The organism is Pseudomonas nitroreducens TX1, from assembly GCF_000313755.1.
GTDB lineage: Bacteria > Pseudomonadota > Gammaproteobacteria > Pseudomonadales > Pseudomonadaceae > Pseudomonas > Pseudomonas nitroreducens_A.
In genome coordinates, this window is sequence record NZ_AMZB01000117.1 from 56,593 (window position 1) to 113,395 (window position 56,803).

47 protein-coding genes, 1 tRNA gene, 1 pseudogene and 1 riboswitch (1 of these 50 cut by a window edge) are annotated in these 56,803 nt (G+C 64.7%); of the genes and pseudogenes, 20 read left to right on the plus strand and 29 right to left on the minus strand.

Going from position 1 to position 56,803, the window contains the following annotated elements; genetic code table 11:
- Window positions 1-49: 49 nt before the first annotated feature.
- From C167_RS0116590 to C167_RS0116610, 5 genes are all read right to left on the minus strand, one after another.
- Window positions 50-823 (minus strand): SDR family NAD(P)-dependent oxidoreductase, encoded by a 774-nt coding sequence (locus C167_RS0116590; RefSeq protein WP_017519410.1) that lies wholly within the window; start codon window positions 821-823, stop codon window positions 50-52.
- A 307-nt stretch (window positions 824-1,130) separates the two neighbouring features.
- Entirely contained in the window at window positions 1,131-1,934 is an 804-nt protein-coding gene (locus tag C167_RS0116595) for a gamma-glutamyl-gamma-aminobutyrate hydrolase family protein (protein ID WP_017519411.1), read from the minus strand.
- Window positions 1,935-2,330: 396 nt separating this feature from the next.
- Window positions 2,331-4,001, minus strand: coding sequence for a sensor domain-containing diguanylate cyclase (locus C167_RS0116600; protein WP_017519412.1), 1,671 nt, complete (start codon window positions 3,999-4,001; stop codon window positions 2,331-2,333).
- 183 nt (window positions 4,002-4,184) lie between these two features.
- Window positions 4,185-4,529: a hypothetical protein gene (locus tag C167_RS0116605; protein WP_017519413.1), complete on the minus strand. Its 345-nt coding sequence runs from the start codon at window positions 4,527-4,529 to the stop codon at window positions 4,185-4,187.
- 363 nt (window positions 4,530-4,892) lie between these two features.
- Complete coding sequence (locus tag C167_RS0116610) at window positions 4,893-6,221, minus strand: OprD family porin (protein WP_017519414.1); 1,329 nt, start codon at window positions 6,219-6,221, stop codon at window positions 4,893-4,895.
- Window positions 6,222-6,682: 461 nt separating this feature from the next.
- Between C167_RS0116610 and C167_RS0116620 the strand changes: the two genes are divergently transcribed.
- The 5 genes from C167_RS0116620 (at window position 6,683) to C167_RS0116640 (ending at window position 10,073) form a co-directional block, all read left to right on the plus strand.
- Window positions 6,683-7,060, plus strand: coding sequence for a RidA family protein (locus tag C167_RS0116620; RefSeq protein ID WP_017519416.1), 378 nt, complete (start codon window positions 6,683-6,685; stop codon window positions 7,058-7,060).
- Between the two features lie 387 nt (window positions 7,061-7,447).
- Entirely contained in the window at window positions 7,448-7,966 is a 519-nt protein-coding gene (locus tag C167_RS0116625; RefSeq protein WP_017519417.1) for a hypothetical protein, read from the plus strand.
- A 60-nt stretch (window positions 7,967-8,026) separates the two neighbouring features.
- Window positions 8,027-8,872 carry a DUF692 domain-containing protein gene (locus tag C167_RS0116630; protein WP_017519418.1) on the plus strand — a complete coding sequence of 282 codons (846 nt, stop codon included), beginning with the start codon at window positions 8,027-8,029 and terminating at the stop codon, window positions 8,870-8,872.
- Entirely contained in the window at window positions 8,865-9,638 is a 774-nt protein-coding gene (locus C167_RS0116635; RefSeq protein ID WP_017519419.1) for a DNA-binding domain-containing protein, read from the plus strand. The genes C167_RS0116630 and C167_RS0116635 overlap by 8 nt, the downstream gene beginning before the upstream one ends.
- Window positions 9,639-9,650: 12 nt before the next feature.
- Window positions 9,651-10,073, plus strand: a complete 423-nt coding sequence (locus tag C167_RS0116640) for an organic hydroperoxide resistance protein (protein ID WP_017519420.1) — start codon at window positions 9,651-9,653, stop codon at window positions 10,071-10,073.
- A gap of 96 nt (window positions 10,074-10,169) precedes the next feature.
- On the opposite strand, the gene C167_RS0116645 is transcribed toward C167_RS0116640, so the two are convergent.
- Complete coding sequence (locus tag C167_RS0116645) at window positions 10,170-11,594, minus strand: PLP-dependent aminotransferase family protein (RefSeq protein WP_017519421.1); 1,425 nt, start codon at window positions 11,592-11,594, stop codon at window positions 10,170-10,172.
- 83 nt (window positions 11,595-11,677) lie between these two features.
- Between C167_RS0116645 and C167_RS0116650 the strand changes: the two genes are divergently transcribed.
- The 5 genes and pseudogenes from C167_RS0116650 to C167_RS0116675 all read left to right on the plus strand — a co-directional run bounded on the left by C167_RS0116650 (window position 11,678) and on the right by C167_RS0116675 (window position 17,184).
- Window positions 11,678-12,622 carry a DMT family transporter gene (locus C167_RS0116650; RefSeq protein WP_017519422.1) on the plus strand — a complete coding sequence of 315 codons (945 nt, stop codon included), beginning with the start codon at window positions 11,678-11,680 and terminating at the stop codon, window positions 12,620-12,622.
- A gap of 4 nt (window positions 12,623-12,626) precedes the next feature.
- Window positions 12,627-14,520: pseudogene (gene moeB, locus C167_RS0116660) on the plus strand (molybdopterin-synthase adenylyltransferase MoeB).
- Window positions 14,521-14,532: 12 nt separating this feature from the next.
- Complete coding sequence (locus tag C167_RS0116665; protein WP_017519423.1) at window positions 14,533-15,447, plus strand: PLP-dependent cysteine synthase family protein; 915 nt, start codon at window positions 14,533-14,535, stop codon at window positions 15,445-15,447.
- A gap of 20 nt (window positions 15,448-15,467) precedes the next feature.
- Window positions 15,468-16,454 carry a serine O-acetyltransferase gene (locus C167_RS0116670; RefSeq protein ID WP_017519424.1) on the plus strand — a complete coding sequence of 329 codons (987 nt, stop codon included), beginning with the start codon at window positions 15,468-15,470 and terminating at the stop codon, window positions 16,452-16,454.
- Between the two features lie 4 nt (window positions 16,455-16,458).
- Window positions 16,459-17,184 carry an alanyl-tRNA editing protein gene (locus tag C167_RS0116675; protein WP_017519425.1) on the plus strand — a complete coding sequence of 242 codons (726 nt, stop codon included), beginning with the start codon at window positions 16,459-16,461 and terminating at the stop codon, window positions 17,182-17,184.
- A 24-nt stretch (window positions 17,185-17,208) separates the two neighbouring features.
- Here the strand turns inward: C167_RS0116675 and C167_RS0116680 are convergent, their stop codons facing one another.
- The 4 genes from C167_RS0116680 to C167_RS0116695 all read right to left on the minus strand — a co-directional run bounded on the left by C167_RS0116680 (window position 17,209) and on the right by C167_RS0116695 (window position 20,605).
- The gene (locus C167_RS0116680) at window positions 17,209-17,712 is read right to left on the minus strand and encodes a DoxX family protein (protein ID WP_017519426.1); all 504 of its coding nucleotides are present in this window, start codon (window positions 17,710-17,712) and stop codon (window positions 17,209-17,211) included.
- A gap of 79 nt (window positions 17,713-17,791) precedes the next feature.
- Window positions 17,792-18,430, minus strand: coding sequence for a hypothetical protein (locus C167_RS0116685; protein ID WP_017519427.1), 639 nt, complete (start codon window positions 18,428-18,430; stop codon window positions 17,792-17,794).
- A 127-nt stretch (window positions 18,431-18,557) separates the two neighbouring features.
- Window positions 18,558-19,868, minus strand: a complete 1,311-nt coding sequence (locus C167_RS0116690) for a sensor histidine kinase (RefSeq protein ID WP_017519428.1) — start codon at window positions 19,866-19,868, stop codon at window positions 18,558-18,560.
- Window positions 19,865-20,605 (minus strand): response regulator, encoded by a 741-nt coding sequence (locus C167_RS0116695; RefSeq protein ID WP_017519429.1) that lies wholly within the window; start codon window positions 20,603-20,605, stop codon window positions 19,865-19,867. The genes C167_RS0116690 and C167_RS0116695 overlap by 4 nt, the downstream gene beginning before the upstream one ends.
- Before the next feature lie 225 nt (window positions 20,606-20,830).
- Here C167_RS0116695 and C167_RS0116700 point away from each other — a divergent pair, with 225 nt between their 5' ends.
- The 3 genes from C167_RS0116700 (at window position 20,831) to C167_RS32655 (ending at window position 23,178) form a co-directional block, all read left to right on the plus strand.
- Entirely contained in the window at window positions 20,831-21,103 is a 273-nt protein-coding gene (locus tag C167_RS0116700) for a DUF2790 domain-containing protein (RefSeq protein ID WP_017519430.1), read from the plus strand.
- Window positions 21,104-21,197: 94 nt separating this feature from the next.
- Window positions 21,198-22,418 (plus strand): cytochrome c biogenesis protein DipZ, encoded by a 1,221-nt coding sequence (locus C167_RS0116705; protein WP_017519431.1) that lies wholly within the window; start codon window positions 21,198-21,200, stop codon window positions 22,416-22,418.
- An 88-nt stretch (window positions 22,419-22,506) separates the two neighbouring features.
- Entirely contained in the window at window positions 22,507-23,178 is a 672-nt protein-coding gene (locus C167_RS32655; protein WP_017519432.1) for a DUF4410 domain-containing protein, read from the plus strand.
- Window positions 23,179-23,209: 31 nt separating this feature from the next.
- Here the strand turns inward: C167_RS32655 and C167_RS0116715 are convergent, their stop codons facing one another.
- The 3 genes from C167_RS0116715 to C167_RS0116725 all read right to left on the minus strand — a co-directional run bounded on the left by C167_RS0116715 (window position 23,210) and on the right by C167_RS0116725 (window position 26,288).
- The gene (locus tag C167_RS0116715; RefSeq protein WP_017519433.1) at window positions 23,210-25,054 is read right to left on the minus strand and encodes a sensor domain-containing diguanylate cyclase; all 1,845 of its coding nucleotides are present in this window, start codon (window positions 25,052-25,054) and stop codon (window positions 23,210-23,212) included.
- A gap of 114 nt (window positions 25,055-25,168) precedes the next feature.
- A tRNA-Gly gene (locus C167_RS0116720) sits at window positions 25,169-25,242 on the minus strand.
- A gap of 152 nt (window positions 25,243-25,394) precedes the next feature.
- On the minus strand, window positions 25,395-26,288 hold the full coding sequence (locus tag C167_RS0116725) for an alpha/beta fold hydrolase (protein WP_017519434.1): 894 nt from the start codon (window positions 26,286-26,288) through the stop codon (window positions 25,395-25,397).
- Between the two features lie 499 nt (window positions 26,289-26,787).
- On the opposite strand from C167_RS0116725, the gene C167_RS0116730 reads away from it, so the two are divergent.
- Window positions 26,788-27,621: a substrate-binding periplasmic protein gene (locus C167_RS0116730; RefSeq protein ID WP_017519435.1), complete on the plus strand. Its 834-nt coding sequence runs from the start codon at window positions 26,788-26,790 to the stop codon at window positions 27,619-27,621.
- A gap of 3 nt (window positions 27,622-27,624) precedes the next feature.
- Window positions 27,625-30,498, plus strand: a complete 2,874-nt coding sequence (locus tag C167_RS0116735; protein WP_017519436.1) for an HD domain-containing phosphohydrolase — start codon at window positions 27,625-27,627, stop codon at window positions 30,496-30,498.
- Between the two features lie 68 nt (window positions 30,499-30,566).
- On the opposite strand, the gene C167_RS0116740 is transcribed toward C167_RS0116735, so the two are convergent.
- The 13 genes from C167_RS0116740 to C167_RS0116800 form a co-directional block, all read right to left on the minus strand.
- A complete protein-coding gene (locus C167_RS0116740) occupies window positions 30,567-31,313 on the minus strand; it encodes a murein L,D-transpeptidase catalytic domain family protein (protein WP_017519437.1) in 747 nt (248 codons plus the stop codon).
- Between the two features lie 376 nt (window positions 31,314-31,689).
- A complete protein-coding gene (locus tag C167_RS0116745; protein ID WP_017519438.1) occupies window positions 31,690-32,742 on the minus strand; it encodes a L,D-transpeptidase in 1,053 nt (350 codons plus the stop codon).
- Between the two features lie 207 nt (window positions 32,743-32,949).
- The gene (locus C167_RS0116750; protein WP_017519439.1) at window positions 32,950-33,645 is read right to left on the minus strand and encodes a pseudouridine synthase; all 696 of its coding nucleotides are present in this window, start codon (window positions 33,643-33,645) and stop codon (window positions 32,950-32,952) included.
- Window positions 33,645-33,860, minus strand: a complete 216-nt coding sequence (locus C167_RS0116755; protein ID WP_026079115.1) for a cysteine-rich CWC family protein — start codon at window positions 33,858-33,860, stop codon at window positions 33,645-33,647. Before C167_RS0116755 ends, C167_RS0116750 begins: the two co-directional genes overlap by 1 nt.
- 96 nt (window positions 33,861-33,956) lie before the next feature.
- Complete coding sequence (locus C167_RS0116760; RefSeq protein ID WP_017519441.1) at window positions 33,957-34,787, minus strand: DUF4824 family protein; 831 nt, start codon at window positions 34,785-34,787, stop codon at window positions 33,957-33,959.
- Window positions 34,784-35,860, minus strand: coding sequence for a DUF2157 domain-containing protein (locus C167_RS0116765; protein WP_017519442.1), 1,077 nt, complete (start codon window positions 35,858-35,860; stop codon window positions 34,784-34,786). The genes C167_RS0116760 and C167_RS0116765 overlap by 4 nt, the downstream gene beginning before the upstream one ends.
- A gap of 168 nt (window positions 35,861-36,028) precedes the next feature.
- The gene (gene atzF, locus C167_RS0116770; protein ID WP_017519443.1) at window positions 36,029-37,837 is read right to left on the minus strand and encodes an allophanate hydrolase; all 1,809 of its coding nucleotides are present in this window, start codon (window positions 37,835-37,837) and stop codon (window positions 36,029-36,031) included.
- 209 nt (window positions 37,838-38,046) lie between these two features.
- A complete protein-coding gene (locus tag C167_RS0116775) occupies window positions 38,047-41,853 on the minus strand; it encodes a 5-oxoprolinase/urea amidolyase family protein (RefSeq protein ID WP_017519444.1) in 3,807 nt (1,268 codons plus the stop codon).
- A gap of 292 nt (window positions 41,854-42,145) precedes the next feature.
- On the minus strand, window positions 42,146-42,781 hold the full coding sequence (locus tag C167_RS0116780) for an urea amidolyase associated protein UAAP2 (RefSeq protein ID WP_017519445.1): 636 nt from the start codon (window positions 42,779-42,781) through the stop codon (window positions 42,146-42,148).
- Between the two features lie 11 nt (window positions 42,782-42,792).
- A complete protein-coding gene (locus C167_RS0116785; RefSeq protein ID WP_017519446.1) occupies window positions 42,793-43,512 on the minus strand; it encodes an urea amidolyase associated protein UAAP1 in 720 nt (239 codons plus the stop codon).
- A gap of 10 nt (window positions 43,513-43,522) precedes the next feature.
- Entirely contained in the window at window positions 43,523-44,326 is an 804-nt protein-coding gene (locus C167_RS0116790; RefSeq protein WP_017519447.1) for an ABC transporter ATP-binding protein, read from the minus strand.
- Window positions 44,323-45,138: an ABC transporter permease gene (locus tag C167_RS0116795; protein WP_017519448.1), complete on the minus strand. Its 816-nt coding sequence runs from the start codon at window positions 45,136-45,138 to the stop codon at window positions 44,323-44,325. The genes C167_RS0116790 and C167_RS0116795 overlap by 4 nt, the downstream gene beginning before the upstream one ends.
- A gap of 292 nt (window positions 45,139-45,430) precedes the next feature.
- On the minus strand, window positions 45,431-46,495 hold the full coding sequence (locus tag C167_RS0116800) for a putative urea ABC transporter substrate-binding protein (RefSeq protein ID WP_017519449.1): 1,065 nt from the start codon (window positions 46,493-46,495) through the stop codon (window positions 45,431-45,433).
- A 57-nt stretch (window positions 46,496-46,552) separates the two neighbouring features.
- Window positions 46,553-46,651, minus strand: a riboswitch (guanidine-I (ykkC/yxkD leader).
- A gap of 256 nt (window positions 46,652-46,907) precedes the next feature.
- Between C167_RS0116800 and C167_RS0116805 the strand changes: the two genes are divergently transcribed.
- A complete protein-coding gene (locus tag C167_RS0116805) occupies window positions 46,908-47,165 on the plus strand; it encodes a DUF1145 domain-containing protein (RefSeq protein WP_017519450.1) in 258 nt (85 codons plus the stop codon).
- A 123-nt stretch (window positions 47,166-47,288) separates the two neighbouring features.
- Window positions 47,289-47,453 (plus strand): hypothetical protein, encoded by a 165-nt coding sequence (locus C167_RS34870; protein ID WP_017519451.1) that lies wholly within the window; start codon window positions 47,289-47,291, stop codon window positions 47,451-47,453.
- 52 nt (window positions 47,454-47,505) lie between these two features.
- On the opposite strand, the gene C167_RS0116815 is transcribed toward C167_RS34870, so the two are convergent.
- Window positions 47,506-48,417 carry a LysR family transcriptional regulator gene (locus C167_RS0116815; RefSeq protein WP_017519452.1) on the minus strand — a complete coding sequence of 304 codons (912 nt, stop codon included), beginning with the start codon at window positions 48,415-48,417 and terminating at the stop codon, window positions 47,506-47,508.
- Window positions 48,418-48,514: 97 nt separating this feature from the next.
- Here C167_RS0116815 and C167_RS0116820 point away from each other — a divergent pair, with 97 nt between their 5' ends.
- From C167_RS0116820 to lapD, 3 genes are all read left to right on the plus strand, one after another.
- Window positions 48,515-50,488, plus strand: a complete 1,974-nt coding sequence (locus tag C167_RS0116820; protein WP_017519453.1) for an alkyl/aryl-sulfatase — start codon at window positions 48,515-48,517, stop codon at window positions 50,486-50,488.
- A gap of 141 nt (window positions 50,489-50,629) precedes the next feature.
- Window positions 50,630-51,334, plus strand: coding sequence for a cysteine protease LapG (gene lapG, locus C167_RS0116825; RefSeq protein ID WP_081596684.1), 705 nt, complete (start codon window positions 50,630-50,632; stop codon window positions 51,332-51,334).
- Between the two features lie 48 nt (window positions 51,335-51,382).
- On the plus strand, window positions 51,383-53,326 hold the full coding sequence (gene lapD / locus C167_RS0116830) for a cyclic di-GMP receptor LapD (protein WP_017519455.1): 1,944 nt from the start codon (window positions 51,383-51,385) through the stop codon (window positions 53,324-53,326).
- Between the two features lie 204 nt (window positions 53,327-53,530).
- Here the strand turns inward: lapD and C167_RS0116835 are convergent, their stop codons facing one another.
- Both C167_RS0116835 and C167_RS34295 read right to left on the minus strand, forming a co-directional pair.
- Window positions 53,531-53,860 (minus strand): hypothetical protein, encoded by a 330-nt coding sequence (locus tag C167_RS0116835; RefSeq protein WP_017519456.1) that lies wholly within the window; start codon window positions 53,858-53,860, stop codon window positions 53,531-53,533.
- Window positions 53,861-53,976: 116 nt separating this feature from the next.
- Window positions 53,977-56,803, minus strand: part of the annotated coding region (locus C167_RS34295) for an Ig-like domain-containing protein (protein WP_017519457.1) (this coding region is incomplete at its 5' end). Its footprint extends 5,721 nt past the window's final position; 2,827 of its 8,548 annotated nt are in view.

A 56,803-nucleotide genomic window follows, 5' to 3' on the forward strand; every position in this document is an offset into this window, starting at 1 on the left:
GCATACCCATCGATCAGTCGTTGCTGCCGGGCGGCGCGGCAGGTTCGCTCTACAGGCTGCTCACCAGGTGTCCGCCATCGACGGCGAGCACCGCGCCGGTCATGAAGGCGCCGGCGTCGCTGGCCAGCAGGAGGAAAGGACCTTCCAGCTCCTGCAACTGGCCCAGGCGGCGCATCGGCACCGTGTCGCGGATGTAGGCCTGGCCCTTGTCGCTGTCGAAGTAGGCGTCGTTCATTTCGGTCCGGAAGTAGCCCGGCGCGATGGCATTGACCCGCACGTTGAAGCGCGCCAGTTCCAGCGCCAGGGATTTGCTCAGCTGCACCACACCGGCCTTGGCCGCGCAGTAGTGGCTGTAGCCGCCGCCCACTCGCAGGCCGAGGATCGAAGCGATATTGACGATGCTGCCACCGCGCCCGGCCCTGGCCAGGCGTTGCGCCGCGCACTGGGCGACGCGCCAGACTCCGTCGAGGTTGGTGGAGAGCATGGCGCGCCAGTCTTCCTCGCTGACCTCCAGCGCGCGCTGGCCGTTGCCGATGCCGGCGTTGTTGAGCACTACCTCGACCACGCCGAACTCTGCCTCGGCGCTGTCGAAGGCCGCTTCGACGCTGGCGCGGTCGGTCACATCCAGCGCCACGGCATGGGCTTCGCCGCCCTCGGCTTGAATGCTTTGGGCGAGCTGTGCCAGTCGTTCGGTGCGACGTGCCGCCAGGACTACCCGGGCGCCGGCACGGGCGGCTGCGCGCGCGAGATGCGCGCCGATGCCGCTGGAGGCGCCAGTGACCAGGACGGTCTTGCCGGCGAGGGAAAATAGGTCGTTGCTCATGGCTGCACCTGTGTCGACGGAGCGAAATCGCTGACCGCCAAGGTTAGCCGGATGCACCCTCAAGGGCGTGCAGGGTGCGCCATTCGCCGCGCGAATGACGAGCCGGGCTTGGCCGATGTTCCGGGTGCGCTTGGCGATGGGCATCTCAGGCTCCACGCCATCCTACGCTGGTGCTCCGAAGTTACCGGCGGAAGTCCACCGTAGGATGGCGTGGAGCGAAGCGACACCCATCGATAGCGGGGGGGGCAGGGGCAATCAAGAAAAAGCCCGGCACAAGTGCCGGGCTTTTCATGACGCGGGAAGCAAATCAGGCGGCGAGTGCGCGGGCCTGCTTCTTCTTCACCTGGGCACGGCAAGCATCGCCGAACGCCTGGAAGATCTTCACCGAATCGGGGTTCTTCGCGGCTTGCCATTCCGGGTGCCACTGCACCGCGAAGAGGAAGGGCGAAAGCGTCGGAGCGTGGATGGCCTCGACCAGGCCGTCCTCGGCGTGGGCGATGGCTTCAATGCCCTTGCCCAGGTTCTTCAGGCCCTGGCCATGCAGCGAGTTGACGCGAATCTCATCGCCCAGCAGCTGCTGCAGCCAGCTGCCCGAAACCGGACGAACGCCGTGGACCTGGCTGTACTGCACGTCGACCGGGTCTTCGGGGTTCTCGCGATGGTCATTGAAGCCGGGCTCGGCGTAGACCTTCTGGTAAATGTCGCCGCCCAGGGCCACGTTGATTTCCTGCATGCCGCGGCAGATACCGAAGATCGGCAGGCCACGCGCGATGGCGGCCTTGATCAGCGGGATGTCGAAGTTGTCGCGGTCCTTGTCCTGGCCCTTGCCGGGAGTTTCGTTCTCCTGGCCATACAGGGTCGGATCGATGTTGCTGCCGGCACCGGTCAGGTACACGCCGTCGGCCATGTCCAGGTATTGCTCGAGGTCTTCGATGCCGCAGCAGGTCGGTACCAGTACCGGCACGCAATCGGACTGTTCGACCAGGGGCACGATGTATTTGTGGGTCATGACCTGATAGTCGTGGCCTTTGCGCTCTTGGCTGCCCATGGACATCAGGACGACGGGTTTACGGAGAGTCTGTTTCTTGTTGCCAATGTTGCTGTTGGACATATGTCACCTTTGGACGGGCTGCAGCCCATCGTTTTTGTGCAGGCGCGCAGCGGAAAGGCGCGCTACCTGAGGTTCCGAGCACTGCCGGGAGCGCACAGAAGGCGAAGTTTCCCGGTCGAAACCTGCCTACCAGCCTGCCAGAGCCGTTAAATATGTCAAACGAATTCGACGGCGAGCGTCAAAAATAATGGTCGAAATCCTGTCTTACAATTCATTTATCTTATTGTTTTTAAAGTGTTTTTATAAATTCCCCGACGTGATTAAAAGTCCATTATTTAAAACGCCGGATCATAATGGTGAAAAATTCTGCACGCTTTTTCATGGCGGGTGTTCGGGATCGGCAACGACGGTGCAAGCGGCGCGCTCTGCCTCGCGGTTTTGCCTCGAACGGCACGCTCAATGGCACTCGATACGGTTCCGGCCGTTCTGCTTGGCCCGGTAGAGCGCGCTGTCGCTGCGCGAAAGCGCGGCCTCGGCGGAGATGTCGTGGGCTTCCAGGGCGGCGATGCCGATGCTGATGCTCAGCGGGATGCGTTGTCCGTCCTGCATCAAGGGTTGCTCCAGCAATTGCTGCTGCAGCCGTTGCGCGAAAATCTTCGCGGCAGCGACATCGACGCCGCCCAGTACCACGGCAAACTCCTCGCCGCCCATGCGCCCGGCGAAATCCACGCGGCGGATGTCGCGGCCCAGGATGCAGGCGAAATGGCGCAGCGCCTCGTCGCCGACGGCGTGACCCCAGCGGTCGTTGATCGCCTTGAAGTGGTCGATGTCGCACATCAGGATCGCTGCGTGGCGGTTGCTCGAGCGTTGCACGCGGCCGAGCTCCGCCTCGATCAGGCGCATGAAATGGCCGCGGTTGGGCAACTGGGTGAGGAAGTCGGTGGTGGCCAGTACCTGAAGCTCCGCCTCGATGCGCTTGCGTTCGGTGATGTCAGTGATGAAGCCGTGCCAGATCAGGCCGCCGTCCGGCAGGCGCTTGGGGTGCGCGTTGCCCTGGCGCCAGAGTGTGCCGCGGCCGGCGATCTGCACGCGGTATTCGTGCCGCCAGGGTTGCAGGTGGGCGGCGGAGGCTTCCAGCGAGGCGAGGCAGGCCGGAAGGTCATCGGGGTGGATCAGGTCGCGCAGGAGCACGGATCGGTGGCGCATCTGTTCGGCGGGCACGCCATAGATGTCCATCACGCCTGCGCTGACATAGGGGAAGGTACCGGTGCCGTCGGGGAGGCGGCGGAACTGGAAGACCATGCCGGGGATTTCGTTGGTCAGGTCGGTGAGCAGTTCCACGCTTTCGCGCAGCTTCTCGGCCATGCCGCGCAGGGCGCTGATGTCGGTGGTAGTGCCGAGCATGCGCAGGGCATTGCCCGCGGCGTCGCGCTCGACCACTTTGCCGCGGCTGCACACCCAGAGGTAACGGCCGTCCTTGTGCCGCAGGCGGTGCTCGACCTCGTAGGCCTCGGTGCGGCCCTCGAAATGGTCGCGCATGGTGTTCTGCACATACTCGAGGTCTTCGGGATGCACGCGGGTGTAGGCGTCCTCGATGCAGCTGCCGATTTCGTCCTCGGTGTAGCCCAGCAGGGACTTCCAGGCGGTGGAGTAGTGGATCTGCCCGGTGGGCACATGGCGGTCCCAGATGCCGGTGCCGCTGCCGTCCACCGCCAGGGCCATGCGCTGCTCGTCCTCCTTCTGCGGTACGCGGTCGCGGTCCAGCAGCGCTTCGCCCAGCTCCACTACGTCGGTCAACAGCCTTTGCTGGTCGTCGCTCAGTGCCTCGTCGCTGTCGCCGAGCAGCGCCAGTCGCGCCTGGGGAAAGCCTTGCGGGTCGCGCAGCACCCGGCTGGCCAGCAGGTTCAGCAGTCGGCCCTGATGGCTGAGCGGACTGGCGGCGGCATCGAGGGCCAGCAGGGTGGCCAGGGAAAGGGCTGCCGCACCGTCTATGCCGAGCTGGCCGAGCAACTGGCCACGCATGTCGATGAGCAGGACGGCGCAGTCGCCGCCTGCATGCTGGGCGAGACGCAGCAGGCCGTCATATCGCCCGTGCTCCTTTACCGCAGGATTACTGGAAGTTCGCATCCGATAGCAGCTTCTTCAACGGAGGATGGGCTTGGGCATGGCGGGGCGCGGGGCGCTGCGGCATGCGGACGCAGATGGCCCTATGAGATCACGGCCTTCGGGGCGCCACAATGTCCCTCCACGACATGGACGACGAGCGTGCAGAAGAAGGGCGGCGCCTGCGGTAGCGCAGGCGCGCAAGGGTCAGTTGATCAATTGGTCGATCAGCACGGCGTTGGTGTAGAACAGGCAGCCGTCGCTGGCGCGGTGTCCGACCAGATGGAACTGGCCGCGGTGCTCTGCGCCGCCCAGGTACACGCGGAACATGCAGTCCGCCAGTGGCCCGACGCTGTCGGGCATGTGCAGGTCGAGGGTAGCGAGGTCGGCGTCGACCATCATTTCCTCCTGGTGGTTTTCCTGCAGGTACACCTCGGCCTGTTCCAGGTGCAGGCGGTCGTCGTCGGTGAGATAGAAGTGGATATCGGTCACCGGGATGGGTTGCTGATCCGCGGTGAGCTTGCACCAGCCTTCGAGTGTCAATGCGCTCATGATGCTGTCCTCCTCCGTTCGCGGGCTGATACCGCGCCGTCAGAGTTTGGACCGCTTCGCTCCCCGGTTCGCTCACTCTTTGTTCAATTGGCCGATGCGGGACATAAAAAAAGCCGCTCCAGGGGAGCGGCTCGAAGGACGTCGAAGGAGCAATCACAATATCAACGTCAGGAGTTGTCTTCCGCAGGGAAATGCGGAAGCGGGAAGATGAGCTGATTCTAGAAAGTTGGCTCTTCGAAATAAACCGTTAATCCGGGAAGAGACTTTCTGCCGTGGCGTAATAATCTCTCGGGAACACGGGGCAAACATTCAGATAAATCCGAAAGTTGCCCCGAGTTATTGCCCGGCGAATATCCGCCTGGATTACAGGATCGACAGCGGGTATTCGACGATCAGGCGCAGTTCGTTGTTGTCCGCTTCACCCTGGTCCGCGTTGGCGCGGTGGAAGGCTTGGCGCATGCGGAAGGACAAGTCCTTCGCCGGGCCTTGCTGGATGACGTACTTGGCTTCCAGGTCGGTCTCGTGGTGGCTGCCGTCTTCGCCGTACAGACCGACGTAGGCGCCATCCGCGTCGGCGTGGCTGCCGTCGATACCGGTACCGTTGATGTAGCGGGCCATGAAGCTCAGGCCCGGTACGCCGTAGGTGTCCATCGCCAGGTCGTAGCGGACCTGCCAGGAGCGCTCCCCCGGACCGTTGAAGTCGGAGTACTGCACGGAGTTGGCGAGGAACACCGAGTCACCGGTGGCGCCAGCGCCGTCGTCGCCGAAGCCGACATAGTCGAACGGGGTATCGCCGTGGACCTTCTGGTAGGCCAGGGTGACGGTGTGCGCCTGCAGGAAGGAGTAGGCCGCGGCGAGCGACCAGGTGGTGTTGCTGATCTCGCCGGCCTTGGCCTGGCCTTCGTCGTTGGTGCGGTAGATGTTGAAGTCGAAGGCCAGCGACTGGTCGTTGGCGACCGGCAGCACCCAGTTCAGGTTGCCGTAGTACTGGCGCCAGATGTCCTTGAACTCGGAGCCGTACAGCGAAACGCTGAGGTTGTCGTTGATCGCGTACTTGCCGCCGAGGAAATCGACGTCGCTGGTTTCCACGACGGCATAAGCCGCCCACAGTCCGCCGTCGCGGGCGGTGGTGACCGGGCTGGTGCCGGAGGTGAAGTGACCGGCTTCCAGGTCCAGGCCGTCGATTTCGCTGCTCAGCAGGTTGAAGCCCGAGGCAGTCTGCGGGATCAGGCGGGTGCCGCCGGCGGCGAACACCGGAGCGGTCGGCTGCATGTCGCCGAATTTCAGCTCGGTTTTGGAGATACGCACTTTCAGCGCGCCACCGGCCTTGCCGTAGTCATCATCCGGCTTGCCGTCGTTGCCGACCGGCAGGTTGCCGGTGCCGGCGCGGCCACGGCCGGCGTCGAGCTTGATGCCCAGATAACCGAAGGCGTCCACGCCGAAACCGACGGTGCCCTGGGTGTAGCCCGAGGAGAAGTTCGCCAGGAAGCCCTGGGTCCAGTCGCGGTTGTCGGCCGCGCCGTTCTTGCCGTCGTGATCGTAGTACTGGTTGCGCAGCAGGACGTCGAGCTTGGCGTCCTCGACGAAGCCCTTGGCATCGGCCTGATCGGTGACGAAGGGTTCGGCGCCGGCGAACTGGCTGGCGGCGGCGGAAACAGCGAGGACGATAGCGCTGCGTTTGAGGTGCTTCATGGATATTGCCCCTAGAGTCTTGGAGGACCGGCTCGATGAAGTGCGTGAGAACCGGACGTTTTTATAGGCAGGCACAATGAATCCGAACATGGATTGACCACGGCGGAAAGTCGCAGGAAGTTGCGTTGGCATTGTTGCAGTTAACTGACTTTGTATTCCCCCGCGTATTGCTCCAGACGCGGGCTTGGATACGCAAAGCCGACGTCATAATGCCGAAAGAGTTCGCCGTTTAAATCACGGATTATGAAAAGGTCTATGTCTAAAACTGTAATAATCGGGACTTTTGTCGAGTTGACATAACGCATTCGGAAGTTCCGCGTATATAAACAATGTCACTGTTTCCGGGGGCTGCGGGCACGGTGACATGGCGCGCGGCCCGGCGATGCGGCTAAGCTGCGCGACCCGGCCGCCGCACCTGGTGCGGCGACGTGCCCCATTCACTGACAGCAGAGATTTGTCCCATGACGCCTACCTTCATCCCCGACGCGGACCCCGAATCCATCTCCTCCGACGTCGCCGGCTTCGGCGGCCTGCTGGTGTCCACGCAGATCCCCACCCTGGAGGACGGCAGCCTGGAACTGGGCGACATCAAGGCCCAGAGCGAAGCCACCCTGCGCAGCCTGCAGCTGGCCCTGGAAAAGGCCGGCAGCGGTCTGGACCACGTCCTGCACCTGACCATCTACCTGACCAGCATGGCCGACCGCGCCGCGTTCAACGAGGTGTACTGCCGCTTCTTCGCCAAGCCCTACCCGGTGCGTGCCGCCGTCGGTATCGCCGAGCTGGCCGTCGAAGGGATGAAAGTGGAAGTCACCGCCATCGCGGCCAAGCGCGCGAGCTGATCTTCCTGTTTCTGGAAAGGGCCGCTTTGCGGCCCTTTCTTTTTTACGCACCTCTGCGGCATGGTCATCCGTGGGTTCGCGAGCAAGCTCGCTCCTACAGGTCCGTGCCATGCCGCTTTCGTAAGCGAGCTTGCTCGCGAACCGCCCCAGCCCCGCTCTTACTCCCCCCGCTGAATGTATTCCTTTGTATCTGCCGCTCCCTGAGCGGACACACGCATACAAAAGCCTCCCGCCGCCGATACGCCCGCGATACATCGCCCAGGCGAAATAGCCCTACCCGAACGACACAACGCGACGGCAGGGAAAACCCTCCAGAGCATCGTTCCAGGGATTCGCCCTTGCGGCATGACCCGGCGCACCCAGCGTCACAGCATCTGGAGAAGCACCATGACTCGTACCTCGAAAACCCAGCTCGGCCTGCTCGCTGTCGCCCTGGCCGGCGGCCTGAACCTGGCGTCCTCCGCCTTCGCTGTCGAAGCCCTGCCCCAGGGATACCAACTGGCTTCCGCCGCCAAGGCCGGGGAGGGCAAATGTGGGGAAGGCAAGTGCGGCGCCAACGAGGCCAAGGCCAAGGCCGCCCAGGGCGAAGGCAAATGCGGCGAAGGCAAGTGCGGTGCCGATGGCGCCCAGGCCAAGGCCACCGGCGCCGAGGGCAAGTGCGGTGAAGGCAAGTGCGGCGATGCGTCCTTCGCCCGTACCGACGCCGACCACGACGGCCGCGTCTCGCGCGCCGAACTGCTGGCCGTGGCGCCCAAGGCAGGCGCGGAGTTCGATGCCATCGACGCCAACCACGACGGCTACCTCTCCGAAGCCGAGGTCTACCAGTTCCGCAAGAACCAGTTCGACTCCAACGGCAAGCCGTTCCCGTCCGATCTGTACAGCAAGCTGAGCCAGGCCAAGAACTGAGCCACGCCGACACCTCCCCGCGCCATCGGCCGGGGAGGGCACTTCGCCAAGGAGACTGCCATGACGACTACCACCTCGCTGCAAGGCGCCGGCCTCGGACTGCGCCGCGCCATGCTGACCGACCTGCTGAGCGTGGATGAGCGCGCCGTCGATTTCCTCGAAGTCGCGCCGGACAACTGGATCGGTGTCGGCGGCTCCTACGGCGAGGGCCTGGCCCGCCTGGCCGAACGCTTCCCGTTGTCCTGCCATGGGCTGTCGCTGTCCCTGGGCGGACCAGAGCCGCTGGACCACGTATTCCTCGGCCGCATCCGCGAGTTCCTCGATCAGCACAGGGTGCCGCTGTTCAGCGAGCATCTGAGCTACTGCTCCGACGAAGGCCATCTCTACGACCTGATTCCCATGCCCTTCACCGACGAGGCCGTGCACCACATCGCCAGCCGCATCCGTGAAGTGCAGGACGTCCTCGGCCGTCGCATCGCCGTGGAAAACATCTCCTACTACGCCGCGCCCTATCAGGCGCTGAGTGAAATCGATTTCCTGAGCGCCGTGCTCGCCGAAGCCGACTGCGACCTGCTGCTGGACGTCAACAACCTCTACGTCAATGCCCACAACCATGGCTACGATGCCGCCGGATTCCTGGCTCGCGTGCCGGCCGAGCGGGTCGCTTGCCTGCACGTCGCCGGCCACTACGACGAAGCGCCAGACCTGAAGATCGACACCCATGGCGCCGCCGTGAAGGACGACGTCTGGAGCCTGCTGGCCAGCGCCTACCGCCACCTGGGTACGGTGCCGACCCTGCTGGAGCGCGACTTCAACCTGCCGCCGCTGGCCGAACTGCTCGGCGAAGTGGACACCATCCGCAACCTGCAGGCGGCCGCGCGCCAAGCGGAGGTGCGTCATGCCTGAGTCCTTGCGCGAACAGCAGTTGCGGATGACCCGCTACATCCGCGACCCGCAGTCCAACGAGCCGCCGCCCGGTATCGCGGCGCAGCGCCTGGCGGTGTATCGGCAACTGTTCTTCGGCAACCTGCAGTCGCTGCTTGCCGGAAACTTCCCGGTGCTGCACGCCAGTCTGCCGGACGAGCAGTGGCAGGCACTGACCAAAGACTTCTACGCCGGCTACCACTGCCAGACGCCGCTGTTCACCGAGGTTGCCGGCGAGTTCGTCGACTACCTGGAAGGCCTTGTCGACCTACCCGGCTGGGTGGCGGAACTGGCGCACTACGAATTCATCGAGACCGCGCTACTGCTCAGCGATAGCACGGAACCGGCCCACGACCCGGACGGTGATTTGCTCGATGGCGTGCCGTTGATTTCCGGCCTTGCCGTTCCGCTGGCCTATACCTGGCCGGTCAGCCATATCGGGCCCCGGCACATTCCGCTGCAGGCACCGGCCGAACCGACACTGCTGCTGGCGCGCCGGGATGCCGACCTGAAGGTGTACTTCGCACGCCTGGCCCCGCTGGCCCATGCCCTGCTGGTGTCACTGCAACAGTGGCAGCTCACCGGTCGCCAACACCTCAAGGCGCTGGCGGAAATCGCCGGCGTCGAACAGGCCGCGATCCAAGGGCAGGGCATCGCCCTGCTGCGCAGCCTGAAGGAACAGGGCGTGGTGCTCGGCACCCGGCCCAACTGCACCACTCCACGTCGTCCCCCTCTGCATCGTCCCTGAAGGAGAAGCGTCATGACCGACACCCTGGCAACCGTGATCTACACCGCACACACCCGTACCACCGGAGGCCGCGATGGCCGCGGCCGGACCACCGATGGTGAACTGGACCTGCCGCTGAGCCCGCCCGGCTCCGGCCGCCCCGGCACCAATCCCGAGCAGCTGTTTGCCATCGGCTGGTCCGCCTGCTTCATCGGCGCCCTGCGCCGCGCCGGGCAGAAGCTGAACGTGCGCCTGCCGGCCGATGTGGCGGTGGATGCGCAAGTTTCACTGGGCAACACTGTCGATGGCGGCTTCGCCCTGGCCGCTCAGCTCACCGTGCACCTGCCGGGGCTGGAGGCCGAGGACAAGGCGAAGCTGGTCGATGAGGCGCATCAGATCTGCCCGTATTCCAAGGCGACTCGCGGGAACATCGAGGTGGGGTTTGTGATTCCCTGATCGATCTTTATCCACAACCCGGCCCGCGCACCTTCATCGGTGCGCGGTTTTTTGCTCTGTGCTGTTCGTAGGAGCGAACTTGCCCGGCATGGGAAACTAAAGCCTGCCGGCCACCGCCTCCTGGCCCAGCAAGCCGGCCAGTGCCGTGAAGCCGGCGCACAGCAGCACATCGTCCTGCACCGTATTGCTGATGCTGGCGCGAACGTAATGCGGCACGGCGGTACGTCCCACGGCGAAGGCTTCCGCCGTGGAAATCAAGTAGTTCATCAGCTTCATCTCCGCCTCGACGTCCGATGCCCGCCAGGGCTCGGGAACCTCGATCCAGAAGTGTGGGCAGTGCGAATGCGTGCGATAGCTCAGCCCCCGCAAGCTGGCTTCCACCAGTGCTTTGCGCCGGCGAATCTCGGCGGCCTGTTGGCGCAGCAACTGGGTCGCCGTACCATCCTCAATCCATTGTGTGGCCAGTTCCATCGCCAGCGGTGTCGCCATCCAGCAGGAGGCACGCACCGCCGCCGCAATCTGTCCGACCAGCGGAGCCGGGACGTGCACATACCCAACCCGGAGCCCGGCCGATACACCCTTGCTAAGGCCGCCAATCAGTACACTGCGTTCGGGCGCGTGATGGCTGAGCGGCAGCGGTCGGTTCTCCAGCAGTACCGCGTGGGTCTCGTCTTCCAGGATGAGCAGGTTGTACTTTCGACAGACCTCGGCGAGGGTTGCCCTCCGCGGTTCGGAGAGAACAGAGGTCGTTGGATTCTGCAACGTGGGTGTGCAATAGAGTGCGGCCACTCGATGCTGCCGGCAGATATCATCCAGGGCCTCGGGCAGAATCCCCTCCTGGTCCATCGCCACACCCAGCAGTTTGATACCGAGCAGACGTGAGGCGCTGATGAGACCCGGGTAGGTAAGTTGCTCGGTCACCACGGTGTCTCCCGCCTTCAGCAGGGATGACAGCGTGCACATCAGCCCATGCTGACCACCGTTCACGCACAGCACCTGCTCCGCCTCAGCCCGGAATTCCCCATTGGATAGCCATTGCGCACCTGCTTGTCTGAATCTTGGGAGTCCAGTGTCAGGCATGTAAAGCATTAGCTCATGAAGTTTCCGTTTGTCGCAGGAGAGATCCGTAAGACTTTTTTCCAATAGAGGAATTTCGGCTCCTGGAATATTCATGTTCCGACTCATGTCGAATAAATCAGGCGTGCTATCAATAAAGTTCTTAAAGCCGGATTTACGCTTGGTTTCCAAGCCTCGCTGGTGCACGAAAGTTCCATCTCCTACTCTCGCTACTATCAGTCCCATACGTTCGAGTTCCGCGTAAGCACGGCTAACCGTGCCAATGGTCACGCCCAGCTTGTCGGCAAGAACTCGATGGGGAGGTAGCTTGCTTCCGGCATTCAGAGTGCCGTCGAGAATGCTCTTTTCGAGGGCGACGGACAATCGCTGATACTTTGCTCCCGATGAGCTCTCAAGTGCGTCCTTCAGAATTGATACTATGTCAATATAAAGTTTGACAGCCATTTTATCCCTCAAATAGCCTCGAATTAATGGGTTCAATCAGATATTGGATAAAAACAATAACGCGCTATCGAGGGAATGACACCATGTCGACGACATCGACCGCAGAAGGCATCGATAAAATCAGAAAACCCTTGCTAGGCGGGCTGTTGACCGGGCTGCTCTTCATTTGCGTGTGTCTGAGCTGGGGAACGACCTGGCTGGGAATCAAGATAGCGGTCGAGAGTATTCCACCACTGACGGCATCGGGATTGCGTTTCCTGATTGCATTTCCCTTGTTTCTCGCTTTCGCGCTGATTCGCCGGGACCCGATATTCTTCCCGCGCGGCACTCAAGGCTTCTTCGTATTCGTCACGCTGTTCTATTTCAGCGCGCCATATTACTTGCTCAATTACGGAGAAACCCATGTTTCCTCAGGTCTGACTGCGCTGCTCTTCAGTTGTATGCCGGTCTTTATCCTGGCTTTTTCCGCCGTATTCCTGAAAGAAAGAATCTATATCTCGCAAGTCGTGGGTATCGCCATTGGTTTTGGCAGTCTTTACATGATCCTTCAGGCACAGGGTGTGCGGGTCGATCATGCGGAGTTCCTGGGTGTGCTGGCAATTCTGGCGGCAGCGCTAATGCATGCCCTGTGTTATGTATTCACCAAGAAGAAGGGCGCGGAAATCAGCGTCATCACTTACAACGCATTGCCGATCGGTATCGCGGGTTTCCTATTGTTCATATGCGGGCTGGTGGTGGAGGAGCCTGATTTCTCCGCCATAGCGACGCGCTCCTGGTGGGCGCTGATCTACCTGGGGATTTGCGCGTCGGTCGGTGGCTTCATCGTTTATTTCATACTACTCAAACGCCTGAGTCCAATTGTCCTTTCCTTCGTCTTCATCATCTTCCCCGTGTTCGCCGTGGTCATCGGCTCCTGGTACGAGGGGCAGGTGATTTCGCCCGAGTTGGCCCTGTACTCGGTGTTGTTGTTGGTGGGATTCGCGATCACCAAGGTTCCGCTGGAAAAGCTGATGGCGGAGAAAGGGTGAGGGCATGAACAGCCAGGATGTTCTGACGGATGTGGTACTTCAGCGGATCTATCGCCATGCCGAGACGAGGTATCCCGAAGAGTGCTGTGGCTTTGTTTTCGCAGATGCCACTGTGCACCTCGGGACGAATATCCAGGATCAGCTCAACCGGTGCCAACCGGAGATATACCGCCGTACTGCTGCCAACGGCTACACCCTCTCGGTGACAGACACGCTGCTGCTCAACCAGAGCCTGAAAGGCAACAACCCGGTGGCCGTCATCTACCACTCGCATCCGGATGTAGGCGCCTATTTCAGTCGGGAGGATGAGGACAAGGCGCTGTTCATGGGCCAGCCGATCTTCTCCGTTGCCTATCTGGTGATCGACGTGCGCAATGCGTGTGCACGGGGCGCCAGATTGTTCGAGTGGGGCGACGGCGGTTTCACATGCAGTCGTGAGTTTGCCAATCAGCTAACTCATGGATAACAAGGAGCTCGTCATGAATGCAGTTATTTTTCCAGAGGTATTGGTCCGTGTCGCCCGGTTGCCGTCCGCGCGATTGTCGAGTGAAGGGAACACCGCGCGCGAAAGGGTGGAATATCTGTGCAAGCGGCATACGGAACTCTGCGTGCATCTGTTCCATGGTAACCATCAATTCAAGGATCACTTTCTCCTGACTGCCAACGGACAACTGGTGGATGCCGAAAGCCCGCTCGCAGCGGATGCCGAATTGGAAATCCTGCTCGCCACCTCCGGCGGGCTGGATCTGGATGAGCTGAGCAACGACGAAGTGCGACGTTACGTCCGGCATATTACGTTGCCTAATGTGGGGCGCCAGGGACAGCTTCGCCTGAAGAAGGCTCGCGTGCTGATTATCGGTACTGGTGGTTTGGGTTCGCCGGTCAGTCTGTACCTGGCGGCGGCCGGTGTTGGAACCCTCGGGTTGGTGGATTTCGACCGGGTTGAACGGAGCAACCTGCAGCGGCAGGTGGTCCACGGTTCCGGTTCAGTGGGTATGGCGAAAGTGGAGTCGGCGCGGCGCAGGCTGCTGGATCTGAATCCGGACATCGAGGTCAACGCCTACGACACTTCCTTGAGTGCAGACAATGCTCTGGAACTGATCGGCAACTACGACCTGGTCGTGGACGGTACCGACAACTTTGCCACGCGTTATCTCGTCAATGACGCCTGTTTCCTGCTCGGCCGTCCGCTGATCTATGGCGCGCTGCATCGATTTGACGGTCAAGCCAGCGTATTCAATCACGGGGATGGTCCTTGCTATCGCTGTCTGTTTCCTGTGCCGCCGCCGGCGGATCTCTCGCCGAACTGCAGTGCTGGTGGAGTCATCGGTGTGCTGCCGGGCGTGGTTGGTCTGATTCAAGCCACCGAGGTGGTGAAGCTGATTCTCGGTATCGGCCAGTCATTGTCGGGACGTTTGTTGAGATTCGATGCTCTGGCCATGAAATTCTCTGAAGTGGGGTACCGCCGCCGAGCGGCATGCCCTACCTGCTCACCGTTACGGACTGATCAAGCACTGCAGGAGTTGGCCGTAGTGTCCTGCGCATCAGCCATCGAGCCACCCAGCCGCTTGCCGGATGATTTCTTCATCTCGTCCGTGGAGTTGCGCCACCAACTTGAGGATCGTCCTGGCGAAGTGCGGTTGCTGGATGTGCGCGAGCCTAATGAGCTCGAGGTCTGCCAACTCCATGGCTCGGTGAATATCCCTCTGGGCGACATTCGGAATCGATTGGGCGAGCTGGATCGCCAGCAGTCCTGGTGCGTGATCTGTTACGCAGGCGCTCGTGCCGAGCAAGCGGCCATCGCACTGATGGCCAAAGGGTTCACTGCCGTGCGCGTTCTGCGGGGGGGTATCAAGGCTTGGGCTCGTGATGTCGACCCCGATATGCCGATGTACTGAGGTCGCGCTGCCATGATTCATCCATCCCTGTTACACGTGATAGGCAATACACCGGTGGTGCGCTTACCGGCATTCAGTGCGGAGACCGGTTTCGACGTCTACGCCAAGCTGGAGTCGATGAACCCCGGCGGTAGCCACAAGGTGCGCATTGCTTTGGCAATGATTCGCGATGCTGAGGAGAAGGGCATTCTGGTTCCGGATAATGGGCAGACCATCATCGAGCCAAGTGGCGGCAATACCGGGATAGGCCTGGCGATCGCCGCGAACATCCTGGGTTACCGGGTAATTCTGGTCATCCCTGACAACTACAGTCCGGAAAAGCAGAAGCTGCTTCGCCTTTATGGCGCGGAGATTGTGCTTGCAGACAGCCGTCGGGGTAACAACGCCCATGGTGAGCGAGCCATGGAGCTGCAACTCGAGCATCCTGAGTATGTGATGCTCAATCAGCAGCGTAATCCAGCGAATCCGGACATCCATCGGCGTACGACCGCACAGGAAATTCTGCATGACTTTTGTGACTTGCCCATTGACTACCTGGTAGCGGGAATAGGCACCGGAGGACACATCACTGGTCTTGGAGAGGTGCTCAAGGAGCGGTGGCCGGTCATGGGAGTATTTGGCGTGGAGCCGGAGGGATGCGACCTGCGGAGTGATCGGCACGCGCCGCACGGGATTCAGGGATTGTCGATTGGTCTGATTCCGGGAGTGCTGAATCTTGGGGTACTCGACGGAATGATCAAGGTTGCTCAAAAAGATTGTCTGGATCGAGTTCGCAAGAGCATGCGCGAGGATGGCTTGAGCCTTGGATTGTCCTCGGCAGCCAACCTGGTTGCGATTTCACGGATGACTGACAAGTGGATGACTGGATCCCGAGTACTGACGCTGATCTACGACTGTGTGGATAGCTATCTCCCCGAGTTGGCGTGATCTGCATGGAGCGCAATCGAATGGAAAGAGAACTTAATCAAGTCGAGCTTCAGGAACGGTTGTTCGGCCTCATTAAGCAGGTGCTTTTCCCCAGTGATTGGATCCAAATGATCCCATACCTGAAAAATGTATGGTCCACTGCTGTTCTTCAGATTGCAGAAGATTTGCAGGCATACGCCGATCGGGATCCTGCCTCCAGCGGACGACTGGGGCTGATTCTGGACACCTATGCCTCGTTCAGAGCAATTCTTTTTCATCGCTTTGCGCATGAGGTCTGGTTGTGCGATGGAATCGCCGGGCACGAATCGATTGCGCATCGGCTGGCCAATGCGGGGAAACTGCAATCAGGCGTCGAGATTCATCCGGCAGCCTGCATTGGAAAACGATTCGTTCTGGATCATGGCTATGGCACCGTCATTGGCGAGACGTGCGAGATTGGTGATGACTGCTATGTGCTCAGTGGAGTGATCTTGGGCGCGTCCGGCATTGCGGATAACTGCTGCGGCAAGCGGCATCCGACATTGGGGAATCGTGTGGAGGTCGGGGCCGGTGCGCGCATCCTTGGCGCCATCAGTGTGGGCGATAACGTATTCATCAGCCCGGCTTGCGTCATTACTCGCGATGTGCCGGCCCATTGTCGGGTCAGCGTGGCGAATCAGCTTCAGCTGCAGCGCGACGCCTGCTCACTCTATCGTGGCTATGTGGGGGCCTTCGTGGCAGAGGATCAGGTGCATCTGGTAGGCGAGCTACCCGGTCCTTGGACGCTGATGGCTGTGGATGCTGATCACTGCCCGCTCGATTGGCTCGTGTTTCAGCAGGTGTCCGCGGGACAGCATCACTACCAGTATCGTGTCCATCCATGCAGGCCTGTTGAAATGCAGTGGCGCTCTCCGATCAGCCTCCGCCTTTCCAGTCCAGATCACGATGTCACCTTGCTTGATCCGCCAGGGCTGGGGCAACTGATCAAGTCGATGATGCAACCTCACGAAATCTGCATTGGAGTCTGAATCCATGTCACCCATGATGCTGGCTACTGATGCGCTGTTCGATAGAGTCCCCTATGAGCGCGAGTTCAGTGCGCATGTAATCGGTCTTGGTGAGCTGGGTGTTGCGCTGGACAGGACATTGCTTTATCCGACTGGCGGTGGGCAACCCTGTGATCTGGGGCATTTCCACCTCCCAGACGGGAGACTGCTAGACGTGTTGGGTGTGCAGCGTGATCCGCAGGATCGCTCCATCATCTGGCATCAGATCGGAGATAACACGGCGGAATTGACTATAGGTGTGCAACTGCTGGGGCGTCTTGACTGGGAGAGACGTTACCAGCACATGCGCATGCACACTTGCCTGCATGTGCTGTGCTCCCTCATCGATGCGCCAGTAACGGGTTGCAGCATCGCCGTCGACAAGGGGCGACTGGATTTCGATTTACCCGAGTCGGTCCTCGATCGGGAAGCGCTCACACACCAGCTCAATGAGTTGGTGGCGCGCGAGCTCGCAGTTGCCTCTTCATCCGTTGCCGAGGGAGACTTGTCGGCCATCCTATCGATGAGTCGAACTTCTATTCCACCGCCGGCTTTTGACGGGAGGGTGCGGCTGATCGAGATTGCAGGACTGGATATCCAGCCCTGCGGCGGCACGCACGTCAGCAACACGCGTGAGATTGGATTAGTGGTGTGCGAGCGGATAGAGAAGAAGAGTCGACATAATCGGCGCGTGACCCTGCGTTTTGCCTAGTTCGACTCTTCCGATCTATGGCATTCAGCGGCTTCTGAACCGCCGCACCAGCCCATCCACGCTAAGCGCTCCCGCCCCCTTCAGCACCAACGGCAGCAACGCCACCAGGTAGATCAGCGGCAGCTTGTAGTTGCCAAAGCCATGGTCGGTGATCGAGTAGCCCTGGGCGAGTTCCGCGAGGCTCGACCACTGTGCCGGCCAGTGCACCGCGGCGATGGCGACGAGGGTCACGACGATCAGCGAGGCCGAGGCGAAGCGTGTGGCGAGACCCAGCAGGAGCAGGATCGGCGCGATCAGCTCGGCCCACATCGACACCTGCCAGTCGAAACCGGCAGAGAAGTGGTTGAAGGGGAAGGGGAAGCTGGCGTGGATCTGTTCGAACCAGTTCTCGCCGTGCCATTTCTCCAGGCCCGATTCGAAGAATTCCCAGGCCAGGAACAGCCGCAGGGGAAGATCCCAGCCCCAGGCGGCGAGGCGGTCGAGTTGGTCGAAAACGGTCTTGAGCGGGTTCAGGGTCAGCAGGGTCATGGTGCACCTCTTGGGTAAAGTCATGGACAAGGCTCAGACGGCCGGACGATGGTTCGCCCGGACGTGGAAGACGTCGAGATCAGGCGTTCGGCAGCGCGGCGCGTGCGCTGCGGCGCAGACGCATGGCGAGCTTGGCGAGGAGTTTGAAGGCGATGGCGCTGAAGATCAGGCCGAAGCCCAGCGGGTACCAGGACCCCATCGGCAGCCGCTTGTAGAAGGACAGGAGGAATACTCCGGCTATCACCCAGGTGCCGGTGCTGTGCAGGCCCTTCCAGACACGGGCGCCGAGCAGCTTCACCGCGTAGGGGAAGGAGGTCATGGTCAGCAGGACGATGAACACATAGCCGACCGAGCCGGGAATGTTCGCGGCGACGCTGCGGCCGTTCCAGAAGGTCTCGGGGTAAAACTTCACGTAGAGGATGATCAGCACCGCGTGCACGGCGTGGGAAAAGGCGAAGGCCAGCCCGAGGAAGCGTCGCTCGCGCAGCAGTCCGCGGGTGAACTCGCCTGGCACCAGCGCCGCCAGGGACGAGGCGAGGAATGTGGCGAGGAACAGCGCGAAGGAGGTTCGCGCGGTGACGCGGATCGCGCTGCGTAGCGCTTCCACCCATTGCGGCTGGGACCACAGGGCCATCGCGGTGACGATCAGCACCAGCAGCGACAGCAGGGAAAATAGGCGCCAGCCATGCAGGCGGGCAGGTTCGGCGGGACGGTTCATGGCGGGCTCCTTTGGGCGAACGCGGCGGGCGGGGGGGTGCCGCCGCTGTTCGTGGAGCCATCTTGGCGACGGGCCTTATCCCGGATGTGTCCGGCGAGGCCCGTCTTGTATCTCTCTGTACAAAGCCTCAGCTGGCAGGGCGCAGTTCCAGCTGCACGCAGAGTCCACCGCTGGTGCGGTTGGACAACGTCAGCGTACCGCCCAGCGCCTGGCTCAGTTGCTGGGCGATCGCCAGCCCGAGGCCGGTGCCGCCGGTACTGCGGTTGCGCGAGCTTTCCACCCGGTAGAAGGGTTTCATCACCTCGGTGAGTTCTTCCTCGGGGATGCCGGGGCCGTCATCGAGTACACGGACACACACGACGCCCTGGGCATCGCGCTCGACTTCCACCTGAGCCGAGCCGCCGAACTTCAGCGCATTGTCCACCAGGTTGGTGAGCACCCGGCGCAGCGCGTGGGGGCGGGTTTCCAGTACGGCATTGCTGTTGCCCTGCAATTCCACGGCCTGGCCGCTGTCCTGGTAGTCAAGGACGAGGCTGTCGAGGAAGGCGTCGAGGTTGACCTTCACCGCCGCCTCGCTGGCGCCGTCCATGCTGCGCGCATAGGCAACGCCCTCGCGGACCAGATGCTGCATTTCTTCCAGGTCGCTCCACAGGCGCTCGCGCTCGGGGGAGTCGTCCATCTGTTCGACGCGCAGCTTCATTCGCGTGATTGGCGTCTGCAGGTCATGGGAAATGGCAGCGAGCAGCTGCATGCGCTCCTTGAGGTAGGCGCCAATGCGGCCTTGCAGCGCGTTGAAGGCGCGGGCGGCATAAGCGACTTCGCTGGGGCCGCGTTCGTCCAGTTCCGGCGCTGGGGCGTCGGGGTCAAGATCGTCCACCGCTTGCGCCAGTTGCGTCAGCGGGCGGATCGCCAGGCGCACGGCCAGCCAGGTGCACAGCAGCAGCAACGCGAGCTGTACCAGCAGCACCCAGGGCAGCCATTGCGCCACGGGCACGCCCTTGGGGGTCACGTCGATGGTCAGTGGGCTGCCGTCCTTGAGTGTCAGGTGAACCTGAAAGTGCGGGATGGAGCCGGGGATGTTCTCGAAGCGCAGCGGATAGCGCGGCCCTACGACATCGGCGATGGACATGGCGGCCATCGGCGCCTGCGCCATGTTCATCGGTTCGCCGGGGTCGCCACCATCCAACCGGTAGCGATAGTTGGGCCGCTGCACCATCGGCAACCAGGCCTCGCGCTCGTCCCTGGGCAGGCGGTCGAGCAGGGCGACGGCGGTGCTGACGTCGGTTTCCAGGTTGCCCAGCATCATGCTGCGCGCACTCTGGTAGCGCTCGTAGAACTGCGAGCAGAACGACAGGCTGTAGGCGAACACCAGCCCGGCGAGGAATATCAGCGCCAGGCGCGCGGCCAGCGTGCGTGGCCAGTGCAGGAGGGATTTCATTCGTTGGGCTCGAGCAGTTCGACGGCCAGGGCGAAGACGTAGCCTTCGCTGCGCACCGTCTTGATGTAGGCCGGCTCGCGGGCGTCGTCCAGCAGGCGCTGGCGCAGGCGGCTGACCAGCAGGTCGATGGAACGGTCGAAGATGTCCGCCTCGCGGCCCTGGGTGAGGTTCAGCAGCTGTTCGCGGCTGAGCACGCGTTGCGGGTGATCGACGAACACGCGCAGCAGGCGGTACTCGGCGCCACTCAGGGCGACCAGGGTGCCGTCTTCGTCCAGCAGGTGGCGCGCGGTGGTGTCGAGCTTCCAGCGCCCGAAACCGATCAGCCGGCTGGCTTCGCTGACCTGCAGGTTGGGCGGCAGCATGCGCGTGCGGCGCAGCACGGCGTTGATCCGTGCGAGCAGCTCGCGGGCGGAGAAGGGTTTGGTGAGGTAATCGTCGGCGCCCATTTCCAGGCCGATGATGCGGTCGGTCTCGTCGTTGCGCGCGGTGAGCATCAGCACCGGGGTGGACTTGTGCTTGCCCACGCGCAGCTCGCGGCACAGCTTCAGGCCGTCGTCGCCGGGCATCATGATGTCGAGGACGATCAGGTCGACGCTGTTGCCATCGAGGAAGGCGCGCATCTGCCGGCCGTCCGCCGCCAGGCTCACGCGCAGGCCGTTCTTCTTCAGGTAGTTGCCGACCAGCTCGCGAATCTCGCGGTCGTCGTCGACGATCAGTACGTGATCGACATGGTCCATGCCGGTGCCTCATTCGTAGTGGGTTGAAGCGAGTTTATAGCGCAGCGTCGCACTTGCCTGCCGTGCTTTGTATTCCACTGTATCCAGAGCCGCCGCCGATACCCGGCGCCGCAAACCCGGGCCCTGCGCGACACAAGCCCGATACCTCCTGAGCGTGAAATGGGCACCAACGGCGAGGCACACAGCCCCCGCCGGCCAAACCCGACACAGGACAGGAGAACCCCCATGAAAACCATCCAACTTGCCAACGCTTGCCTCTTCGCGGCCCTCGCTGCCTTCGCCAGCTTCGGTGCCCAGGCTGCCGACTCGCAGCCTGCCGAGGCTTACCACTACGGCCAGAAGCTGGACGTGAAGCAGGTCATCACCATCCAGGAAGAAGCGGCCTCGCCCTTCGACTGCGGCATCGTCAACGCTCGCATGGATTACCTGGACTCCCACGGCCAGCCGCACAGCCTGGCCTACCGCAAGTTCGCCACCAACTGCAACGAAGGCGGTTGATTGCCCGTAGGCCGCGGCCAGGGACGGCCGCGGCGTTCATCCCCAGCCGCCCACTCCTGAAACGCCCACGGGCCGACCGCCCACCGAGGTGCCCATGTTGCTCATCGCCTTTCTCGGCGGGGCGCTGACCCTGCTCAGCCCCTGTATTCTTCCCGTACTGCCTTTGTTGCTGCAGCGCGCCGGCGGACCGGCGTGGTCGCCGTGGGTGACCTTGCTCGGCCTGGCCAGCGGCTTCGCCGTGCTGGCGAGCCTGGCGACCGTCTCCAGCAACTGGGTGATTGCCGCCAGTGAGTGGGGGCGGTACTTCGCCCTCGCACTGCTGTCGGTTTCCGCCGTTGCGCTGCTCTGGCCACGTTTCAGCGACGTTCTGGCCAAGCCCTGGGCGTGGCTCGGTGACCGCTTGCATGGCGAAGCCCGGCGTATGCCACCGGGTTTTTCCGCGTGGGTACTGGGTTTCGCTGCCGGCCTGCTGTGGGCGCCCTGCGCCGGCCCGGTGCTGGGGCTGATTCTCTCCGGCGCCATGCTGCAAGGCCCGAGCGCGCAGACCAGCCTGCTGCTGTTCGCCTACGGCCTGGGTAGTGCCACCGTGCTGGGCATCGCGCTCTTCGCCGGTCGCCGGCTGATGCAACACCTGCGTCCGCGCATGGAGGTGATCGAAGGCCTGCGTCGCGCCACCGGCGTACTCGCCCTGCTGGCGGTGGTCGGCATCGCCAGCGGCACCAGCGCACAACTGGCTTCCGGCACTTCATCCACGCTGGTGAACAGCCTGGAGCGCAAGGTCATCGACGGCGTGCCCGCACTCATCAGCCAACTGATGCCCGGCGACATGGCCCACGGCGCCGAACGCCTGCCCGACCTCGGCCCGGCTCCCGAACTGCAAGGCGCGGTGGAATGGATCAACAGCCCCGAACTGAAGCTGCGCGACCTGCGCGGCAAGGTGGTGCTGGTCGACTTCTGGACCTACGACTGCATCAATTGCCAGCACAGCCTGCCCTACGTGAACGCCTGGGCGAAGAAGTATGCGGACCAGGGCCTGGTGGTGATCGGCGTGCATACCCCGGAGTACCCGTACGAGCGTGTTCCCGCGAACGTCCGCGACGCCGTGAAGCGGCACGACATCCACTACCCCGTAGCGCTGGATAACCAGTACCGCATCTGGAACGCCTTCGCCAACCAGTACTGGCCGGCGCACTACTTCATCGACGCTCAGGGGCGCGTGCGCCACCTGTCGATTGGCGAGGGCGGGTATGAGGAGCAGGAGCAGGTGATCCAGGCGTTGCTGAAGGAGCGGGATGGGGCGAAGGCTGGGGCTTGAATGAGCAATGGGGTGGATGGGATATCCGCCCTTTCCCCTATGCCACTGAGTGATGTCAAAATGAGCTCATTGCTGACAGGGAGGTCGTATGAAGCTGATCGCTGTATTGTTCTTGGTGTTGCTGGCGGGGTGTTCCGCTCATGTGAAAAAGTCTGCCGAGGAACCTCTGGCGCTGTATTCCGACACGCGTGGCGCCATCGTCCTCAACATCACGGGCACCGAGCGGGTACAGAACAATGCCGAATGGGGCGTACTGCGTAACGTCTGGATGAACGCCATGCAGCGCCAGGCTGTGGCGGCAGGCATGCAGTACTCGGAGCAGGTGGGGGAGACACGCCTGACGCAGGCACCCGCGATCCTGGTCCGGATCAATGTCACGAACTTCCGTTATCTGACCACCAGTGAACGGGTGAACCTAGGTGTGATGGTCGGCAATGCCTGGGTCAATTCCGAGGTGCAATATCTCGATGGGCAGACCGGCAAGCTCATGGGCTCGCGCAACTACGACACATCGTCCAGTGCCTGGGAGGGGATTCTCTCTGCGATGACCGACAAGCAACTGGAAGCGTTGTCGCAAGCCATTGTGGCGGATGTACGTGGTGCGAGTGTGCTTGCCCGATCCCACCCTGTCGCGCACTCACCATCGAAGGCGGCCGAACAGGCCTCCCTTGAGGAGAAGCTCGCCGAACTGCAGCAGCGCAACCTGCCGTATGAGCAGTATCAGCAGGAGTACCGGCGGATTGTTGAGGGCGGTGAGTAGGAGCTGCCGGCTGGGTTGAGAAGCACCGCCTTCAGCCCATCAGCTGATTCCGCCCTTGCTTCTTCGCCTCATACAACGCCGCATCCGCCCTTGCTACCAGCATTTCGGCGGAGGCTTCCTGGCCCGTCACCATCGCTGCCACACCGATACTGACGCTGACCCGCCCCAACGGGGAAAGCGCGTGGGGCAGCGCTAGCGCTTCCACCGCCTGCAGCAGCTTCTGCGCCATGCCACGCACACCCGCAAGGTCGGTCATCGGCGCGAGAAAAACGAACTCTTCACCGCCGTAACGCGCTACCAGATCGGTCGAGCGGTTGACTGTCGTCGCCAGCGCCTGGGCGATCTCGCGCAGGCAGGCGTCGCCGGCCGGGTGGCCGTAGTGGTCGTTGTAGCGCTTGAACCAGTCCACATCCACCACTGCCAGAGCCAATGGCTCGCCCGAGCGGCGCGCATGGCTCCATTCCTGTTCCAGCACCTGGTCGAAGCGGCGGCGGTTGGCGATGCCGGTGAGAGCGTCGGTCAGGCTCATGGCTTGCAACTGATGGTTCAGCTCTCGCAGCTCATCGGTGCGCTCGGCGACGCGTAGCTCCAGTTCGTGCTCGGCGGTGCGCAGGTTATCCACAAGCTGCTGCTGGGCGCGGATCAACTCCTCCTGCACTCGCGCCTTCTCCCGACGCATCACGTTGAAGCGGTCGGCGAGGGCGAAGGCCAGCACGATCATCTCCATCGCCGAGCCAAGCTGCAGACCGTCCACGGTGAACAGATTGGTCGGCACGATGCCCATGGCTCGCAGCGAAGTCATCGCGCCGCCGAGCATCAGCAGGGCGAAGGCGGCCAGAAAGAAGAACGCACTGCGCTGGCGCTTGAAGGCGGCGACGGCAGCGCCAGTCAGCAGGATCACCGCTGTCGCGAAGTTCAGCAGGATGCCGACGCGTGACATGGAAGGCAGTGCGAACGCATAGGCGATCAGGCTGAGCAGATAGAGCCCGATCATCGCGCGCAGTACGCGGTCCAGGCGCGGCAAAATCCGCTCGAACTGCATCATCCTGTGGGCAAACTGCAGCAGTGCGGCAAGGGCCAGCGACACGCCGGAGTAGTAGATGACGTTGGAGTTGAGCGGCTCTCCAAGGAGCGACCAGTCCGGCGCCAGGCCGTTCTTGATCGCCAGTGCTCCGGCCGTGCAGCTCACGAACACCACATAGAGCAGGTAGATCGGGTCGCGCAGGGCGAACAGCAGCATCAGGTTGAACAGGATCATCGCCATGGCGATGCCGAAGTACCAGGCCTTGCCGGTGTAGTCGTCACGCTCGTAGGCATGGAACGCCTTCACCGGCCATAGCTGCAGCGGCACCAGCAGGCCGATGCTCGACTCCACCCGCAGGTACAGCACCTGCTCGGCGTGCGCCGCCAGGTTCAATGGGAAGACGAAGTTGCGGTTCGGGTAGACCTTGCTGCTCTGCGGGACGTCGCTGCCGGTGTTGATCGTCCGATAGCTGCCATTCGCCTGCGGGATATTAGCCTGCACATGGGAAATGCGTGGGTTCTCCACCACCAGCAGGCGCTGCACCGGGGCTTCGCTCGGGTTGTTCAGCTGCAACTTCAACCAGAAGGCCGAGCGCGTGAAGCCCATCGCCAACGAACTGCCCGGTGGCCGGTCGGCCTTGAAGCGTGCCTGCTGCTCGGGGGACTGCACGTCTGCCAGCGTCAGGTTGCGGGTCGGGTCTTCGAGGACGGAAACATAGGTGGTCAGCGTGAGCGGCTGTTGGGTGACGCTGGCTGCGTCGACCACTTGACCGGACCAGGCGGGGCGGATCAATAGAAGGAGGAGGGTAAGGAGCCAGGACAGGGATTGCCGGTGCGGGGCGAGGGCGGGCATGCGGCGGGTCCGGGAATGTAGGTGTGTTACGGAGTTTACAAGACAGGCTTTGGCGACGCCAAAAACGCAAAGCCCCCGGTAACTCGCGCTGCCGGGGGCTTTTGCTTGGGATTCTGGAGCGGGCGAAGGGAATCGAACCCTCGTCATGAGCTTGGGAAGCTCAGGTAATGCCATTATACGACGCCCGCTTGGGGGTGCCTTTTTACCAGAAGGGCGAGGCTTAGTGAAGCCTCAGGCGTTCAGGTCGGGCGAGTGGGCGGCATTCGTGAACGCGATGGCGCAATGATAGACCGGGGGCGGAAGGTCTGGGGCCGGCCCCCGGCTGTGTGCGCTGGCTGCATCAGCCCACCATGGCGGCGATGGGAACGCCCTGGCTGCTGGGCAGGTAGGGATTGGCCAGGACCGGATGGCGCTGCGGCTGGAGGAAGGCCAGGAGGGCGTCCTGGGTGTCCTGCCAGGCCTTCTTGTGTTCCACGTCGATGAAGTGGCCGGCGTTGCGGATGGTGCGGAATTCGCAGTCGGGGATCAGTTGCTGGAACAACTTGGCCTCGGCCGGGGTGGTGTAGATGTCCAGTTCGCCATTCATGAACAGCAGCGGGATGTCGATGGCGGCGAACTTCTCCATGTAGCTGTCCGCGCTGAGCTTGAGCACCTGGCAGATGTGGAAGTGCATCTGCCGGTATTCGTGCTCGTCGAGGCTGCTGACGTGGCGGAAGTTGTAGCGCTTGAACAACTGCGGCAGGTACTGCCCGATGGTGTCGTTCACCAGGTTGCCGACGTTGGTGCGGTCGCAGGCGGACAGGTAGTCCAGGCCGCGGTGCAGGTAGTCGAGCATCGAGGCATTGAGCAGCGGCGAGAAGGAGTTGATCACTGCCTTCTGGATCCGCGCCGGGCGTTCTGCCAGGGCCAGCAGGGTGGCGACGCCGCCCCAGGAGAAGGACATCACCACGTCGGCGCGGTAGTGCTCGATCAGGCCGAGCAGCAGCTGCGCCTCGTATTCCTTGGTGATGAACTCGCGGCAGTCGTTGTGGGCCTTGGACCGGCCGGCATACGGCTGGTCGTAGCAGACCACGTTGAAGTGCGGTTGCAGGTATTTCACCGTTTGCGCGAAGGAGGCGGTGGTCGCCAGCGAGCCATTGACCAGGATGATGGTCTGGCGCGCTTCCCTGTTGGCGTGAAACTCCGTGTGTACCCGGTGTTGCTGAATCTCGACGACGGCGGTTTCCGGCCTCATGTCGTATTCCTCCAGACGCAGGTCATGGTGCGCACCCAAGATCGGATGCGAAGAAAGTACCCAGGCAGAGGAAAGCGTCTTGGCGTGACAGCTTCATGTCACTCGACGAAAGTTAATAAACTCTTAATTTTCAACTGGTTAAGACATCAAAAGGCAGAACTTCCGGTACCGTTGAAGGCGCGGATTCGGGCTCTTGATCAGGCGGGGAAGGTGCGGCTGGGGAATGGCTGCCGCGAAAAAATCATTGTTGGTTGCGCTGCGTGACTCAGCGGTCACGCTTGAGCCAGAGTTAAGCAGGGTGGTCCGTTCGCCGCAACCGTCACTGGGCGCTTGAGTCACATCGTTTTGCGGAAATCCGACGAAATGACATTTCTCCTTGCGATTATCCGGCGCTTTGGTGAAGCCGGATTACACTCTTGTGATAGCTGTAACGCCCCTGCCGAAGACGAGCGATCTCGCCGTGCTCCCCTGAGGCCGATACCGCGTGCGGAGCGGGTTCATGGCACTTCACCAAAGGTTCCTTACCTCGCTGGTCCTGGCGCCGGCCGCCTGGCTGTGTGCGGCAGCCATGGCCGAGGATCGCTATGGCTGCGAGCAGCCGATCACCGTCGCGTACACCCGCAACGTGGTGTTCTTCCACGATGACGTGGGCATCGATCCGGACCTGATCGCTGAGCTGGGCAAGCGCACCGGCTGCCAGTTCGAGACGTCCATTCGCGCGCGAGATGAAATCTGGAGCCAGTTACAGAGCGGCGGGCTGCAGATGGGCACCAGCGGCGTCGCTACGCCACAGCGGCGCACCTACACTTACTTGCTGCCCTATCTGTACATGCGCAACAAGCTGATCGTGCGCGACGACCTGGGCGAGACGGACAGCCTGGAGGCCTTCCACGACATGCCCGGCGCACGCATCGGGGTGATTGCCGGATATCGCCACGGCGCGTTCATCGACGGCATGCTGCGCATCCTCCGCGCCGAAGGCCGGGTGGTGGAGTACACGGATGATGCGACCCGTTTCAGTGCGCTGCTCAACGGCGACGTAGAGGGCGTGATCGGCCACGAAATGAATCTGGAAGGGGCGGTAAGCGATCGTCGTCAACGGCAACGCTTTCATGTGGTAGATGTGATACCCGGCCCGGCGACTCCCCACAACCTGATGCTCTCGCGCAAGCATTTCACCCCGGCGCAGAGCGCCGAGTGGTTGCGCCTGATGGAGACCTTGTGGCTGGACGGCACACTGGCTCGAATCATGCGCAAGAATGCACCGCCGCCAGTGGCGGAAGGACTGCTCGACAGCGGATATCGCTACAGCTCCACGGACAGAGGCTGGTAAAGGATGAAGGCATTCGAACGGGGTATTCCGCTGCAACTGCTGGTTGCCGGGGCCATCATTGCCAGCATGCTGGTGCTGGCGGGCGCGTTGCTGATCCAGGGATACCGCGGTGTGGAAGGCGCGTTGGTGACTGCCGCAGGTGAATCGGCCAGCCAGTTGGGCGCGACCATCAACGAACGTATTCGCCGCCTGATCGACCCGGCGGAAAGCACGCTGCGCCTGCTGACCCATGACCCCATCTCGCAGACCGACAATCTGCCGGCGCGCCTGGATCGACTGCCCATGCTGGTGGAGAACCTGCGCGCGAACCGCACCTTGAGCGCGGTGTACATCGGCTACCCGAACGGCGAGTTCCTGCTGATACGCGCGCTGCGCGTGCCGGAGGTGCGACGCGCGCTGCAGGCGCCGGATGCGGCCAAGTACCTGGTGCAGAGCCAGACGCTCAATGGCCAGGGCGGGCTGCTCGGCGAATGGCGTTTCTATGACAGCGAGCTGCGCCTGCTGCGCGTGCAGGAGCGCCCCGACTACAACTACGACCCCCGTCAGCGGCCCTGGTACAACGAGGCGCGTCTTACCAGCAAGACGGTGCTGACCCAGCCCTACGTGTTCTTCACCACGCGCGAGATCGGCCTCACGCTGGCGCACCGCAGCGTCGACGGCGCCGCGGTGATCGGCATGGATGCCTCGGTCAACGACCTGGGCGGGGAGATGGGCGACCTCCGGCAGACGCCCAAGACCGAGCTGGCGGTGGTGGACGGCAAGGGCACGGTGATCGCCTATCCGGACCTGACCAAGCTGATGATCCATGAAGGCAAGGAGCTACGCCTGGCCACCCTCGCCGAGTTGGAGGTGCCGAGCCTGAGCCAGCTCTACGCCGAAGCGGTGCCCGCGGGGACGCCGGTGTCCTATCGGGTGACGGGCCAGGACTGGTACGGCATCTGGGTGCCGCTGTCGAACTTCACCAGCAATGAGGTAAAGGTGCTGATCGCCATCCCGGCCGTCGAACTGCTGGCCGGCGCGCGGCGATTGCTGTTCAACCAGGCGCTGTGGAGCGGCACCCTGTTGATCGTGCTGTTGCTGATCGGCTGGTACATCGGCCGGCGCATCGCACGGCCGCTGACCGCGCTGGCCGATCAGGTCGGCGCCCTGGCGGCCTTCGATTTCGCCCGGCCGGTAGGGGTGGAGTCGAAGATCGCCGAGGTTCGCGACCTGAGCAGTGTGATGGGGAGCATGTCGCGCACCATCCACAACTTCCAGGCGATCACCTTGACCCTCAGCCGTGAGACGCGCCTGGAAAGCATGCTCGAGGGCGTACTGTCGCGTCTGGTCGAAGCCACTGGCGTGATGGGCGGGGCAGTCTACCTGCTGGACGACGAGGAATGCCGCTTGCGCCTGGCCTGCTCGGTGAACGGTGAGCAGTACCCGCAATCCATGCTTATCGAAGGATTCACCGAGACGGAGCTGGCCGAGCGGGTGGACCTGGCGCTGGCCAATCGCGGGCAGTACCTGGAGGTTTCCCTGCGCAACCGCTCGGACGAGCTGCTGGGTATCCTGGTGCTGCAACTGGCCGAGGAGGGCGCGCACAGCCAGCAGCCGCGCAAGCCGTTCAAGCGCTTCGTCGAGGAGCTCTCCGGCGCCGCCGCCGTGGCCATCGAGACCCGCCAGCTGATCGAAGCCCAGCAGCGCCTGCTGGACGCCATCATCAAGCTGCTGGCCGACGCCATCGACGCCAAGAGCCCCTACACCGGCGGACACTGCGAGCGCGTGCCGCAGCTGGCCGACCTGCTGCTGCAGAAGGTCATCGACTCGCACGATGGCGAGTACGCCAGCTTCACCATGAGCGATGCCGAGCGCTACGAATTCCAGATCGCGGCCTGGCTGCACGACTGCGGCAAGATCACCAGCCCCGAGTATGTGGTGGACAAGGCGACCAAGCTGGAGACCCTGTACAACCGCCTGCACGAGGTGCGCACCCGTTTCGAGGTGATCTGGCGCGACATCGAGCTGGACTACTGGCGCGGCATCGCCGAGGGCAACGACATCGGCCTGCTCGCTGCGCGCCGCGATGCGCTGCATGAATCACTGCGCGATGATTACGCCTTCGTCGCCCAGGCCAACGTTGGCGGCGAGTTCATGAAGGACGAGGACATCGAGCGCCTCAAGCAGATCGGCGAACGCCGCTGGCTGCGCTATTTCGATGACCGCCTGGGCATCTCCCACGACGAGGCCGAGCGGCTTCAGGGCCGACCCGAACGGCCTCTGCCGGCGGAGGAATTCTTGCTGTCCGACAAGCCTGAACACCGGGTGATGTGGGGCGAGCGCAAGCCGCCGGTGGTGAAGGACGACCCGCGCAACATCTGGGGTTTCGACATGCGCCTGCCGCCCTACGCGAGCAACTATGGCGAGCTGTACAACCTGGGCATCCGCCGCGGCACGCTGAACGACGAAGAGCGCTTCAAGATCAACGAGCACATCGTGCAGACGCTGATGATGCTCACCACGCTGCCGCTGCCGCGCCATCTGCGGCGCGTGCCGACCATCGCGGCCAACCACCACGAGAAGATGGATGGCACCGGCTATCCGCGCAAACTCTCCCGCGAGCAGATGAGCATCCCGGAACGGGTAATGGCCATCGCCGATATCTTCGAGGCGCTGACTGCTGCCGACCGCCCCTACAAGGCGCCGAAGACGCTGTCCGAGTCGCTGAAGATCCTCGCCTTCATGGCCCGCGACCAGCACATCGACGCCGACCTGTTCCGCCTGTTCATCAGTCAGGGGGTGTACAAGGAATACGGCGAGCGCTTCCTCCACCCGGAGCAGATGGACGCCGTGGATGTGCGCGCGATCCTGGAAATACTCGATGGGGTAAAGGCGTAGTCCTTCCTGCGGCCTGCTGAAACGCAAACCGCCGGCATCAGCCGGCGGTTTGCGTTTGTGGGGCGAGATCAGCGCTTGGCGAGGTTGGTGGCGTAGCGGTTGATCTGCGGATTCTTTGCCACGGTGCAGCTCTGCCCGGCGAGGAACTGGGAGGTCTTGAGGTAGTCCTGCTGCGGGTAGTAGGCGAACACGTAGCTGCCGTTCTTCACCGTGTCGATCAGTTGCTGCGCCACCTGCGGGCGCACCGCCGGGCAGCCCAGGCTGCGGCCCAGGCGGCCGAGACCGGAGACGACCTTGGGGTCGGCGTAGGCGGCGGCGTGCATGACGATGGCGCGTTCTTCGCTGTTGTCGTTGAAGCCGGGCTCCAGGCCCAGCAGGCGCAGGGAGCGCCCGTGCTTGCCGCTATAGGTCTGGCCGGTCTGGTAGAGGCCGATGGAGGACTGGTAGCTTTCCGGGCGGTTGGAGAAGGAGGTGGCCATGTCATCGCCACTCTTCTTGCCGTGGGCGACCCATTCCTCGAAGAGCAGCTTGCGCTGCTTCAGATCGAAGACCCAGAGGCGCTTGTCGCGCGATGGCTTGGAATAATCGATCACCGTCAGCAGTCGGTTCTGGCCGCCGAGTTGGGTGCTGGCGCACTGCAGCGCGCTGAGCGCCAGGCGCAGGGTTTCGGTGTTGGTCGCGGGCGCGAGGCGGTGCAGCTCCTCGGCCGTGGGCAGGCGGGCGGCGGACACGCTTTGCCAGCTACCGATCGCGAAAAGCGCGGCACTGGCGAGCGAAATCCGGAAGAACCCCCGTAACTTCAAGAAAGTCAGCATGAATACAACATTCCCGTTGAATCGATATGGTTTTTTCTGGGAAACGCCGCATTGTGCGCGATTTTTGATCGATGATGTGGTTGTTTTTTGATCAAGTATGGTTCCGCCTGTCGGTATTTACGAACTTTTCCATGCGGTAAAGCGCCGCGCAGCGCCGGACCTGGGGTGGAGGAAGGCGAAAAAGCCCACCTCGGACAGGCGTCTTGACTCTTTGTGTTTCGAGATTCTTCGGCTGCCCGCACGGCGGCCTTGAGGCCGTCTGTCCGTGGGTGAGTGGCGGCAGTTTGCCGGTGGCAGAAAAGGACGAGTGGAGGGGAACGATGAAGACGCTGTAGGGGAAATCCGGAGCTCGTGGCTGGCGCTACGGACCATCGCGTCACTGCACGCTCTGGTTCTTGACCGGCTTCTGCTCGGCCTTGCGGTCGTTGGTGGTGATCACGGTGAAGTCCGGGTTGCTACGCATGTCGCGGGTGGACGGCAGGTCGGTGATCACCAGGGTGCTGCCCACGTCCATGCTGGCCAGCAGGTTGCGCAGGAATTCGCGGTCCAGGCTGAACTTGCCCAGTTGCTCGGCCGGAGACAGGCCGCGCTGCGGGTCGCTGACCTGAACGCTGGTCCAGCGCAGGTTGGGGTTTTCGCTGTCGATCTCGGCCTGGGTCGGTTTTTCCATGAGGGAGAAGGCGGCGACGCCGGTCTTTTCTTCCGGGTGCTCGAAGGCGACCGGCGCGGTGCCGATCTGCAGCCCGCCGCGGTAGACGTAGAGGCGGCGGTCGGCGCGGCTGACCAGCACGGATACCGGGCCCTTTTCGGCGCCCGGATCGCTCCAGAAGGGCACCACCATGCCGCTGTCGTCATGCGGGCCGGCAGGGCGGCCGTCGCTGACTATGGGGGCGAGCAGGCCGGGGTGGTAGACCTCGACGGGCGAGCTCTTGGCATCGGAGATGATCACCGTGGTGGTGCTGAAACCGGTGACTTCGTAGAGCTTCTTGGCAAAGGCCATGGGCAGGCGGATGCAACCGTGGGAGGCCGGGTAGCCGGGCAGGTTGCCGGCGTGCAGGGCGATGCCGTCCCAGGTCAGGCGCTGCATGTAGGGCATGGGCGCGCTGTTGTAGAGGTCGGAGTGGTACTCGACCTTCTTCTGCAGTATGGAGAACACGCCAGTGGGGGTTTCCTTGCCCTTCTTGCCGGTACTCACCGTGGCTACGCCGATGGCAATGCCGTTGCGGTACACGTAGGCGCGCTGTTCGGTCAGGCTGACCACCAGGGTGACCGGACCCGCCGGGGAGATTTCCGGGTACCAGAGGAACTGGCCGGGCTTGAGTGTCTTTAGCGCTGCCTGCAGGTCCGAGAGCGGTGAGGGCTTGCTCGGATTGGCAAAGGCGACGCTGGCGCTCAGGGCGATCAGCAGGGCAACCGACAGTTTCTTCATTACCTTTCCTTGGATCGCGGGCATGGCAGGGAGCTTAGCCAAGCGGTGACAGCGGCTGCAAACCGCCGGGCTGAACGGTTTGCGTAAGGCTTTTCGGAACGTTTGACGGAGCACGGTATGCAGGAGCGAGCTTGCTCGCGAACCGCCCGGACGCCGTGCTCGCCGGCAAGATTGTTCGCGAGCAAGCTCGCTCCTACACGGTGCAGATCAGCCGAGCTCGGCAATTTCCTGTGGGGTCAGTGCGCGGTATTCACCCGGTTGCAGCGCCGGATCGAGCTGGAGGCTGCCCATGCTCTCGCGATGCAGTCGCGTCACCTTGTTCTGGAAGTGGCCGAACATGCGCTTGACCTGATGGTAGCGGCCTTCGTGCAGGGTCAGGCGCGCGGCGTGCGGGCCGAGGATTTCCAGTTGAGCGGGCAGGGTGGTGAGGTCTTCGAAGGCGAAGTACAGGCCCTGCTCGAAGGTTTCGATGTAGCGCTCCTCGATCGGGGCCTGGGTCTCGACGTAATAAACCTTGGGCAGCTTGCGCCCTGGCAGCGTCATGCGCCGCGACCATTGTCCGTCGTTGGTGATCAGTAGCAGGCCGGTGGTGTTGTAGTCCAGGCGGCCGCCGATATGCAGCTCCTGCTTGTCCGGCTCGTCCAGCAGGTCGAGCACGGTGCGGTGCTCGGCGTCGCAGGTGGCGCTGACACAGCCCGCGGGCTTGTGCAGCATGAAGTAGCGCGCCGGCTTGCCGGCCTGCAGCACGTCATCGTCCAGCTCCACGCGAGAGAACACCCGTACCTCCTGGCGACCATCGCGCGCCACTTGGCCGTCTACGCGCAGACGACCCTCGGCTAGCAATTGGCGGGCTTGCTGGCGGTTGAGGTGAGGCTGGTTGGCGATGAAGCGGTCCAGACGCATCAGTTGTTCCCGGCGTCCTTCAGCCCCGTTGCGCAGCGTGGGCACAGGCAGGCGCGGTCGACCAGCTCCGTCGGGATACGCTGCAGCGCCTCGCGGTCGATGGGCGTGCTGAAGCACCAGCAGCTCTGGCCCTCCAGCGCCGGGTCGGCCTGGGTGCAACGGTTGGACTGACCGCAAAGCGGGCAGCGGCTGGGATCGGGGCGGAAGTCGTTCATGGCCGGGCAGGGCGGAAGATGGGTGATGCGGGCGCACAGGGTGCAGCGCCGACCCGCATCGTGCAAGCGGATTCGGATCGGCGCGGCGGGTACCGGTCAGGGAATCCGGATGCCTTCTATCCAGGGCTCGAGGCGGCGACCGAAGGCGACCTCGGCCACGTATGGCTGGGCGGTTCCATCGGCGCGGACGGGCCGCGAGAGCGCGCGGTCGAGACGCTCCCGCCACAGGTGAGGGACGTTGATGCTGTCGGTGCCGATGGCGCTGGCTGTGCCGCCGAGTGTCCAGACGTGCTGGTAGTAGTTGGAGATCGGCCGCACGCGGCCGTGCACGATCAGGTAGCGCTGGCGGTCGGGGTACTGGGCGCGCAGCGCTTGCAGGTCCAGGCCGACGTCCTTGAGCAGCAGACGCGTATCGGTCTTCTCTTCGCTGTCCAGTTCGCGGCGGATGAAGTCGCGTTCGTCCGCCAGGCGCGCGTTCTGTGGCGCGGCATCGGCTGCTAGGCGGGCTTCTTCGAGGCGCTTGCGCGTCAGTTGCACTTCGCGCTGGTACAGCGGGCCGTCAAGTTCCAGCACCAGCAGGGCGTCGCGCGATTGCTGGCGGCCGAAGCGCGGCGCACTGTCGTCGTCCACCTGAGCGGGCATGGTGAAGCCGAGCTTCTCCATCTTCTGCGCATCAATGGCCGGCAGCCAGCCACGGTTGTGCCGCGTGCTTTCGTCCCGCGTCGGGGTGCGCCAGTGCAAGCGCAGGCTCAGCCCGCTGTTCTCGTTGTGCCAGGAGCTGTTGCGCAGCAGTTCACGCTGGCTCAGGGGCAACAGGCTGTCGGGCTCGCCGGAGCGGTTCCAGGCGGCGCCGCCCAGGGCTACGGCGTTGACGAGCAGGATCAGCCCGACACCGCCGGCCAGGGCATGGGTGCGTGTCCAGTTCATGACGAAGCTCCTCCCAGCAGGCCGTGGGCCCGACGCAGCCGGCGCAGCACCAGCAGGATCAGCACCGCGCACAGGCCCAGCACGAGGAAGAACAGGTACTTGGGCATCACCTGCCACCACCAGTCGAAGAACTTGGTGTAGAGGAAGATCACGAAGAAGGTCAGCCCGCTGTTCACCACCTCCGGCCACTCGCGCCGCGCGCCGAGCCAGATGACCAGCGCCGAGGCGATGAAGCCCAGTACCTGGTAGAGACTCTCCACCTTGGCGGAGGCCATTGCCAGGTAGCTGCCGCTGCCCCAGTTGGCCAGCACCAGCATTGGCAGGAACAGGCCGAGCAGACCGAATATCCGGTAGATCGCGGCGAAGCCGTCGAAGCGGGTCTGCACTAGGAACGAGGGGACGAGGAAGATCAGCAGTGAGGCGGGGAAGAAGTTTTCCGGGCGCTCGCCCACGTCCAGCCAGTACACGCCACTCCAGGTACCGACCCGCGCGGCGACGTAGCCCATCACGCAGATCAGCGCGGCTGCCAGCAGCAAGCGTGCATTGCAGGTGTAGGCGAGCAGCAGGGCGTAGGCGGCCCAGGGCAGCAGGGCTTTGTCGGACGGCGTGATGTTGAAGATCTGCCCGACCATCACGACGTTCAGCACAAAGCAGGCGAAGGCCAGCATGGCGCCGAGCTTGGCGAAGTAGCCGGAGGCGTCGCGGCGTTGCAGAAAGAGCGTCAGCAGCAGGCTGATCAGGGAGGCGGCGATGAGGGTGAATACCTGGGCGGTTTCCGCGAACAGGCCCCAGAACTGGTAGAACAGGAAGAACAGGCTGGCGGCCAGGGCCAGCGCGCCGAGGAAGGAGGCGATGCGCATGCCCAGGGAAAGGCGATGGTCCTGGCTGTCGCGGTCGATATCGAAGCGCGCACGGTAGTCGGCGAGCAGGCGTTGCTGGTGGTCGTGCAGGCGGTCGCGCTGAGCGGCGTCGAGGACGAGAGCACCTTCGTCCTGCAGGCGTCGCAATTCGCGGTCGAAGGCCAGGATATCGTTGACGCGATGCTGCGCCTGCTGGTGGCTGAGGTCGGGCATGACCGGTCCTTGCGGCGGGTGATGCTGGAACTCTAGCGGGTGGCGCGGCGGGGTTCCATGGGTGCGGCAGCAAGACATAGAGCACGTGGCGTTTTCCGCCAGTGAGCAGCATAAGTATTCGGCCGGCCGATCGGTAGGAGCGAGCAAGCTCGCTCCTACCGATGTTACTCAGCTACGGCTTTGCAGCCACGCACGCCAACCGCCGAAGCGGCTGATGTCCTCGGCGCCGTCCAGGCCCCAGGCGTCGCAGATGAAGCCGGTTTCCCAGCTGCCGTCTTCCAGCTGCACCTTGCCCAGCCCCAGCGGCGCCGGGATGCCGGTGAGAAAGGAGCCCAGCTCGGCGCTGGGCAGCTCCCAGACTTCCACCTCGATGGCCACGCCGCCGTCGGTCACGCGCAACATGCCGGGGCGCAGCGGCGGGCCGCCGGCCAGGGCATAGAGCTTGTAGGCCGGCGCGCTGCGAGTGGCGCGCAGCAGGCGGGCGCCGCGCTGGCGCAGTTGCCCGTTCAGCGCCAGGCCGTCGAGGTGCGCACCGCATACCACCAGGCGCGCGCGGTCGTTGCGCGCCGGGTTTGCGGAGGAGGCGGGCGCGACGGCGTTGCCGCCAGCGAGCGGCAGGTTGTGCAGGCGCTGCAGCGCGTCCGCCACACCAAGCAGGTACTGGTCGGTGAAGGCGCGGCCGAACAGCGTTACGCCCCAGGGCAGGCCGTTGCCCATGATTGCGCTGGGCACGGCGACGGCGGCGTAGTCCAGCAGGTTCATGAAGTTGGTGTAGTAGCCCAGGTCGGAATTGCGCTTCACCGGTTCGGCGTGCAGCTCGTCCAGGGTCACCGGCCGGCCGATGGTGGGCGTCAGCACGCAGTCTAGGTCGGCGAGGATCGCGTCGCACTGCGCCTTGAGTTCCTGCAGCCGGTATTGCGCGCGGAAGGCCTGCACGGCGGTGGCGCCGGGCGCCTTGGCCAGCACGTCGCGGATCACCGGCAGCACGGCCTGCGGGTCGCGCTCGATCAGCTCGCCGGCCACGCTGTAGCGCTCGGCCACCCAGGGGCCTTCGTAGAGCAGGCGCGCGGCTTCGAGGAAGGGCGCGAAGTTGATTTCCCGTGGCTCGCCACCGAGTGCTTTGAGCTGGTCGAGGGCATCGGTGAACAGCACCGGGCCTTCGTGGCAGCCGAAGAATTCCAGCTGGTCGGCGCGCGGCACGCCGAAGCGGAAGGGCCGGGGCGCACCGAAAGCGCTGGCATCGTTCCAGGCCGGGTTGGCGCGGCTGTAGCCGTCCTTCGGGTCGAGGCGGGCGGTGAGGGCGAGCAGCTCGCTGGCCTCGGCGGCGCTGGCGGTGAAGTAGGTAATGCAGTCCAGGGTGCGGCAGGCCGGCACCAGGCCGGTGTTGGACAGCAGTCCCTTGCTCGGCTTGAGCCCCAGCAGGCCGTTGAGCGCTGCCGGCACACGGCCGGAGCCGGCGGTGTCGGTACCCAGGGCGAAGCTCGCCACGCCCAGCGCCACGGCCAGCGAGGAACCGGCGCTGGAGCCGCCGGACGGGTACTCGGGCAGCACGCTGTTGCGGCATTCGCCGTAGGGCGAGCGGGTGCCGTTGAGGCCGGTGGCGAACTGGTCGAGGTTGGTCTTGCCCAGCGGGATGGCGCCCAGGTCGATCAGTTGCCGGACCAGCGTCGCCGAGGTTTCCGGTGTGTAGGCGAAGGCCGGGCAGGCGGCGGTGGTGGGGATGCCGGCAAGGTCGATGTTGTCCTTGATGGCGAAGGGGATGCCATAGAGCGGCAGCGCTTCGGGGGACTTGTCGTCCAGCGCGGCGAAGTAGGGCTCCAGTTCTTCCAGGCTGAGCAGGTGGATGAACAGGTGGTAGTCCGGGTTCAGTGCGGCAGCCTTGTCACGCAGTTGGGCGAGCAGCTGGCGCGGCGTGGCGCGGCCTTCGCGGTAGGCGGCGCGCAGGGTGGCGAGGCGGAGGTCGAAGGGGGTGGGCATGGTTGGGGTTCCTGTGCTGGGCGGCTACCCTCTTCCCGGCCCTCTGACTGGGCGTCCCCCATGAAGGGAGAGGGGAAGAGCGCTCTGATGCGAAATCTAACGATGAGTTTTCAGGACGAGTCGGAAGTTGCCTCTCACTCCGAACGGCTCCCTCTCCCGCTTGCGGGAGAGGGCTGGGGAGAGGGGCTCTTGGCTCTGCGCGGACCTGCTCACGCCTCCTCCATCACCACCACCCGCTGCCCGGCGCGCACTGGTGAGCCGGGCTGCACGCGGACTTCGCGCACCACGCCGTCGCGCGGGGCGGTGAGGGGGATTTCCATCTTCATGGATTCGAGGATCACCAGGATGTCGCCGGCCTTCACGCTGGCGCCGGCTTCCACCTGCACTTGCCAGAGGTTGCCGGCGATGTGGCTCTCGATGGCATGCTGGCCGGCGCCGAGCGGAGCGTCCTCGCCGGTGTCGACGGCGGCTTCCTCGCTCTCGAAGTGCGCCTGGCCGGAGGCGATCCAGCGCTCGCGCTCGGCATCGAAGGCGGCACGCTGGTGGCGGCGGAAGGCGGCGATGCTCTCGGCCTCCTCGGCGAGGAACTGCTGGTAGTCGGCGAGGCGCAGTTCGCTGTGCTCGATGCGCAGCGGGTAGCGGCCCAGCGGGAAGTCGCGGCGGATGCGCAGCAGTTCATCCGCCGACACCGGGTAGAAGCGGATCTGGTCGAAGAAGCGCAGCAGCCAGGGCTTGCCGTCGAACGCCGCGACCTCGCGGTAGCGGTTCCACATCTGCAGGGTGCGGCCGACGAACTGGTAGCCGCCGGGGCCCTCCATGCCGTAGACGCACATATACGCGCCGCCGATGCCCACGGAGTTTTCCGCCGTCCAGGTGCGCGCCGGGTTGTACTTGGTGGTGACCAGGCGGTGGCGCGGGTCCAGCGGCGTGGCCACCGGTGCGCCGAGGTAGACGTCGCCCAGGCCCATCACCAGGTAGCTGGCCTCGAACACGGTGCGATACACCGCTTCGAGGTCCGGCAGTTCGTTGATGCGGCGGATGAACTCCAGGTTGCTCGGGCACCAGGGTGCGTCCTTGCGCACGGTGGTCATGTATTTCTCTATGGCCAGTTGGCAGGCCGGATCGTCCCAGGACAGCGGCAGGTGCACGATGCGCGACGGCACCTTGAGGTCACGGGCGGCGCAGACGGCGTCCCAGAGACCGGCGACGGTCTCCAGAAGGCTGTGCAGCGGCAGGGTTTCCGGCTGGTAGTGCACCTGCAGCGAGCGGATGCCGGGCGTGAGGTCGATCACCCCGGCGACTGCCTTGGCTTCCAGCGCCTGCATCAGCGCGTGGGCGCGGAAGCGCAGCACGAGGTCCAGCTCGGGCTGGCCGATTTCCAGCAACAGGTGGGTGTCGCCGGAGAGGCGCGCGACCAGGCGCGTGTCGTCCTGGCCGAGGTCGAGGACGATGGGGGAAGGGAGTTGGGTGCTCGGGCTGCCCTCTCCCCCCGCCCTCTCCCGCAAGCGGGAGAGGGTGCTGTCCGCGTGGCCGGATAGCACGGTAATCGCCGGCAGCTCCGCGCTGCCTCCTCTCCCGGTGGGAGAGGGTTGGGGTGAGGGGAACCCGGCGGCACGGGAGTTGGGTTGATCGGTAGGAGCGAGCTTGCTCGCGAACGCATTCTGCTGGAGGTCCAGGAGCTGGGCGGGTTCGCGAGCAAGGGCCAAGGCGCCCCCCTCGGTCCTACGAAAAGCCGCCAGATTCCGGGCTTCGGAGATGGAGACGGGCACGAACCGCACCTTGTCCCCCGCCTTGAGCTGGCCGAGTTGCCAGAGGTCCGCCTCGATCACCGTCACCGGGCAGACGAAGCCGCCCAGGCTGGGGCCGTCCGGGCCGAGGATCACCGGCATGTCGCCAGTGAAGTCCACCGCGCCGATGGCGTAAGGGTTGTCGTGGATGTTCGACGGGTGCAGGCCGGCCTCGCCGCCGCTTTCGCGCACCCATTCCGGCTTCGGGCCGATCAGGCGCACGCCGGTGCGGCTGGAGTTGAAGTGGACTTCCCAGTCGGTGGCGAAGAAAGTGTCGATATAGGCGGGGGTGAAGTATTCCGGTGCACCGTGGGGGCCGTAGATCACGCGGATCTCGCGCACGAGTGGCAGTTCGGTGCACAGGTGCGACGGCAGGCTCGCGCCGTGGCTGTCGTCGGCCAGCTCCGCGAGATGCAGTACGTCGCCGGCGCGCAGGGCCCGGCCGCCATGGCCGCCGAACTGGCCGAGGGTGAAGGTGCTCTTGCTGCCCAGGTAGTCCGGTACCTGCAGGCCGCCGCGCAGGCACAGGTAGCTGCGCGCGCCGGCGCCGCTGACGGTGCCCAGGCTGAGCGTAGAGCCGGCGGCGATGAACAGCGAGGTGTCCATCGGTTGCTCGACGCCATCCAGGCTGATCGGCAATGTCGCGCCGGTGATGGCCACGACGGCGTCCGTGTTGAAGCGCAGGGTCGGGCCGCTCATGGTGATTTCCAACGCGGCGGCGCCTTCGGGGTTGCCCAGCAGGACGTTGCCCAGGCGCAGCGCGCGGTCGTCCATCGGCCCGGACGGCGGCACGCCGACAGCCCAGTAGCCGAGGCGGCCGGGGTAGTCCTGCACGCTGGTCTGGGTGCCGGCACTGAGTACTTCGAAGGTCTGCGCGCGGTAGCGCAGGCCTTCCAGGCAGCGCGTCCAGGGCGAGCCGCTGGCGAACGGGGCGTCCTTGATGATCTGCCGCAGGTAGTCGCGGTTGCACTCGACGCCGTAAAGCTGGCTCCCGGCGAGCGCACGATCCAGGCCGGCGCTGGCTTGTTCGCGGGTTGGCGCCCAGGCAATGAGCTTGGCGATCATCGGATCGAACCAGGGCGGAATCTCGCAGCCGGCCTCGACCCAGGTGTCGATGCGCAGGGTCTTACCGTCGGCCGCCGGGAACTGCACGGCGGTGAGCAGGCCAGGGCAGGGCTGGAAGTCGCGGCCAGGGTCTTCCGCATAGAGGCGCGCCTGGATGGCGTGGCCGCTGGGTTTCAGCTCGGCAACCAGTTCGGCCAAGGGCGGCAGGTCGCCGGCGGCCAGCTCGATCATCCAGCGCACCAGGTCGACGCCCCAGACTTGCTCTGTGACGCCGTGCTCCACCTGCAGGCGGGTGTTCACTTCGAGGAAGTAGAAGCGCTGCGCCTGGCTGTCGTAGACGAATTCCACGGTGCCGGCGCTGCGGTAGCTGACGGCTTTCGCCAGCTGGATCGCCGCCGCGCACAGGGCTTCGGCCATGCCGGCGGGCAGGTTGGGCGCGGGGGTTTCCTCCAGCACTTTCTGGTTGCGCCGCTGCACCGAGCAATCGCGCACGCCAAGGGCGATCACCTCGCCCTGGCCGTCGCCGAACACCTGCACTTCCAGGTGGCGGGCGCGCTGGATGTACTTCTCGATGAACACGCCCGAGTCGCTGAAGTTGTTCTGCCCGAGGCGCTTCACGGCGTCGAAGGCGTCGCGCAGTTCGGCCGCCGAGCGGCACACGCGCATGCCGATGCCGCCGCCGCCGGCGGTGCTCTTGAGCATCACCGGGTAGCCGACCTGTTCCCCGGCGAGCAGGGCGGCGTCGAGGTCGGGCAGCAGGTCGGTGCCTTCGAGCATCGGCACGCCCTGTTCGCGGGCCAGCGCGCGGGCGGTGTGCTTGAGACCGAACAGGCGCAGCTGCTCCGGCGTCGGGCCGACGAAGGCGATGCCGGCGGCTTCGCAGGCTTCGGCGAAGGCGGCGTTCTCGGAGAGGAAGCCGTAGCCGGGGTGGATGGCCTGGGCGCCGCTGTCGCGGGCGGCGCGGAGAATCTTTTCAACGTCCAGATAGGTGCTGGACGCCGGCCCCTCACCGAGGCTGATGGCATGGTCGGCCTGCTGGATGTGCAGGCTGGCGGCGTCGGCTTCGGCGTACACGGCCACGCCTTCTACTTGCAGCTCACGAAGGGTGCGCAGGATGCGGCAGGCGATGGCGCCGCGGTTGGCGATGAGTAGTTTGTCGAACATGGAGGTTTCCCCATGCGGGACAGGTCGTCCTGTCGAATTCGTATCTGGCGGTGGCCGTCCACCGCCGGGGCCTGGGCCCTGCTGCGTATTGTTCCCTCTCCCTTCAGGGGGAGGGCTGGGGAGAAGGGCCCTTGCTATGGTGCTGGGCGTTCCCTCTCCCCCCGCCCTCTCCCGCGAGCGGGAGAGGGGGCCATTTGGAGCGTCGGGCTGCACTGGGCACTTCGGCTCTGGCCAAGGAGGAAGAGCCAGCGCCGCAACGCTTGCAGCTTTCCGCTTGTCGCTTGTGGCTGCTTCAATCCCATACCAGCAGCTCCGCCGGCGTCGGGTTCCAGCCGTTGCAGGGGTTGTTGAGCTGCGGGCAGTTGGAGATCAGGACGATGACGTCCATGTGCGCGAACAACTCGACGTACTTGCCGGCGCCGGAGATGCCGTCCTCGAAGGTCAGCCCGCCCTCGGCGGTGACCGGTACGTTCATGAAGAAGTTGATGTTGTGGCTGATGTCGGCCTTGCTCAGGCGGCCGTCGTGCAGGCTGGCGCGCAGGAAATTGTCGCGGCAGCTGTGCATGTAGCGCTTGTCCAGGGCGTAGCGCACGGTGTTGCTCTCCTGGGCGCAGGCGCCGCCGAGGGTGTCGTGGCGGCCGCAGGTGTCGGCGGTGATGGTCAGCATCGGGTTGCCGAGGTTGGACCAGAGCACGCTGCCGGCGCTGAGGTAGACCTGCCCCTGTTTGCGCAGGGTGCGTTGCACGTCGTAGCGCTCGCGCGGGTTGGCGGCGCTGAAGAACAGCGTGTCCACCGCCTGGTTGCCTTCCAGGTCGAGGATGCGCAGGGTCTGCCCGGCCTTGAGTTCGGTCAGGCTGGGTTCGCCAGCTGGGATCAGGGTGCGCGAGACGCAGGCTTCGGGGTGTTTGTCGCTGGGGACTATGGGCATGCTCGCGCTCCTTACAGGTACTGGCGTTCGGTGTTGTGGAAGCCGCGGCCGTTCTCCGCGCGGGACGTGCGGCAGAGCACGCTGATGCCGTCGGCGGCGACCTGCTGCCAGGTCAGCCCGATGGGCTTGGGCGCATACTGCGGGTTCGGGTCCAGCGGGTGCTGCAGGGCGGTGAGGACGACGAGGGTGTCCATCGGGGCGTAGAGCTCGACGAAATCGCCGGCTTTCGAGTTGCCCTGGGCGAAGCGGAAGCAGCCATCGGCGTCGACGTCCACGCGGCTGAACAGGTTCAGGCACATCAGCAGGTCCTGCAGGCGCATGTCCCACTTGCCCATTTCCACCAGCAGGTTGTCCACGCCGTTGCGGTGGAAACCGTTGCGCAGTTCCTGGTAGCGGCCGGCGCCATACTTCTCCTGCACTTCGGCGGCGTTGAGCACGCCACCGAAGCTGTCGTGCCAGCCGCAGCTGTCGGCGGTGATGGCAGCCAGCACGCGGCCCATGTCCGAGTACAGGCAGTGGCCGGCGGTGAGGCGCGCCGTGTGCTGGCACTTGAGGCTGTCGGGCAGGTTCAGGCGCTCGCTTTTCTCGGCGGCATTGAACAGCAGCACGCTGGCGTTGCCGCCGCCTTCGATGTCGGTCAGGCGCAGCAACTGGCCGCGCTTGAGCACGAAGGAGGTGTGGCCGCCGCCGGGGACGGTTTCTTCATAGAGAGTGGTGCGCAGGTCGTTCATGTCGGGTTCCTCAGTAGGCCGGCGTGATCAGCGGCGCGGCCGTTTCCAGGCGCGCGGCGAGCGGTTCGGGCAGGGCGGCGCGGGCGGCCTTGCGGTCGGCGTTGAGCGGGATGTCGTAGGTGATGCGGGCGCCGTAGGCGCTGGGTGCCTGCGGGTCGTGGCGGACCTTGTCGAAGACCAGCAGGCGGGTGCCCAGGCTGAAGCCTTCGGCCAGGTCGTGGGTGACCATGAACACGGTGAGCCGGGTTTCCTGCCACAGCTCCAGCAGCAGGGCGTGCATGTCCTTGCGGATACCGGGGTCGAGCGCGCCGAAGGGCTCGTCGAGGAGCAGCACGCGCGGCTTCATCACCAGCGCCTGGGCAATCGCCAGGCGTTGTTGCATGCCGCCGGACAGGGCGCTCGGATATTGCTGCAGGGCATGGCCGAGGCCGACGCGCTCGAGCAAGGCGGCGGCCTGTTCGCGGGCCTCGCGCTTGGCGCTGCCCAGCAGCCGGCCGAGCAGCGGCGAGCGCGGCAGCTCCAGGCCGAGGGCGACGTTGTCGAGCACGGACAGATGCGGGAACACCGAGTAACGCTGGAACACCACGCCACGGCTTGGATCGGGCTCTGCGGCCAGCGGCTGGCCTTCGAGCAGCAGTTCGCCGCGGCTGGGGCGCTCCTGCCCGAGCAGCAGGCGCAGGAAGGTGGACTTGCCGCAGCCGGAGGCGCCAACCAGGGTGCAGAACTCGCCTTCCTTCACCTCGAGGTTGAGGCGTTCGAGCACCACGTTGCCGTCGTACGCCTGCCAGACATTCTTCACGCTGATGAAACTCATGCCTTGCCTCCTTCGTACCAGGGGAAGGCGCGGCGGGTGAGCGCGCGCAGCGCCCAGTCCATCAGCCAGGCCAGCGCGGTGATCCACACTACGTAGGGCAGGATCACGTCCATGGCCAGGTAGCGGCGTACGAGGAAGATGCGGTAGCCCAGGCCATCGGTGGAGGCGATGGCTTCGGCGGCGATGAGGAACAGCCAGGCCGAGCCGAGCATCAGGCGCAGGGAGATGAGCAGGCGCGGCATCAGTTGCGGCAGCACCACGCGCAGGATCAGCGTCCAGGTGCTGGCACCCAGGGTTTGTGCCTTGATCAGCAGTTCGCGGGGGATTTCCCGGGCGCGCTGTTCGATGTCGCGGGCGATGCAGGGGGCGACGCCGATGACGATCAGCACCACCTTGGACAGCTCGCCCAGGCCGAAGACGATGAACAGCACCGGCAGGATCGCCAGTGGCGGGATCATCGACAGCACGGTGAGCAGCGGCGAGAGCGGCGCGCCGAACAGCGGCACGCTGCCGGCGGCGATGCCCAGTACCAGGCCGAGCAGGGCGGCGATACCCAGGCCCAGGCCGAGGCGTTGCAGGCTGGCGCCGGTGTCCTGCCAGAACAGCACGTCGCCAGTGCGCTTGTCTTCGCTGAAGGCCAGGCGGTTCACCGCGTCGGCCATCTGTACGGCACTGGGCAGCAGCTTGTCGTTGGGGTTATCCGCCAGCCGCGCCGTGGAGCCTGCGAAGTAGGCGAACAGCAGCAGGGCGAAGGGCAGCAGCACCAGGAACAGGCGGCCGCTGCGGTCGGGGGTTCGGTTGATCAGGCGCATGGTTCGTACCTGTGGATTTCCGTGTGAAGCGTTCCCTCTCCCCCGCCCTGGCTGCGCGCCCCGCTCCGAAGGGAGAGGGGGCTGTCCGTGCCGGTTGACGCCTAGGTTTCAACCGGCACCGAACGAGTCCCCTCTCCCTTCAGGGAGAGGGTTAGGGAGAGGGGCTGTAGTAGGAGCGAGGGGGACGCCCAGTTCTTGCTCGCGAACAGAGTACCGCCTGGCACTCGGGTGTCATGGCGGTTCGCGAGTAAGGGCTAGGCGCCTCCTCGCTCCTACGAAAAGCTGTCGAGCCTCAGAGCTTCCCGTCCGCCGCCATCTGCACGTAGGTCGGGTCGAAGCGCAGCTTGAGGTTCTGCGCGTCACCCGTGGTGAGGCCGCCGGCGAAGCTCATGCCGACCGCCTCGGCGCTTTTCGCACCCTCGCCGAGCAGGCCGTGGGTGAAGGAGAAGGCCGCCACCTTGTCCATGGTCGCCGGCAGTTTCGGGCTGGTGGCGAAGGCCAGGGCTTCCTTGGGCGTGGCAAACAGCCTGGTGGTGGCGAGCTGGCTCTGGTAGCCGGCCAGATCGGTGCCCGAGGCCTTGGCCATGTGTTCCAGCGCGGCGCGGGTCTCGGCGCTGTCGCCCTGCATCAGCGCGACGGTCTCGAACCAGGTGCCGGTCAGGGCTTTGCCCAGGGCGGGGTTGTCCTTCAGGACCGCGCTGTTGACCACCATCATGTCCATGATCTCGCCGGGAACCTGGCTGGAATTGAACACCTCGGTGGTGCCCGGCTTGGCGCGGGCCTCGGCGAGCATCGGATTCCAGGTGGTCACGGCCTGTACGTCGTCGGTATTGAAAGCGGCGGCGATGTCGGCGTCGGAGGTGTTCACCGTCTTCACGTCCTTCTCGGTGAGGCGGGCGTTTTCCAGCGCGCGGGCGAGCAGGTAGTGGGAGACCGAAAGTTCCACCAGGTTGACGTTCATGCCCTTGAGGTCGGCCAGGGATTTGCCTTCGCCCTTGAGGACGATGCCGTCGTTGCCGTTGGAGAAGTCGCTGACGATCAGCGCGGTGGAGTCGACGCCGCCGGCGGCGGGGATGGTGAGGGCGTCCATGTTGGTCATGGTGCAGCCATCGAACTGGCCAGCGGTGTACTGGTTGATCGACTCGATGTAGTCGTTGAGCTGGGTGATCTTGATTTCGATGCCGTACTTCTTCGCCCACTTGTCGACGATGCCGTGGCTGGCCGCGTATTCCCAGGGCATCCAGCCGGCGTAAATGGTCCAGCAGAGGTTGAAGCTGTTCTTCGCGGCGGCGGACGCCGAGACGCTGAAGGCGGCGAGGCCGGCGGCGAACAGGGCGGTCAGAAGGGGCTTGCGCATGGAGCATCTCCAGTCGATTGGCGGGCAGGCAGGAGTCGGGCGGCACGTGTCGCTCTCGTCTCCCGGGCTTTTGTCCCGCCGTGTAACCTCGCTGGAGGTCGATGACTCTCGGACCAGTCACTCGCTGCGCGAGCCGGAACCCTAGTCATCCATTGTCAGATTGTGGTGCCGCTGTCCGAAGGATCGGATCGTTCCTGCACAGCCGGGACAAAGCGAGCGGCGTGCCAAGTTGGCGAAAGTACCGGGACAGAAGGGTTGCGGCGGATATCTCGGGGCAAGCCGGGGCGGTTGCCTGCCCTCAAATGAAGCGCCACGCCGCATCCTGGTGCGCGCGGCCAGTCGAAAGGCAGGAGCGGGCAGGGCGCGCCGGGCGGCAAACTGCAGCGACCTTCACCTTGAGGAGTCCTTCGCCATGTCCGAGCTGCTGAGCTTCGCCAAGGGCGCGTTGACCCTGTTCTGGGTCGCCGCCGTGCTCAACCTGATCTATCCGTTCGGCGAGCTGTATCGCCCGCTGCTGGGGCTTTCCGCGATCCTGCTGGTGGTGCACGCGGGCGAGGTGCTGTTGCTGGCGCGCCAGCGTTCCTGGCTGGAACAGCTGCAGGTGCTGCTGTTCGGCGTGCTGCATCTGCAGAGCCGCAAGCTTCGTCGCCTGGAAACCTTGAACGGCTGATTTACCCAAGCTTTACCTTTCGCTGCGGCACCGCCTTCTGACAGACATGTCTGATCCTGTGAGACCGGAAGAATCTACGCCCCGCATCCCGGCGCGGCGGCCGGCTCGCCAGATGGAGGCGCCATGCGTCGTTTCTTCGTTGCTGTACTGATGATCCTTCCGTTGACCGGCTGCGTGGTCTACGAGCATGACCACGACCGTGGCGGCTGGCATGACCGGCCGCACTACTACCGCCCGGCACCGCCGCCGGCCTATTACGGTGGTCCATACCAGGGGTGGCGCCGTTGAGGCAGGAGCCTGACGGGTATCGCTTCGCTTCATGCCATCCTGCGCGAAGCACTCATGACGCGGCGTTGAACGCCGCGTCTTCCTCCAGCAGCATCTCCACGAACTGGCTGGCGGCGGGCGACAGGCTGCGGCTGGCATGGCGTACCAGGGCATAGGCGGAGCCACGCCCGGCGACGTCGCCGCTGCTGGGCCAGGGCAGCAGCGCCAGGCTGCCGGCCCGCACGTCCGCGGCCACCACGTCCCAGGTGGCCAGGCAGAGCACGTCGCTGCCTTTCACCAGCTCCTTGAGCATCAGCACGTCATCGCATTGCACGCTCAGCGGTTGCTCGCGACCCAGTGTTCGCGCCAGCCCTTCGTGGGCATCACGCGGCAGGCGCGGGCCGGCCAGTGGGTAGTCGAGCACCCGCGCCACCGAGGGGGGGCTGCCGATCAGCGGATGCCCCGGTCGGCAGAACAGCACGCCGCGGTGCACCCGCAACGGCAGGATGTCGAGGCGGCTGTCGCCTTCGAGTTCGCGGTAGTCGGCGATGAACAGTTCCAGTTCGTCGTCCAGCAGGCGCTGGTGCAGCTCGCTCCAGTTCTCGATGGAGAGCAGGACCGAGACTTTCGGGTGCGCGCTGCTGTAGCGCGCCAGCACCTGCGGCATCAGGCGCGCGCCGGGAAAGGGGCCCGCGCCCAGGCGCAGCTCACCGGTCTCCAGGTCCGCCAGTTGCAGCACCGCGTTCTTCAGTGCGCGGTCGCCGGCCAGCAGGCGGCGCGCGTGCTCCAGCACCAGCCGGCCATGGGCGGTGAGGGTGACGCCGCGCGGGTTGCGGTCCACCAGCTGGCAGCTCAGCTGGCCCTCCAGCGCCTGGATGCTGCGCGACAGGGCGGGCTGACTGAGGTTCACCGCATCGGCGGCGCGGGCGAAGTGGCCGTGCTCGGCAAGGGCAACGAAGTGGCGTAGCTGGCGGAGATCGCTCATGCGCGTTATGCATCGATTGTTGAATAGGAATGCATTGGAATTATTAACGCAGCGGCCGGCATAGTGCGAGCACAACAACAAAGTCCGGAGTGCTCCGATGTCCCGTCTTTCCGCCGCCGTGCTGCTCGCCAGCCTCTGCCCCGGCCTGCTGCTCGCCGCCGAACAACCCAAGCCGCCGTCGTCCTTCACCCAGGCTGCCCAAGAGCAGGTGCGCCAGTCGCTGCCCTTCAATGACCGCGCCGATTTCGAGCGGGTGGAAAAGGGCCTGATCAAGCGCCCCGACAACCTCGTCATCAAGAACGACGACGGCACGGTCGCCTGGCAACTGGGCGGCTACGACTTCCTCAAGGCCGCCAAGGACGTCGCCAGCGTCAACCCAAGCCTGCTGCGCCAGGCCCAGTTGAACCTCAGCTACGGCCTGTTCAAGGTCACCGACGGCATCTACCAGGTGCGCGGCTACGACCTGGCCAACACCACCTTCATCGAAGGCAAGACCGGCTGGATCGTCATCGACACCCTGACCACCCCGGCCACCGCCAAGGCCGCCTACGCCCTGGTGAGCCAGGAGCTGGGGCAGAAGCCGATCCGCGCGGTCATCTACAGCCACGCCCACATCGACCACTTCGGCGGCGTGAAGGGGCTGGTGAGCCAGGAGCAGGTGGACAAGGGCGAGGTGCAGGTCATCGCGCCCAAGGGCTTCATGGAGGCGGCGATCAAGGAGAACGTGCTCGCCGGCAACGCCATGCTGCGCCGAGCCACCTACCAGTACGGCACGATGCTGCCGCAGGGGCCGCAAGGGCATGTCGACATGGCCATCGGCAAGGCCGTCGCCCACGGCCCGATGAGCCTCATCGCACCGACCAGGACCGTCGATGGCTCGCTGGTGGACATGGACATCGACGGCGTGCCCTTCACCTTCCAGAACACCCCGGGCACCGAGTCGCCGGCGGAGATGAACGTCTGGCTGCCGCAGCAGAAGGCGCTGCTGATGGCCGAGAACGTCACCGCCACGCTGCACAACCTCTACACCCTGCGCGGCGCCGAGACCCGCGACCCGCTGGGCTGGAGCAAGTACATCAACGAGGCGCTGCACCGTTTCGGCGACAAGGCCGAGGTGATGTTCGCCGTGCACAACTGGCCGCGCTGGGGGCACGAGGACATCGTCCGCACCCTGGAGAAGCAGCGCGACATGTACGGCTACCTCAACGACCAGACCCTGCACCTGGCCAACAACGGCGTGACCATCAACCAGATCCACGAGCGCCTGAAAGTGCCGCCGGAGCTGGCCAACGAATGGTTCAACCGTGGCTATCACGGCAGCGTCAGCCACAACGTGCGCGCGGTGGTGAACAAGTACCTGGGTTACTACGACAGCAACCCGGCGACCTTGAACCCACTGGCCCCGGAGGATTCGGCGGTGAAGTACGTCGAGTTCATGGGCGGCGCCGATCACCTGCTGCAGATGGCCAGGGCATCGTTCGACAAGGGCGAGTACCGCTGGGTGGTGGAGGTGGTGAACAAGCTGGTCTTCGCCGATCCGGCCAACCAGGCCGCGCGCAACCTGCAGGCCGACGCCCTGGAGCAGCTCGGCTACCAGGCCGAGAACGCCGGCTGGCGCAACAGCTACCTGACCGCCGCGCAGGAGCTGCGCAACGGCGTGCCCAAGGACCTGCCGTCGATGAAATCGGGCAGCCCCGATGCGCTGGCGGCGATGGATACCGGCCTGCTGTTCGACTACCTGGGCGTGCGCCTGAATGCGGAGAAGGCCGAGGGCGAGGACTTCGCCATCAACCTGGTGCTGCCGGACAAGAACGAGAAATACCTGCTGGAGCTGAAGAATTCGCACCTGAACAACATCAAGGGCGTGCAGAGCGAGAACGCCGGTCAGACCGTGACTATCGACCGTGCCGACCTCAACCGCCTGATGCTCAAGCAGGTGTCGCCGGTGCGCCTGGTGTTCGAGGGCAAGCTCAAGAGCTCGGGCAACCCGCTGCTGCTGGCCAAGTTGTTCGGCATGCTGGAGGACTTCAACTTCTGGTTCGACATCGTGACCCCGCCTGAGAAGAGCTGATCCCGCTCACGCTCGCGTCACCCGGTGATGGCACAATGCAGTGATTGCATTGTGCCATTGTTTTTTTCCCGGCCAGTCTGCACCATGCCACCCCTGCGCCCGCAGCTGGTTGTTGGCGCTCGCAGTCGAGTCGTCGCGATCATGCTCAGCCGTTGTACCAGGATGCTGCGTCGTTGCTGGCCGGGGCCGTTGGCCCTGGTGCTGGCGGCTTCGCTCGGCGTCCTGGCGGGGGCGCAGCAGGCCGAGTGGGACTTCAAGCTGATCAGCCAGCAATCCACACGCCTTTATGGGCCGCTGGGCGACGGCCAGGTGCGCATCGATGCCTGGCAGAAGCTGCTCGCGCAGCAGGCCTCCACCAGCGAGCGCGACCAGCTGCAGGCGGTCAACCGCTTCTTCAACGACCAGCTGCGTTTCACCGACGACCTGAGTCTCTGGCACGAAGTGGACTACTGGGCGACGCCGGTGGAGGCCTTGCTCAAGGGCGCCGGCGATTGCGAGGATTTCGCCATCGCCAAGTACATCAGCCTGCGCCACCTCGGGGTGCCGGCGCAGAAGCTGCGCATTACCTACGTCAAGGCACTGCGCCTGAACCAGGCGCACATGGTGCTTACGTATTACCCACGGCCCGACGCCGTGCCGCTGGTGCTGGACAACCTGATCGGCAGCATCCTGCCGGCCAGCCAGCGCAGCGACCTGCAGCCGGTCTACGCCTTCAATGGCGAGGGCCTCTGGCTTGCCGGCAACGGTGCCGGCGGCGGCAAGCAGGTGGGCGACAGCAAGCGGCTGTCGCGCTGGCAGGACCTCTTGAAGAAGATGAAGGCCGAAGGCTTTCCCGAGAACGAATAGCTCCTCTGACTGAGGCGAATAGCTCCATCGACGGAGCCTGGAGACACGATGTCCCTGTTCAAACAGTTGTTGATCGCCATCTGCCTGTTCCTGGTGGTCGCCTTCAGCGGCAGCTTCATGGTCGGCCTGGAAAGCTCGCGCGAGCAGTATGGCAACCAGCTGCGCTCCCATGCCCAGGATGCCGCCACCGCCCTTGGCCTGTCGCTGACGCCGAACATCGACGACCCGGCGATGGTCGAGCTGATGGTCAGCTCGATCTTCGACAGCGGCTACTTCGAGAGCATCCGGGTGATCGACCTGTCGACCAACAAGGTGATCGTCGAGCGCACCGGCGTGCCCGATGCGGTGGCGGCCAAGGTGCCACAGTGGTTCATCTCGCTGATCGACCTGCACTCGGCCGGCGGCGACGCCATCGTCAGCCGCGGCTGGACCCAGGCGGCGCGGGTCGAGGTGCTCAGCCACCCGATGTTCGCCATCGCCAAGCTCTGGCAGAGCGCGCTGGGCAGCCTGCTCTGGCTGGTGCTGTGCGGCATCGCCAGCGCCGTGCTCGGCGCCATCCTGCTGCGCCGCCAGCTCAGGCCGCTGGACTACATGGTGGAGCAGTCCCATGCCATCGCCCGCCGCGAGTTCCTCAGCCTGCCGGAACTGCCGCGTACACCCGAGCTGCGCCGCGTGGTGCTGGCGATGAACCAGATGGTGGAGAAGCTCAAGGCGCTGTTCCAGGAGCAGGCGCAGCGCAGCGAACGCCTGCGCGACGAGGCCTACCAGGACAGCCTGACCGGGTTGGGCAACCGGCGCTTCTTCGACATGCAGCTGAACAACCGGCTGAGCGCCGAGGACCGGGTCAGCAGCGGCGTGTTGCTGGTCCTGCGGGTGAATGATCTCGCCGGACTGAACCAGCGCCTGGGCGGCCAGCGCGTCGACCAGCTGCTCAAGGCCGTGGCCGACCAACTGCGCCTGGCTGCACAAGGGCTGGGCGCTGGCCTGACCCTGGCGCGCAGCCGTGGCGGCGAGTTCGTCATGCTGGCGCCCGGGCTGATGCCCGAGGACGCGCCGGCCCTGGCGATGCGCCTGGAAGCCATGCTCGCTGCGCTGGTCACCACCGGTGCCAGCGACGTCAGTCCGGTGGCCTGCCTGGGACTGGTGCCCTTCGTTTCCGGCGAGTCCGCCCAGGTGCTGTTGCAGCGCGCGGACGAGGCGCTGGTGCAGGCCGAGCGGCAGAACGACAGTTGCTGGGCCTTCCTCCAGGGCGGCGCGAAGCCCGTCGCCGAGGAGCGCCACAGCTGGCACCAGTTGCTGGACGAGGCGCTGGTGCACAAGCGCTTCCAGCTGCACTTCCAGGCAGTGGTGTCCTGTGCCGATCCGCAGGTGGTGCTGCATTACAAGGTGCTTTCGCGCCTGCCGGACGGGCAGGGCGGCAGCATCGCCGCCGGGCGCTTCCTGCCCTGGCTGGACCGCTTCGGCTGGACCGCGCGGCTGGACCTGCTGATGCTGGAAAGCGTGCTGGCGGACATGGCCAGGCACAACCGACCACTGGCGCTGAACCTGTCCGCCGCGTTGCTGCGGGATGAATGGGCGACCACCCGCGTGTTCGACCTGCTGCGCCAGCACCCGCAATTCGCCGGGCGCCTGACCCTGGAGCTGGAAGAAGACCAGTTGCCGGCGCAACCGGTGCTCGAAGCCCTGACCCGCCGCCTCGGCGAGCTGGGCTATCGCCTGAGCCTGCAGCACTTCGGCGGGCGCTTCAGCATGATCGGCAACCTGGCGCGGCTGGGGCTGGCGTACCTCAAGGTGGATGGCAGCCATATCCGCCATATCGACCAGGAGAACGACAAGCGCCTGTTCATCGAGGCGATGCAGCGCGCAGCGCACAGCATCGACCTGCCGCTGATCGCCGAACGCGTGGAGACGGCCGGGGAGTTCCGGGTGCTGAAGGAGATGGGCATCCAGGGCGTGCAGGGGCAGCTGTTCGGTGGGCCGGCGCCGTGGTGATGGGTGTTCGCGCCTGTGACGCCGGCCTTGCCGTCGGTTCGCGGGCATAGCCCGCTCCTACAGGGCGACTCCTGCAATTTCATTCACGTAGGGGCGTAGGGCGCATAACGCGCCAGCGTTATCCGCCGTCGTGGCATCGGCGGATAACCCGTTCCGGGTTATGCGCCCTACAGGGAAACATTTGCCGGAAGAGAAAAACGGGGCTCAGATCAGTCCCGTTTCCTCGTCGTCGTTGATCAGCCGGGTCAGACCGCCCAGGGCTTCCCGCGCCTGGGTGCGGTTGAGCAGCTTCGAGCGGGCCGCCGGCGGCAGGTCGGTGATACGGATCACGCCCTTGCTGATCAGCACCGAGATCAAGTCCTCCAGTACCCGGATCATGTCCAGGTCGCTCTGCTTGAGCTGCAGCAGGCTGCTTTCGGCCGCCCAGGCCTGGATGTCCGGATGGTCCGCCGGCAAGGTACCGGTGGCGCCTTCGAACTCGACGTCCTCGACGCGTGCGACTTTTCCCTCGGCGTTGCGCTGGATGTACAGCATCGACCCGTCCCCATGTCTCTTGATGTGAAGGAACGACAGCGGGACCACCCCGAAGGGCGGCCCCGCTGTCGCCGTGTCAGAGCCTGACCGTTTGGAAGCCTGGCGGCAACCGCGGATCAATGATGCTCAGTCTTGACCACCGGGTCGGAACCCGCCACCAGCTTGTTGACGATCTCGGTGGAGGTCGAGCCGTAGCTGGAGAGGTCGACGCCGCTCAGCTTGATGGTCACGTCCGCGGCACCGCCACTGTTGATCTGCCCGGTGGTGCTCACCTGCAAGGTCGAGGTCGCGGTGTCCACCTTCAGGTAGCTGAGGATGTCGTTGTGCGCGGTCTCCGGCAGCAGGTCGCTGATATCGATGCGGTCACCTTCACCGGCCTTGAAGTCGGTGATGGTCGCGCTGCCGGTATCCCCCGCACGCCACAGGAAGGTATCGGCACCCGAGCCGCCGGTGAGGGTATCGCTGCCCTTGCCGCCGATCAGGATGTCGTCACCTGCGCCTCCATTGAGGATGTCGTTGCCCTCGTTGCCGACCAGCAGGTCGTTGCCGGCGTCGCCGTTGAGCGTGTCGTTGCCTGCACCGCCATACAGCGAGTCGTTGCCGTTGCCACCGTTGAGGGTGTCGTTGCCGGTGCCACCGTAGATGATGTCGTGGCCGTTGCCGCCGCTGAGGTTGTCGTTGCCATCCAGGCCGTGCAGCAGGTCGTTGTTGCCGGTGGCGGTGGTGCTGGTGGTGGTGGCGACAGTGACGGCGAGCGTGCCGGTGCTGCTGGCGGTGCTGCCGTTGGACTCGGTGGCGGTGGCGGTGACATTCAGGTTCAGGGTGCCGCTGTAGTTCACCGCGGTGAGCAGCTGCAGGTCGTGCAGTTGCGCCTCGGTGAAGGTCCAGGTGTCGGCGCCGGTCTTGGTCCCCGCCGTGAATGCTGCATCGGTCGGCACACCGCTGATCTTCACGCTCAGGCTCTCGGAGCCATCGGTGTCGGTCAGGCCGGTGGTCAGGGCGATGTCGACGGCCGAGCCGTAGGTCTTGCCGCCGAAGGTCACGGTGGTGTTGCTGATGGCCAGACTGGAGTCCTTGCCATTGTCACCACCGTTGAGCACCAGCCAGTCGAAGTGGTAGTTGCCGCTCTGGGTCGCAGTGAAGCTCTGGATGCCGTTGCCGTTCACGCTGGCGCCCAGCTGTTCCGAGGAGGTCACCTGGATGACCTGCCTGGCGCCAGTGGGGTCGGTGATGACCAGGGCAACGATGTCGTTGAAGCCGTCCTGGATTTCGCTGACGCTGTTCTCGCCGTTGGTGAAGGCCCAGGTGAAGTTGATCTTGCTGCCCGCGGTGAGGCTGTAGTCCGAGCTGGTCAGCGCGCCGTCGATCACCGTGACGTTGCCCGGATCGTTCAGCGCGCCCTTGGGTGGGTCGATGCCGTTGAGGGCGTTGTTGGACAGGCCGGTCTCCTGCTCCAGCACGGCGCGGGTGATTTCCTGGGTGGTGCTGATGGTCACCGCGCCGGGGTTGAGCTGGAAGATGCTGCCGCTGACCAGCAGCGGCGCATCGGCCACCGGGCTGACGCTGACGGCGACGGTGCTGGTGGCGGTGCCGCCATGGCCGTCGCTGACGGTGTAGCTGATGGTGTCGTTGCCGCTGAAGTTGGACTTCGGCGTGTAGGTCAGGGTGCCGTCGGCGTTGATCACAACGGTGCCGTTGCTGGCGGTGGCGCTGCTGACGCTCAGGCTGTCGCCGTCCACGTCCTTGTCGTTGGCCAGCACGTCGATCTTCACCGCCGTGTCTTCCTTGGTGGCAGCGGTATCGGCCACCAGGGTCGGCGCATCGTTGACGGCGGTGATGCCGACGGTGACGGTCGCGGTGCTGGTGCCGCCGTGGCCGTCGCTGATGGTGTAGGTGAAGCTGCCGGTGCCGTTGACGTCCTTGTTCGGGGTGAACACGACGTTGCCGTTGATTAGCGCGACCGTACCGTTGACCGCGTTCTGCACGCTGAGGATCGACAGGGAGTCACCGTCCACGTCGCTGTCGTTGCCCAGCAGGGTCTGCGGGGCGATGGTCAGCGCGGTGTCCTCGTTGGTCACCAGCTCGCCCACGGCATGGGTCAGCGCGGTGCCGCCGACGGTGGCGTAGGTGCCGCCCTGCGGACGCATTTCCACCTGCAGCTGTGCCTGGCCACCTTGATCCCAGTAGATGATCTCGATGGTGTGGTTGCCGCTCTGGGCGATGTTGAACACCGCCGACTCGCGGCCGGTGGGGCTCTGGATCGCGTCGTACTTGAAGACTTCGACACCGTCGATCTTGATGCTGAAGCCATCGTCGGCGTTGACCCGCAGCTGGTAGTTGCCAGCGTTGAGGCTGATCGCGCCAGTCAGCTGGATGATCGCATCGGAGGTGTTCGCCGGATCGGTATTGAGCGAGCCGGCGTCGTTGCCGAGGAACTTCTGCAGGTTGCCGTCGCCGCCCAGGTCACCGTTGCTGAGGTTGTAGTTCAGGCTGGTGGCGGTAAAGGTGGCGGCGGCAGCCTTGCCGGCGATGAACGCGGCGACCTGGCTGAGGCTGGTCAGGTTGGCGCCGTCGGGGCCTTCGCGGTAGCCCCAGTAATTGCCCTTGAGGCCAGCGAGGGTGAAGGTGTCGTTCACCGCAATCGGGTTGTCGTTCACCGGGGTGACGTTGAGGGTGATCTTGTTCGGCGTGGCGTCGAAGGCACCGGCGCTGTCCTTCACCGAGAAGGTGAAGTTGGCGTAGATGGTGCCGTTGGCGTTGGCCGCCGGGGTGAAGACCAGTTTGCTCAGGTCGGCGGCGTCAATCACCTGTCCGGCGGTCACGGCGGTGCCGTTGAACTTCAGCGAGCCGTTGGTCGGCAGGCTGTCGATGCGCACGGCGCTGAGGGTGTCGCCGGCGTCCACGTCGCTGAAGCCGAAGTCGGCGGCGCTGAAGCTGCGGCTG

Excerpts from the sequence above, each read along its gene's own strand:
- C167_RS0116590 (WP_017519410.1), bottom strand. The coding sequence starts at position 823 with ATGAGCAACGACCTATTTTCCCTCGCCGGCAAGACCGTCCTGGTCACT.
- C167_RS0116595 (WP_017519411.1), bottom strand. The coding sequence starts at position 1,934 with ATGTCCAACAGCAACATTGGCAACAAGAAACAGACTCTCCGTAAACCC.
- C167_RS0116600 (WP_017519412.1), bottom strand. The coding sequence starts at position 4,001 with ATGCGAACTTCCAGTAATCCTGCGGTAAAGGAGCACGGGCGATATGAC.
- C167_RS0116605 (WP_017519413.1), bottom strand. The coding sequence starts at position 4,529 with ATGAGCGCATTGACACTCGAAGGCTGGTGCAAGCTCACCGCGGATCAG.
- C167_RS0116610 (WP_017519414.1), bottom strand. The coding sequence starts at position 6,221 with ATGAAGCACCTCAAACGCAGCGCTATCGTCCTCGCTGTTTCCGCCGCC.
- C167_RS0116620 (WP_017519416.1), top strand. The coding sequence starts at position 6,683 with ATGACGCCTACCTTCATCCCCGACGCGGACCCCGAATCCATCTCCTCC.
- C167_RS0116625 (WP_017519417.1), top strand. The coding sequence starts at position 7,448 with ATGACTCGTACCTCGAAAACCCAGCTCGGCCTGCTCGCTGTCGCCCTG.
- C167_RS0116630 (WP_017519418.1), top strand. The coding sequence starts at position 8,027 with ATGACGACTACCACCTCGCTGCAAGGCGCCGGCCTCGGACTGCGCCGC.
- C167_RS0116635 (WP_017519419.1), top strand. The coding sequence starts at position 8,865 with ATGCCTGAGTCCTTGCGCGAACAGCAGTTGCGGATGACCCGCTACATC.
- C167_RS0116640 (WP_017519420.1), top strand. The coding sequence starts at position 9,651 with ATGACCGACACCCTGGCAACCGTGATCTACACCGCACACACCCGTACC.
- C167_RS0116645 (WP_017519421.1), bottom strand. The coding sequence starts at position 11,594 with ATGGCTGTCAAACTTTATATTGACATAGTATCAATTCTGAAGGACGCA.
- C167_RS0116650 (WP_017519422.1), top strand. The coding sequence starts at position 11,678 with ATGTCGACGACATCGACCGCAGAAGGCATCGATAAAATCAGAAAACCC.
- C167_RS0116665 (WP_017519423.1), top strand. The coding sequence starts at position 14,533 with ATGATTCATCCATCCCTGTTACACGTGATAGGCAATACACCGGTGGTG.
- C167_RS0116670 (WP_017519424.1), top strand. The coding sequence starts at position 15,468 with ATGGAAAGAGAACTTAATCAAGTCGAGCTTCAGGAACGGTTGTTCGGC.
- C167_RS0116675 (WP_017519425.1), top strand. The coding sequence starts at position 16,459 with ATGTCACCCATGATGCTGGCTACTGATGCGCTGTTCGATAGAGTCCCC.
- C167_RS0116680 (WP_017519426.1), bottom strand. The coding sequence starts at position 17,712 with ATGACCCTGCTGACCCTGAACCCGCTCAAGACCGTTTTCGACCAACTC.
- C167_RS0116685 (WP_017519427.1), bottom strand. The coding sequence starts at position 18,430 with ATGAACCGTCCCGCCGAACCTGCCCGCCTGCATGGCTGGCGCCTATTT.
- C167_RS0116690 (WP_017519428.1), bottom strand. The coding sequence starts at position 19,868 with ATGAAATCCCTCCTGCACTGGCCACGCACGCTGGCCGCGCGCCTGGCG.
- C167_RS0116695 (WP_017519429.1), bottom strand. The coding sequence starts at position 20,605 with ATGGACCATGTCGATCACGTACTGATCGTCGACGACGACCGCGAGATT.
- C167_RS0116700 (WP_017519430.1), top strand. The coding sequence starts at position 20,831 with ATGAAAACCATCCAACTTGCCAACGCTTGCCTCTTCGCGGCCCTCGCT.
- C167_RS0116705 (WP_017519431.1), top strand. The coding sequence starts at position 21,198 with ATGTTGCTCATCGCCTTTCTCGGCGGGGCGCTGACCCTGCTCAGCCCC.
- C167_RS32655 (WP_017519432.1), top strand. The coding sequence starts at position 22,507 with ATGAAGCTGATCGCTGTATTGTTCTTGGTGTTGCTGGCGGGGTGTTCC.
- C167_RS0116715 (WP_017519433.1), bottom strand. The coding sequence starts at position 25,054 with ATGCCCGCCCTCGCCCCGCACCGGCAATCCCTGTCCTGGCTCCTTACC.
- C167_RS0116725 (WP_017519434.1), bottom strand. The coding sequence starts at position 26,288 with ATGAGGCCGGAAACCGCCGTCGTCGAGATTCAGCAACACCGGGTACAC.
- C167_RS0116730 (WP_017519435.1), top strand. The coding sequence starts at position 26,788 with ATGGCACTTCACCAAAGGTTCCTTACCTCGCTGGTCCTGGCGCCGGCC.
- C167_RS0116735 (WP_017519436.1), top strand. The coding sequence starts at position 27,625 with ATGAAGGCATTCGAACGGGGTATTCCGCTGCAACTGCTGGTTGCCGGG.
- C167_RS0116740 (WP_017519437.1), bottom strand. The coding sequence starts at position 31,313 with ATGCTGACTTTCTTGAAGTTACGGGGGTTCTTCCGGATTTCGCTCGCC.
- C167_RS0116745 (WP_017519438.1), bottom strand. The coding sequence starts at position 32,742 with ATGAAGAAACTGTCGGTTGCCCTGCTGATCGCCCTGAGCGCCAGCGTC.
- C167_RS0116750 (WP_017519439.1), bottom strand. The coding sequence starts at position 33,645 with ATGCGTCTGGACCGCTTCATCGCCAACCAGCCTCACCTCAACCGCCAG.
- C167_RS0116755 (WP_026079115.1), bottom strand. The coding sequence starts at position 33,860 with ATGAACGACTTCCGCCCCGATCCCAGCCGCTGCCCGCTTTGCGGTCAG.
- C167_RS0116760 (WP_017519441.1), bottom strand. The coding sequence starts at position 34,787 with ATGAACTGGACACGCACCCATGCCCTGGCCGGCGGTGTCGGGCTGATC.
- C167_RS0116765 (WP_017519442.1), bottom strand. The coding sequence starts at position 35,860 with ATGCCCGACCTCAGCCACCAGCAGGCGCAGCATCGCGTCAACGATATC.
- atzF (WP_017519443.1), bottom strand. The coding sequence starts at position 37,837 with ATGCCCACCCCCTTCGACCTCCGCCTCGCCACCCTGCGCGCCGCCTAC.
- C167_RS0116775 (WP_017519444.1), bottom strand. The coding sequence starts at position 41,853 with ATGTTCGACAAACTACTCATCGCCAACCGCGGCGCCATCGCCTGCCGC.
- C167_RS0116780 (WP_017519445.1), bottom strand. The coding sequence starts at position 42,781 with ATGCCCATAGTCCCCAGCGACAAACACCCCGAAGCCTGCGTCTCGCGC.
- C167_RS0116785 (WP_017519446.1), bottom strand. The coding sequence starts at position 43,512 with ATGAACGACCTGCGCACCACTCTCTATGAAGAAACCGTCCCCGGCGGC.
- C167_RS0116790 (WP_017519447.1), bottom strand. The coding sequence starts at position 44,326 with ATGAGTTTCATCAGCGTGAAGAATGTCTGGCAGGCGTACGACGGCAAC.
- C167_RS0116795 (WP_017519448.1), bottom strand. The coding sequence starts at position 45,138 with ATGCGCCTGATCAACCGAACCCCCGACCGCAGCGGCCGCCTGTTCCTG.
- C167_RS0116800 (WP_017519449.1), bottom strand. The coding sequence starts at position 46,495 with ATGCGCAAGCCCCTTCTGACCGCCCTGTTCGCCGCCGGCCTCGCCGCC.
- C167_RS0116805 (WP_017519450.1), top strand. The coding sequence starts at position 46,908 with ATGTCCGAGCTGCTGAGCTTCGCCAAGGGCGCGTTGACCCTGTTCTGG.
- C167_RS34870 (WP_017519451.1), top strand. The coding sequence starts at position 47,289 with ATGCGTCGTTTCTTCGTTGCTGTACTGATGATCCTTCCGTTGACCGGC.
- C167_RS0116815 (WP_017519452.1), bottom strand. The coding sequence starts at position 48,417 with ATGAGCGATCTCCGCCAGCTACGCCACTTCGTTGCCCTTGCCGAGCAC.
- C167_RS0116820 (WP_017519453.1), top strand. The coding sequence starts at position 48,515 with ATGTCCCGTCTTTCCGCCGCCGTGCTGCTCGCCAGCCTCTGCCCCGGC.
- lapG (WP_081596684.1), top strand. The coding sequence starts at position 50,630 with ATGCTCAGCCGTTGTACCAGGATGCTGCGTCGTTGCTGGCCGGGGCCG.
- lapD (WP_017519455.1), top strand. The coding sequence starts at position 51,383 with ATGTCCCTGTTCAAACAGTTGTTGATCGCCATCTGCCTGTTCCTGGTG.
- C167_RS0116835 (WP_017519456.1), bottom strand. The coding sequence starts at position 53,860 with ATGCTGTACATCCAGCGCAACGCCGAGGGAAAAGTCGCACGCGTCGAG.